Origin of the sequence: Spongiactinospora sp. 9N601 (genome assembly GCF_044326295.1) — a bacterium.
In the GTDB taxonomy this organism is placed as follows: domain Bacteria; phylum Actinomycetota; class Actinomycetes; order Streptosporangiales; family Streptosporangiaceae; genus Spongiactinospora; species Spongiactinospora gelatinilytica.
Map to the genome: position 1 here is coordinate 56,872 of NZ_JBIRBB010000003.1, position 57,671 is coordinate 114,542.

The 57,671-nt window shown below is 70.9% G+C and carries 43 protein-coding genes, 1 tRNA gene and 1 riboswitch (2 of these 45 only partly in view); of the genes, 22 read left to right on the forward strand and 22 right to left on the reverse strand.

Features of this window, described 5'->3' with window-relative positions; genetic code table 11:
- The 3 genes from ACH34R_RS07325 to ACH34R_RS07335 all read right to left on the reverse strand — a co-directional run.
- Positions 1-386 carry the 5' end (the start) of a serpin family protein gene (locus ACH34R_RS07325; RefSeq protein ID WP_397560520.1) on the reverse strand. The gene continues 817 nt to the left of window position 1, outside the view, so 386 of the gene's 1,203 nt are visible here — the first part of the coding sequence; its start codon is at positions 384-386; the stop codon falls past the left edge of the window.
- A gap of 210 nt (positions 387-596) precedes the next feature.
- Positions 597-1,199 (reverse strand): hypothetical protein, encoded by a 603-nt coding sequence (locus ACH34R_RS07330; RefSeq protein WP_397560521.1) that lies wholly within the window; start codon positions 1,197-1,199, stop codon positions 597-599.
- A gap of 17 nt (positions 1,200-1,216) precedes the next feature.
- Positions 1,217-2,614 carry a selenium-binding protein SBP56-related protein gene (locus tag ACH34R_RS07335; protein WP_397560522.1) on the reverse strand — a complete coding sequence of 466 codons (1,398 nt, stop codon included), beginning with the start codon at positions 2,612-2,614 and terminating at the stop codon, positions 1,217-1,219.
- A 207-nt stretch (positions 2,615-2,821) separates the two neighbouring features.
- Here ACH34R_RS07335 and ACH34R_RS07340 point away from each other — a divergent pair.
- A tRNA-Ala gene (locus ACH34R_RS07340) sits at positions 2,822-2,894 on the forward strand.
- Positions 2,895-2,963: 69 nt separating this feature from the next.
- Complete coding sequence (locus tag ACH34R_RS07345; RefSeq protein ID WP_397560523.1) at positions 2,964-3,953, forward strand: helix-turn-helix domain-containing protein; 990 nt, start codon at positions 2,964-2,966, stop codon at positions 3,951-3,953.
- Between the two features lie 24 nt (positions 3,954-3,977).
- Here ACH34R_RS07345 and ACH34R_RS07350 read toward each other — a convergent pair whose 3' ends face one another.
- A complete protein-coding gene (locus ACH34R_RS07350) occupies positions 3,978-7,655 on the reverse strand; it encodes a S8 family peptidase (RefSeq protein WP_397560524.1) in 3,678 nt (1,225 codons plus the stop codon).
- A gap of 85 nt (positions 7,656-7,740) precedes the next feature.
- Positions 7,741-11,295: a S8 family peptidase gene (locus ACH34R_RS07355; RefSeq protein ID WP_397560525.1), complete on the reverse strand. Its 3,555-nt coding sequence runs from the start codon at positions 11,293-11,295 to the stop codon at positions 7,741-7,743.
- A 357-nt stretch (positions 11,296-11,652) separates the two neighbouring features.
- On the opposite strand from ACH34R_RS07355, the gene ACH34R_RS07360 reads away from it, so the two are divergent.
- Entirely contained in the window at positions 11,653-12,870 is a 1,218-nt protein-coding gene (locus ACH34R_RS07360; protein WP_397560526.1) for an MFS transporter, read from the forward strand.
- On the opposite strand, the gene ACH34R_RS07365 is transcribed toward ACH34R_RS07360, so the two are convergent.
- Positions 12,801-13,835: a GlxA family transcriptional regulator gene (locus ACH34R_RS07365; RefSeq protein WP_397560527.1), complete on the reverse strand. Its 1,035-nt coding sequence runs from the start codon at positions 13,833-13,835 to the stop codon at positions 12,801-12,803. The genes ACH34R_RS07360 and ACH34R_RS07365 overlap by 70 nt on opposite strands.
- Positions 13,836-13,905: 70 nt before the next feature.
- Between ACH34R_RS07365 and ACH34R_RS07370 the strand changes: the two genes are divergently transcribed.
- Entirely contained in the window at positions 13,906-15,195 is a 1,290-nt protein-coding gene (locus tag ACH34R_RS07370) for an MFS transporter (RefSeq protein ID WP_397560528.1), read from the forward strand.
- Positions 15,176-15,901 (forward strand): peptidyl-tRNA hydrolase, encoded by a 726-nt coding sequence (locus ACH34R_RS07375; protein ID WP_397560529.1) that lies wholly within the window; start codon positions 15,176-15,178, stop codon positions 15,899-15,901. Before ACH34R_RS07370 ends, ACH34R_RS07375 begins: the two co-directional genes overlap by 20 nt.
- Before the next feature lie 5 nt (positions 15,902-15,906).
- Here ACH34R_RS07375 and ACH34R_RS07380 read toward each other — a convergent pair whose 3' ends face one another.
- Together ACH34R_RS07380 and ACH34R_RS07385 are read right to left on the reverse strand one after the other, a co-directional pair.
- Positions 15,907-16,101: a hypothetical protein gene (locus tag ACH34R_RS07380; RefSeq protein WP_397560530.1), complete on the reverse strand. Its 195-nt coding sequence runs from the start codon at positions 16,099-16,101 to the stop codon at positions 15,907-15,909.
- Positions 16,102-16,376: 275 nt separating this feature from the next.
- Entirely contained in the window at positions 16,377-17,426 is a 1,050-nt protein-coding gene (locus ACH34R_RS07385) for a DUF3616 domain-containing protein (protein WP_397560531.1), read from the reverse strand.
- A gap of 447 nt (positions 17,427-17,873) precedes the next feature.
- Here ACH34R_RS07385 and ACH34R_RS07390 point away from each other — a divergent pair, with 447 nt between their 5' ends.
- Together ACH34R_RS07390 and ftsH are read left to right on the forward strand one after the other, a co-directional pair.
- The gene (locus ACH34R_RS07390; RefSeq protein ID WP_397560532.1) at positions 17,874-18,371 is read left to right on the forward strand and encodes a DUF1269 domain-containing protein; all 498 of its coding nucleotides are present in this window, start codon (positions 17,874-17,876) and stop codon (positions 18,369-18,371) included.
- A gap of 91 nt (positions 18,372-18,462) precedes the next feature.
- Positions 18,463-20,475, forward strand: a complete 2,013-nt coding sequence (gene ftsH / locus ACH34R_RS07395; protein WP_397560533.1) for an ATP-dependent zinc metalloprotease FtsH — start codon at positions 18,463-18,465, stop codon at positions 20,473-20,475.
- Between the two features lie 7 nt (positions 20,476-20,482).
- Here ftsH and ACH34R_RS07400 read toward each other — a convergent pair whose 3' ends face one another.
- Positions 20,483-20,803 carry a DUF6300 family protein gene (locus ACH34R_RS07400; protein WP_397560534.1) on the reverse strand — a complete coding sequence of 107 codons (321 nt, stop codon included), beginning with the start codon at positions 20,801-20,803 and terminating at the stop codon, positions 20,483-20,485.
- Positions 20,800-24,345 carry a DNA polymerase III subunit alpha gene (gene dnaE, locus ACH34R_RS07405; RefSeq protein ID WP_397560535.1) on the reverse strand — a complete coding sequence of 1,182 codons (3,546 nt, stop codon included), beginning with the start codon at positions 24,343-24,345 and terminating at the stop codon, positions 20,800-20,802. Before dnaE ends, ACH34R_RS07400 begins: the two co-directional genes overlap by 4 nt.
- Before the next feature lie 103 nt (positions 24,346-24,448).
- Here dnaE and ACH34R_RS07410 point away from each other — a divergent pair, with 103 nt between their 5' ends.
- A complete protein-coding gene (locus ACH34R_RS07410) occupies positions 24,449-25,402 on the forward strand; it encodes a LysR family transcriptional regulator (RefSeq protein ID WP_397560536.1) in 954 nt (317 codons plus the stop codon).
- A gap of 915 nt (positions 25,403-26,317) precedes the next feature.
- On the opposite strand, the gene thiC is transcribed toward ACH34R_RS07410, so the two are convergent.
- Positions 26,318-28,057 (reverse strand): phosphomethylpyrimidine synthase ThiC, encoded by a 1,740-nt coding sequence (gene thiC, locus ACH34R_RS07415; RefSeq protein ID WP_397560537.1) that lies wholly within the window; start codon positions 28,055-28,057, stop codon positions 26,318-26,320.
- Positions 28,053-28,166, reverse strand: a riboswitch (TPP riboswitch). Its footprint overlaps the gene before it by 5 nt.
- Before the next feature lie 145 nt (positions 28,167-28,311).
- On the opposite strand from thiC, the gene ACH34R_RS07420 reads away from it, so the two are divergent.
- The 3 genes from ACH34R_RS07420 (at position 28,312) to ACH34R_RS07430 (ending at position 31,158) form a co-directional block, all read left to right on the forward strand.
- Positions 28,312-28,860, forward strand: a complete 549-nt coding sequence (locus ACH34R_RS07420) for a hypothetical protein (protein WP_397560538.1) — start codon at positions 28,312-28,314, stop codon at positions 28,858-28,860.
- Positions 28,861-29,230: 370 nt separating this feature from the next.
- Positions 29,231-29,824 carry a Maf family protein gene (locus ACH34R_RS07425; protein ID WP_397560539.1) on the forward strand — a complete coding sequence of 198 codons (594 nt, stop codon included), beginning with the start codon at positions 29,231-29,233 and terminating at the stop codon, positions 29,822-29,824.
- A 497-nt stretch (positions 29,825-30,321) separates the two neighbouring features.
- Positions 30,322-31,158 carry an EI24 domain-containing protein gene (locus ACH34R_RS07430; RefSeq protein ID WP_397560540.1) on the forward strand — a complete coding sequence of 279 codons (837 nt, stop codon included), beginning with the start codon at positions 30,322-30,324 and terminating at the stop codon, positions 31,156-31,158.
- On the opposite strand, the gene ACH34R_RS07435 is transcribed toward ACH34R_RS07430, so the two are convergent.
- The gene (locus tag ACH34R_RS07435; protein WP_397560541.1) at positions 31,040-32,257 is read right to left on the reverse strand and encodes a DUF4192 domain-containing protein; all 1,218 of its coding nucleotides are present in this window, start codon (positions 32,255-32,257) and stop codon (positions 31,040-31,042) included. The genes ACH34R_RS07430 and ACH34R_RS07435 overlap by 119 nt on opposite strands.
- 733 nt (positions 32,258-32,990) lie before the next feature.
- A complete protein-coding gene (locus ACH34R_RS07440; protein WP_111172243.1) occupies positions 32,991-33,329 on the reverse strand; it encodes a hypothetical protein in 339 nt (112 codons plus the stop codon).
- 543 nt (positions 33,330-33,872) lie between these two features.
- On the opposite strand from ACH34R_RS07440, the gene ACH34R_RS07445 reads away from it, so the two are divergent.
- A complete protein-coding gene (locus tag ACH34R_RS07445) occupies positions 33,873-34,415 on the forward strand; it encodes a DUF1707 and DUF4870 domain-containing protein (RefSeq protein ID WP_397560542.1) in 543 nt (180 codons plus the stop codon).
- Between the two features lie 13 nt (positions 34,416-34,428).
- Here ACH34R_RS07445 and ACH34R_RS07450 read toward each other — a convergent pair whose 3' ends face one another.
- The 3 genes from ACH34R_RS07450 to ACH34R_RS07460 form a co-directional block, all read right to left on the reverse strand.
- Positions 34,429-35,955 carry an ATP-dependent DNA ligase gene (locus ACH34R_RS07450; protein ID WP_397560543.1) on the reverse strand — a complete coding sequence of 509 codons (1,527 nt, stop codon included), beginning with the start codon at positions 35,953-35,955 and terminating at the stop codon, positions 34,429-34,431.
- A 22-nt stretch (positions 35,956-35,977) separates the two neighbouring features.
- On the reverse strand, positions 35,978-36,703 hold the full coding sequence (locus tag ACH34R_RS07455) for a general stress protein (protein ID WP_397560544.1): 726 nt from the start codon (positions 36,701-36,703) through the stop codon (positions 35,978-35,980).
- A gap of 69 nt (positions 36,704-36,772) precedes the next feature.
- Complete coding sequence (locus ACH34R_RS07460) at positions 36,773-38,212, reverse strand: GuaB1 family IMP dehydrogenase-related protein (RefSeq protein WP_397560545.1); 1,440 nt, start codon at positions 38,210-38,212, stop codon at positions 36,773-36,775.
- Positions 38,213-38,380: 168 nt separating this feature from the next.
- On the opposite strand from ACH34R_RS07460, the gene ACH34R_RS07465 reads away from it, so the two are divergent.
- A complete protein-coding gene (locus ACH34R_RS07465) occupies positions 38,381-38,851 on the forward strand; it encodes a GyrI-like domain-containing protein (protein WP_397560546.1) in 471 nt (156 codons plus the stop codon).
- Between the two features lie 16 nt (positions 38,852-38,867).
- Here ACH34R_RS07465 and ACH34R_RS07470 read toward each other — a convergent pair whose 3' ends face one another.
- The 3 genes from ACH34R_RS07470 to ACH34R_RS07480 form a co-directional block, all read right to left on the reverse strand.
- A complete protein-coding gene (locus tag ACH34R_RS07470; RefSeq protein ID WP_397560547.1) occupies positions 38,868-39,392 on the reverse strand; it encodes a hypothetical protein in 525 nt (174 codons plus the stop codon).
- 2 nt (positions 39,393-39,394) lie between these two features.
- Complete coding sequence (locus ACH34R_RS07475; RefSeq protein WP_113981087.1) at positions 39,395-39,646, reverse strand: helix-turn-helix transcriptional regulator; 252 nt, start codon at positions 39,644-39,646, stop codon at positions 39,395-39,397.
- 63 nt (positions 39,647-39,709) lie between these two features.
- Positions 39,710-40,843, reverse strand: coding sequence for a CaiB/BaiF CoA transferase family protein (locus tag ACH34R_RS07480; RefSeq protein ID WP_397560548.1), 1,134 nt, complete (start codon positions 40,841-40,843; stop codon positions 39,710-39,712).
- A gap of 131 nt (positions 40,844-40,974) precedes the next feature.
- Here ACH34R_RS07480 and ACH34R_RS07485 point away from each other — a divergent pair, with 131 nt between their 5' ends.
- The 3 genes from ACH34R_RS07485 (at position 40,975) to ACH34R_RS07495 (ending at position 45,461) form a co-directional block, all read left to right on the forward strand.
- Complete coding sequence (locus tag ACH34R_RS07485; protein WP_397560549.1) at positions 40,975-42,564, forward strand: protein kinase; 1,590 nt, start codon at positions 40,975-40,977, stop codon at positions 42,562-42,564.
- A 247-nt stretch (positions 42,565-42,811) separates the two neighbouring features.
- A complete protein-coding gene (locus ACH34R_RS07490) occupies positions 42,812-44,188 on the forward strand; it encodes an FAD-binding oxidoreductase (RefSeq protein ID WP_397560550.1) in 1,377 nt (458 codons plus the stop codon).
- A gap of 13 nt (positions 44,189-44,201) precedes the next feature.
- Positions 44,202-45,461, forward strand: a complete 1,260-nt coding sequence (locus ACH34R_RS07495; protein ID WP_397560551.1) for a class I SAM-dependent methyltransferase — start codon at positions 44,202-44,204, stop codon at positions 45,459-45,461.
- A gap of 75 nt (positions 45,462-45,536) precedes the next feature.
- On the opposite strand, the gene ACH34R_RS07500 is transcribed toward ACH34R_RS07495, so the two are convergent.
- A complete protein-coding gene (locus tag ACH34R_RS07500; RefSeq protein ID WP_397560552.1) occupies positions 45,537-47,069 on the reverse strand; it encodes a long-chain fatty acid--CoA ligase in 1,533 nt (510 codons plus the stop codon).
- 210 nt (positions 47,070-47,279) lie between these two features.
- On the opposite strand from ACH34R_RS07500, the gene ACH34R_RS07505 reads away from it, so the two are divergent.
- The 3 genes from ACH34R_RS07505 to ACH34R_RS07515 all read left to right on the forward strand — a co-directional run bounded on the left by ACH34R_RS07505 (position 47,280) and on the right by ACH34R_RS07515 (position 51,444).
- Positions 47,280-48,863 carry a GMC family oxidoreductase gene (locus ACH34R_RS07505; protein WP_397560553.1) on the forward strand — a complete coding sequence of 528 codons (1,584 nt, stop codon included), beginning with the start codon at positions 47,280-47,282 and terminating at the stop codon, positions 48,861-48,863.
- A gap of 80 nt (positions 48,864-48,943) precedes the next feature.
- Positions 48,944-50,119, forward strand: coding sequence for a cytochrome P450 (locus tag ACH34R_RS07510; protein WP_397561020.1), 1,176 nt, complete (start codon positions 48,944-48,946; stop codon positions 50,117-50,119).
- 50 nt (positions 50,120-50,169) lie between these two features.
- On the forward strand, positions 50,170-51,444 hold the full coding sequence (locus tag ACH34R_RS07515) for a cytochrome P450 (protein WP_397560554.1): 1,275 nt from the start codon (positions 50,170-50,172) through the stop codon (positions 51,442-51,444).
- Positions 51,445-51,468: 24 nt separating this feature from the next.
- Here the strand turns inward: ACH34R_RS07515 and ACH34R_RS07520 are convergent, their stop codons facing one another.
- A complete protein-coding gene (locus tag ACH34R_RS07520) occupies positions 51,469-52,725 on the reverse strand; it encodes a hypothetical protein (RefSeq protein ID WP_397560555.1) in 1,257 nt (418 codons plus the stop codon).
- Between the two features lie 500 nt (positions 52,726-53,225).
- On the opposite strand from ACH34R_RS07520, the gene leuS reads away from it, so the two are divergent.
- Positions 53,226-55,679 carry a leucine--tRNA ligase gene (gene leuS / locus ACH34R_RS07525; RefSeq protein ID WP_397560556.1) on the forward strand — a complete coding sequence of 818 codons (2,454 nt, stop codon included), beginning with the start codon at positions 53,226-53,228 and terminating at the stop codon, positions 55,677-55,679.
- A 27-nt stretch (positions 55,680-55,706) separates the two neighbouring features.
- Here the strand turns inward: leuS and ACH34R_RS07530 are convergent, their stop codons facing one another.
- A complete protein-coding gene (locus tag ACH34R_RS07530; protein WP_397560557.1) occupies positions 55,707-56,591 on the reverse strand; it encodes a DUF4429 domain-containing protein in 885 nt (294 codons plus the stop codon).
- A 123-nt stretch (positions 56,592-56,714) separates the two neighbouring features.
- Between ACH34R_RS07530 and ACH34R_RS07535 the strand changes: the two genes are divergently transcribed.
- Both ACH34R_RS07535 and ACH34R_RS07540 read left to right on the forward strand, forming a co-directional pair.
- Positions 56,715-57,464: a flavin reductase family protein gene (locus ACH34R_RS07535; protein ID WP_397560558.1), complete on the forward strand. Its 750-nt coding sequence runs from the start codon at positions 56,715-56,717 to the stop codon at positions 57,462-57,464.
- A gap of 158 nt (positions 57,465-57,622) precedes the next feature.
- Positions 57,623-57,671, forward strand: the 5' end (the start) of a protein-coding gene (locus ACH34R_RS07540; RefSeq protein WP_397560559.1) for a putative protein N(5)-glutamine methyltransferase. Its footprint extends 725 nt past the window's final position; only the first 49 of its 774 coding nucleotides appear in the window; it begins with the start codon at positions 57,623-57,625; its stop codon lies beyond the right edge, outside the window.

Genomic DNA, 57,671 nt, shown 5'->3' on the forward strand with positions numbered 1-57,671 from the left:
GCGATGCCCACGATCGGGTCGGCGGGCTCGCCGTCCTGGGCGGCATCGCGCTCGCCGCGGTCCGGCTTGGGCGGCACGCCGTCCACGGTGATGATGTCCGCGGTCAGCGAGTTGAACGCGGTGTGCGGGCCCTGGCCGGGGAAGCCGAACACCTGGTCGATCCGGGCGCCCGTCTCGCCGGCAGCACCCGCTCTGGCCAGCCCGTAGGCGTAGGCGATACTCAGCGGCGAGATCACGGTGTTCTCGCCGGGCTTGGCGACCTTGGCATGCAGGGAGTGGCCGAAGGCCGTCATGCCCTGCACCACCTGCGGGACCGGGGCGTCCGCGGGCGCCACCTCCCGGCTGACCCCTTCGGCTGTCAGCACGCCGGACTCACCCACCTTCACGACGGGGCCCTCCTCACCGGTCGGCGCGGCCGGGCCGACCGAGTCTGCGGGCCCGGACGGGCTGGACGTGGCCGGACCCGCGGAAGTCGGTTTCTGCGCTGCGCCGCAGCCGGCGACGGCGGCGGCGAGCGCGACGGCAGTGATCGTAGTCGTAATAAAGGGACGCACACGACCTATGACGTATCCCAGACGCGGGTGGTTCAAGCCACGTCACACGAGTACGGCCGAGATCCCCGCGCCGACCAGCGCCACCCCCCAGGCCAGATCCAGGTTGAACCACGCCTTGCGCAGCACCGCGACGCCCAGCCGGTCGTAGACCAGCAGCGCGAGCCCGGTGGTGACCGCCAGCATGGCCAGCGTGTGCGCCGCGGCCGAGGCGAGCGCCTGGCCGGTCAGCGCGAGCACGGCGGTGTCCTGACCGCGCAGGGTGACCGGCAGCAGCATGAGCCCGGCCCCGTGCGCGCCGGCCATCAGGAACGACCATCCGGCGAGCTGCCACCGGGTCACCCGCATGCCGACCCAGCGGGGATGGCGCCGCCGCAGCAGCCGCCACAGGCCGAAGCAGCAGACCAGGCCGGCCACGCCGTACGACACGAACTTCGGCGGCGCGGCCGTCCTGGCCGCGGCGACCAGGGTGAGCGTGAGCAGCACCAGGCCGGCGTGGCCGAGCACGATCGGCGGCAGCGCGCGCAGCACCGCCGCCCGGGAACGTTCCTGCAGGCCGAGCGCGACGGCGAAGAGCCAGCCCATGGCCGGGTTCAGGCCGTGGAAGGCGCCGAGCCCGGCCGTGATCAACCAGCTCGTGAGGTCCATCGGGTGCGACGGCCGGTTTACGGGAAGCAGTAGGAGTCGGAGGAGGCGTCGCCGCCCTGTAGCCGCACCTGGTGGGCGCGGCGGCCGTCGCCGGCGAAGTCGGCCAGGAAGCCGGCGTCCAGGGACAGCGAGCCGTCCCCGGCGAGGTCGGCCTTGGCCAGCCAGCTCGTGACGCCGTCGGGGTAGAAGACGTCGTCCCAGGTGCGGTAGAGCGAGTTGGTGAAGTAGACCCGGTGCCCGTCGCGGCTGGTCTCGACCATCTGCGGCCCGCCGTTGCGCGCGGTGCCGGGCGAGCCCGGGTGCGCGGTACGCCCGACGATGCCGCCGATCCGCACCGAGCCGGTCTGACGCGGGTTGAACGGGTCGGAGACGTCGTAGGCCAGCAGTTCGCCGGTGCCCCACGCGGAGACCAGCAGGATGCGGTCGTCGAGGGTCAGCGAGATGTCGGTGACCAGCGGCGGGACCGCACCGAACCCCTTCAGCGGCTCGGGCAGCAGCGCGGGGTCGGCGGGCTCGGCGGGGATCGTGATGACCTTCTTGGCCTTCCACTCGCCGTCGTCCAGATACCAGGTGAAGATGTTCGCGGAAAGGTCCTCGACGCTGATGACGGTGTTGACGAAGCCGTAGGTCTTGGTCGGGTCGTGCGCGGGGCGCAGCTCCAGCGCCATCTGGTACTGGTCGCCGAGGTCGATCTCTTGGAGGTGGACGCGCTTGCGCAGGTCCCAGGCGTGCAGCCGGTGGCCGTACTTGCGGTTCACCAGCAGGTCGAGGTCGGGGCCCGCCTCGATCATGTTCGGGGTGCCCCACTCGCTGGTGATCATCGTGTCGTGACCCAGGTGCCACCAGAAGTCGTAGTGCAGCCGCTGCGGCCCGCGCTCAACCTCCCAGCGGCCCAGCGGCTCGAAGGTGTCGTGGTCGAGCATGAAGACGCCGCCGGGCGCGTCGCCCGCGGCGTCGCCGAGCGCGCTCACGTAGATCGCGTCGGTGCCGCAGTGCACGGTGTGCGGGCGGCTGTAGCCGGTCCGCTCCACCAGGGTCGCCGGCTCGATCGTCTTGACCAGCGTCGGGCGCAGCGGATCGGGCTTGGTGTCGAAGACGTACACCCGGGAGGACCGGAGCCCGGGGACGATCAGGTACCGCCGCTCGACGTGCGGATGCGGCGCGTACGGGCACAGGGCCGCGCTGCAGACGTTCCACCCGAAGTGGTGCAGCTCGTCGCCCGCCACCGGCATGTCGGTCACGTTGGCGACCGAGCCGTAGCCGGGCGAGGACGGATCGAGGTCGACGGTGGCGAGCGCGTCCGGCCGCCCCTCGCCCTGCGCGTCGAGCAGGGCGACGTAGGCGTGCCGTTCCCGCGGCCCGCGCATCGCCTCGCGAGCCGATGGATAGAAGGTGGGATCGGGCTGGACGAGCATGTAACCCCCTTCGTGTGCGGCCTATATCCCACCAATCTTGTCGGGATAGCGGCACTTGTCCAGAGTCCTGGCCGATACGGTCACCAGGCGAACACGGTTCGCTTCCACCGGTACCCCCGCCGCGCGACGATTACGACCACACGCCCGATGTCCTATACACTTAACGACGTGCCGCCTCGCAGCGACGTCCGAGGGCGGGCACACCAAGGGGCTATGGCGCAGTTGGTAGCGCGCCTCCATGGCATGGAGGAGGTCTGGGGTTCGAATCCCCATAGCTCCACAGGGCACCGCCTCACAAGCCCCGGCCGTCACGACATGGCCGGGGTTTTCTGGTGTCACTATGGTTTCCATGCTGGAAATGGCCGGGCTTGGCGAAGTGGCGGAGCGGGCGTACCGGCTGCTGGTGCGGGCGGCCGAGGCCGGAGCGGGCGAGCTGGCCGGTGAGCTGGGGGTCGGCCGCGACGCGGTGGACCAGGCGCTCGCCGCGATGCTGGACATGGGGCTGGTGCGGGAGGTCGGCGGCACGGCGGGGCGCCGGTACACACCGGTGGCCCCCGACGTCTCACTCGGGCCGTGGCTCGCGCGCCAGCAGGAGGCGATCGACCGGGCGCGGCTGATGGTCGACCAGCTCGCCGAGGAATACCGGGGCAACATGCTGCGCAGGGACGCGGACCGGATGATCGACGTGGTGGTCGGCAGGGCCGCGATCCGCGAGCGCATGCGCCACCTCCAGGACAACGCGCGCGACGAGGTCGTGAGCTTCTGCCGGGCCGGTCACGTGGTCATGTCCTCGGAGGAGAACACCGAGGAGATGGACGCCCTGGGGCGCGGCGTCCGCTACCGGGTGATCTACGAGCGGGAGCTGCTCGAAGAGCCCGGCATGGTGCCCAACGTCGCCTACGGCATCGAACGCGGCGAGCAGGCCCGCTCGGCACCCTACCTGCCGGTCCGGATGGCGATCGTGGATCGAGGCGTGGCCGTGCTGCCGCTGGTGCAGCACGCGTCCGGGATGACCGAGCCGACCGCCGCCGTGGTGCGCGGCGGCACGCTGCTGGAGGCGCTGATCGCGCTGTTCGAGGGGCAGTGGGAACGGGCCACGCCGATCAGGATCGCCGGCGACGAGCTGGCGCCGGAGTCCGTGCCCTCGTGCCCGCTCGACGCCGACGAGCTGTACCTGCTCTCGCTGCTGGTCGCCGGCGTCGCCGACAAGTCGATCGCCAGCCAGCTCGGCCTGAGCCAGCGGACCGTGCAGCGGCGGATCAACCACCTGATGGGGCTCGCGGGCGCGCAGACCAGGATGCAGCTTGCCTGGCATGCGGCCCGCGAGCACTGGCTCTGACCTTTCCGGCTCAGGGGCTACGGGTCACTTGACCCCGTAGGCCCGCTTGATCGTCTGCTCGAACTTCGCGCCGTCCGGTCCGGTGGCGGTGACCCGCAGCGACACCCCCGTGCCGGTGGGCTGGTGCGCCACCAGCGCGACGTGCCTGCCGTGGCCGCCGGGGATCAGCGGCAGCCGCCGCCAGCTCTTGCCGTCGTCGTAGGACAGCTCGGCGGTCAGCCGGTTCGCGCCGCGCGCGGTGAACCCGATCCGGACCGGCCACCAGCGGGGGACCTCGCCGTTGAGATCGGCGGGCACCTCGTAGTCGACGCCGGGCAGCGGCAGCGGCCGGGTGCCCTCGGCCCTGGCGGACCTGAACGTCCAGGCGGTCTCGGTGGCGGTGGCCCAGCGCCACTCCTCCGAGTTCCGCGTGGTGGACAGCTCCATGCGGTACTCCGCCGCCTCCGGCGTCGCCGGGAACCGGCCCCAAAGGTCCGCCCGCTCCTCCACGAGCTCGCCGTTCCGGAGGAACCTGGCCGCGGTGGTGTCCTCGTCGCCGCTGCCCCCGGCGTAGCCGAAGTGACCGTCGGTGTCCACGAACTCCGGCACGTAGACCGACAGCTCGTCACCGGTGCGGGTCGGGGCCAGGTCCTTCACGTCCGCCGGTATCGCCGGCCGTACCACCGGCCCGAACCACGTCTCCGCGACCTTCTCCCCGTGCCGGTAGGACCGCGGGGCCGCGGTGAGCCCGCCGCGCAGCCGGCTCATCGACTCCCAGGTGTACATGTGCTGGACCACGTGCTGCCACTGCGTGTCGCCCGAGCTGACGTACTCGGCGCGGCGCAGCCCGGTCTTGACGTCCCGCTGGGTCTCCATCTGCCCGCCGAGGTCGTAGACCTGCCAGGGCCGCCAGCCGAACCGCTGCTCCTTGCCCCACCCGAAGCCGCCGGACTCCTGGTAGTTCGTCTCCACCCGCGCGGTGTTGCGGTCGTTCACCACATGGACGATCCGGTCGGGGATGCGGCCCGGCGACACCTGCATGATGTCGTACAGATACGGCGAGACGAAGTCGGCCTGGAGGTCGAGCACGCCTCCCCTGCGGGCCTGGGCGACCAGAGCCTGCCCGGGGGTGTGCTTGGCCAGCAGCACCGGCAGCGGGTCGCGGTACCCCTTGGGGTGCCAGCCCTGCCACATCGGCTCGTCCTTCGGCCCGGCCACGACCACGGCCGCGGCCCCTGCCTTGGCGAACTCCTCCAGCCTGGCCTCCCAGTCACCGAACTCGGTGCTGGTCAGCACGACCGCCTTGCCGCGTACGTCGATCGTGCCGACCCCGGTGCCGCCCGCTGGGCCGCCGTCCACCAGTTGCCACCGCCTGCGGCCGGAGAACTCCGGCGAACCGCCGCCGGGCCGGAAGACCAGCGTCTCCCGGGAGCCGCTGAGCCTGCCGGTCAGCTTGGGCGCGGCGAGCTGCCAGCGGGAGGAGAACTCGAAGGTGCCGTTGGCCACCGGCTTGGTGGGCATCACGGCCAGCCCCTCGGTCGAGGGAAAGTGCATCCCGCCCCACGAGATCGTGCGCTTGTCGAAGGTGCGGTGCGCGAAGTACGTGGTGATGCCGTCCCCGACCACGGGCCGCGGGGTCTTGATCTGGATCGGCACGGCCTTGCGCGCGTCGAAGACCAGCTCGGTGTCGCCGGTCACCTCGAACTCGGGGATCATCAGGAAGTCGTACACCGGCGACTCGGCGGGGTTGTCGCCCATGAAGGCCAGGGCGAAGTAGGTGCCCTGCGGCACCTGCCTGGTCTTGCCCTCGTCCTCGTTGAGGATGTAGTCCAGCACGTCGAAGTTGGGGTCCTTGCCGTGCAGGGCGATCACCGGGACGCGGGCCGGCCTGCCGTCCGGCCCGATGCCCTTGAAGTGCACCGAGGCCATCGGCGGCATCTTGACCAGGGACAGCGTGGTGTGCGCGGCCTCCGCGCCGTCCGCCGTGGTGGCGGTGAGGTGCCCGGTGTGCCTGCCGTCCTTCAGCTTCGCGTAGTCGATCGAGACCTTGACCTCGGCGCTCGCTCCGGCCGCGACCGTCACCTCGGAGCCGCTGATCGTCACCGCGTCCTGCGGCGGGGCGTCGCCGTCCAGGTTGTCCAGGGTGGCGGCGAGCTTCAGGGTGACGGGGGCCTGGCCGGTGTTGGTGTAGGCGACGGTCTCCTCCGCGGGAGTCGTCTCGTCACTCTGGCGCACCCCGAGGTGCACGACACCGGTCGCGGTCACGCTCTGGGCCGCGGCTCGCGCCACGTCCAGACGGCCGCTGCCCTGCTCGTAGGCGGTCTGGCCGTCGATGGTCTTGGTGGTGGACATCAGGCCGTTCTTGAGCTGCCCGCCGGTCCATTCGGGGTGGCGCTGGGCGAGGATCGCCGCCGCGCCCGCGACGTGCGGAGTGGCCATCGAGGTCCCCGACGCCCGCGTGTAAAGCTCGTCGATGGGCGTGCCCATCGTGGTGCCCTCCGCGCGGGCCGCCGCGATGTCCACGCCGGGGGCGCTCATGTCCGGCTTGGGGGCGTAGTCCAGTCGCGGGCCGCGGCTGGAGAACTCGGCGAGCGCGTCGTTGCGGTCCACCGCGCCGACGGTGAGCGCCGAGGTGGCCGCTCCCGGTGAGCCGACCGAGTAGTCAGTGCCCTCGTTGCCCGCCGCGATCACGAACAGCGTGCCGGTCTCGGCGGTGAGCGTGTCGACGGCGACGCTGAGCGGGTCGGTGCCGTCGGTGGCGCTGCCGCCCAGGCTCATGTTGATCACATCGGCTCTGGCCTCGCGGGCCGCCCACTCCATCCCGGCGAGCACTTCCGATTCGCTGCCCTGGCCGCTGTCGTTGAGCACCTTGCCGTTGACCAGCTCGGCCCCGGGGGCGACGCCCTTGCGCGCGGGGGTACCCGTACCCTGCCCGGCGATGGTCGACGCGACGTGGGTGCCGTGCCCCAGCCGGTCGGTGGCCGACTGCGCGGTGGTGAAGTTCCGCTCGTCGGTGACCTTGCCGCGCAGGTCGGGGTGGTCGCGGTCGATGCCGCTGTCCAGCACGGCGACCTTGACGCCCTTGCCGTCGAACCCGGACTTCCACGCCTCGGGCGCGCCGACCTGCGGCACGCTGTGCTCCAGGGAAGCGCGGACCTTGCCGTCCAGCCAGACCTTGGCCAGCCCGTCGCGCAGTTTCGGCTCGGCGGCGGACCGCACGCCGGGGGCGGTGTCCCACAGCACCGGCAGCGCGTTCTTCTTGGGTCGTACGGCACGGGCGTTGACGCTGCTCAGCGGTACGCCCTCACCGGTGTTCGCCGCCTTGACCCCCTCGCCGTAGGAGAGGATCAGCGGCAGCTCCTGCGTGCTCGCGTCGTCATACCCCTGCTCGATCAGGTCCCCGACCGCGAACAGCCGCTTGTCGATCAGGTTCTTGGCCAGGTACGGCACCATGTCGGACGGAGTGATGGCGAACTTTCCGTCCACCTCGCTGGTGTAGAACCTGACGCCCTCCCGGCCCTTGCCCGGCCGCACGGTCGCCGTCCGCTTGCCGGCGGCGGCCTCCTGGACCGTCACCACGTCACCGGTGATCAACGTCACCCGATGTTCGGCCCGTGGTGATGGCGGAGACTCCTCGGCGGCGGCCGGTGACGCGGGAACGACGAGGGCTCCTGATCCCAGCGCGAGGGCCGCTCCTACGGCCGACGAGCGCTTCAGTGGCATGCTGATCTCCAATCCAGGGTGTGCTGCCGCTCACGGGGAGCGTTGGGGGGTGGCGGCGCCGGCCCGCCGGACCGGCGCCGTTTCGTCACTTGACTCCGTAGGCCCGGATGATCGTCTGCTCGAACTTCGCGCCGTCCGGCCCGGTGGCGGTGACCCGCAGGGACACGCCCTTGTCCGTGGCGCGGTGCCCGGCCAGGGCGAGATGCCTGCCGTGGCCGGCCGGGAAGACCGGCAGCCGCTTCCAGGTCCTGCCGTCGTCGTAGGACAGGTCGGCGCTCACCCGGTGCGCGCCGGGGGCGGTGAAGCCGAGCGGCACCGGCAGCCCGCGGGGGACCTCGCCGTTGAGGTCGGTGCGCACGTCGTAGTCGACGCCGAGCAACGGGAGCCGCTTGGTGCCCTCGGCCCGGGCGGATCGGAACGTCCAGGCCGTCTGGGTGGACGTGGCGTGCCGCCATTCCTCCGAGGTCCGCGTGGTGGACAGTTCCAGGCGGTACTCGGCCTTCTCCGGCACGGCGGGGAACTGCCCCCAGATGCCCTCGCGTTCCTCGACGAGCCTGCCGTCGCGGAAGAACCTGGCCGCGGTGGTGTCCGGGTCCGGGCTGCCCCCGGCGTAGCCGAAGTTGCCCTGAGCATCCACGAACTCGGGAATGTCGACCGACAGCATGTCACCGGTCCTGGTCGGGGCGAGGTCCGGCACGTTCGCGGGTACGGCCGGCCGGACCACGGGCTCGAACCACTTCTCCGTCGCCCGCTCCCCGGCCCGGTAGGTGCGCGGGGCCGCGGTGATCCCGCCGCGCAGCGGGCCCATCGAATCGGGCGTGTGGACGTGCTGGACCACGTGCTGCCACTGAGTGTCGCCGGAGCTGACGTACTCCGTGCGCCGGTGCGGCGTCTTGCCGGTCCGCTGCTGCTCCGGTTGCGCGGCGAGCAGGTACTCCTGCCAGGGCCGCCACCCGAACCGCTGCTCGGTGGCCCACCCCACGCCGCCCGACTCGTGGTAGCTCGCATCCACCGTGGCGGTGTTGCGCCCGCTCACCGTGTGCACCATGCGGCCGGGAACATGCCCCGGGGAAATTTGCATGATGTCGTAGAGCCGATCGGGGGAGAAGTCGGCGGACACGTCGAGGACGGCGCGCTGGCGCGCCCGTTCGATCAGCCGCCGCCCCTGGTCGTGTGTGACCAGCAGCGTCGGCAACGGGTGCTGCTCAATGGTCGGCGTCCACCTCTCCCATACCGGGATGCCATCCGGCCCGATCGCGATCACGGCCGCCGCGCCGGCCTTCGCGATGCCGGCGAGCTTGGCGACATAGCCGCCGGCGCCATCGTCGGCGGTGATGACCACCGCCTTGCCCCGCGCGTTGATCTTGCTCAGCTCGCCGGCCGTGCCGGTGCCCGCATAGACCATCGGCCACCGCTCGCGGCCCGCGAACTCGGGTGAGCCGCCGCTGGGACTGACGATCAGCGGGTCGCGGGAGCCGGCGATCCTGGCGGTCACCCGCCGGGGGGTGAGCTGCCAGCGGGAGGCGAACTCGAAGGTGCCGTTGGTGACCTGCTCGGTGGGCGTGACGGCCAGCCGCTCATCGGACGGGAAGAGCGCGTAGCCGTAGGTGATCTTGCGCCGGCCGTACTCCCGGTGCGCGTGGATGGCGGTCATCCCGGCGATCTCGACGGGCTCCGGTGTCCTGATCTCGATGGGCACGGCCTTGCGCGCGTCGAAGACCATCTCCATGTCGCCGCGCACCTCGAACTCCGGGAACGCCATGAAGCCGACCATGGGAGATTCCTCCTCGGTGGCCGGCGCGTTGACGAACGCGGAATAGGTTCCTTCGGGCAGTTCGACGTCGATGCCCTGCTCGACCGCGATGAGGATCTGGTCGTCCTGGACGCTCGGGCCGAAGAGGAAGATGCCGGGGAGGAACGCCGGCGAGCCGTTGTGGTCCAGGCCCTGGAGGCGCACCCGGTGCTTGGGGGCCTTGCGGTCCAGGGCGAGCGAGGTGTGCACGGTCTCGGCCCCGCCGGTCGCGGTGGCGGTGAGGCGGCCGGTGTGCCTGCCGTACTTCAGCCCCGTCGCATCGACGCTGATCTTGACGTCGGCGCTCGTGCCGGCCGCGACGGTGACCTCGGGGGCGCTGATCCTCACCGCGCCGGGCGGCAGGGCGTCGCCGTCCAGGTTGTCCAGGTTGTCCAGGGTGGCGGTGAGTTTCAGGGTGACGGGGGCCTGGCCGGTGTTGGTGTAGGTGACGGTCGCCTCGGTGACGGCCGGGTCGCCGTCCCGGTAGGTGCCGAGGTCGGCCACGCCGGTCGCGGTCACGCTCTGGGCCGCGGCTCGCGCCACGTCCAGACGGCCGCTGCCCTGCTCGTAGGCGGTCTGGCCGTCGATGGTCTTGGTGGTGGACATCAGGCCGTTCTTGAGCTGCCCGCCGGTCCATTCGGGGTGGCGCTGGGCGAGGATCGCCGCCGCGCCCGCCACGTGCGGGGTGGCCATCGACGTGCCGGACAGCGTCGTGTAGCGGGTGTCGATGGGCGTGCCCAGGGCGGTCCCTTCGGCGCGGGCCGCGACGATGCCCACGCCGGGCGCGGTGATGTCCGGCTTGGGGGCGTTGTCCAGGCGGGGGCCGCGGCTGGAGAACTCGGCGAGCGCGTCGTTGCGGTCCACCGCGCCGACGGTGAGCGCCGAGGTGGCCGTTCCCGGCGAGCCGACCGAGTAGTCCGTGCCCTCGTTGCCCGCCGCGATCACGAACAGCGTGCCGGTCTCGGCGGTGAGCGTGTCGACGGCGACGCTGAGCGGGTCGGTGCCGTCGGTGACCCCGCCGCCCAGGCTCATGTTGATCACGTCGGCCTTGGCCTCGCGGGCCGCCCACTCCATCCCGGCGAGCACTTCGGAGTCAAAGCCGGAGCCGCAGTCGTCGAGGACCTTGCCGACGACGAGTTCGGCGCCCGGCGCGACGCCCTTGCGGGCGGGGGTGCCCGTGCCCTGCCCGGCGATGGTGGCGGCCACGTGCGTACCGTGGCCATGGCCGTCGGCGGCCGAGGGCTCCTTGGAGAAGTTCCGCTCGTCGGTGACCTTGCCGCGCAGGTCGGGGTGGTCGCGGTCGATGCCGGTGTCCAGCACGGCGACCTTGACGCCCTTGCCGTCGAACCCGGACTTCCATGCTTCCGGCGCGCCGACCTGCGGCACGCTGTGCTCGAGGGATGCGCGGACCTTGCCGTCCAGCCAGACCTTGGCCAGCCCGTCGCGCAGTTTCGGCTCGTTCGCGGCCTGTACGCCGGGGGCGGTGTCCCACAGCACCGGCAGGGCGTTCTTCTTGGGTCGTACGGCACGGGCGTTGACACTGCTCAGCGGTACGCCCTCACCGGTGTTCGCCGCTTTGACGCCCTCGCCGTAGGAGAGGATCAGCGGTAACTCCGCTGATCGCGCGTCGTCGTAGCCCTGCTCGATCAGGTCCCCGACCGCGAACAGCCGCTTGTCGATCAGGTTCTTGGCCAGGTACGGCACCATGTCGGAGGGGATGACGGAGAACTCCCCGTCCACCTCGGTGGTGTGGAACCTGATGTGTTCCCGGCCCTTGCCCGGCGCGGTGGTGGCCGCCGGCTTGCCGCCGGGGAAGCGCTGGACCGTCACCACGTCACCAGTGATCAATGTGACGCGATGGTCCGATCTGGCTGTCGCAGGGGGACCCTGAGCGGTCGCCGGTGACGTCGGCAGGAGGGGTAGGGTCAAGCCTATGGTCAGCGCCGCCCCGAGGGCGGCCGCTCGATATGTCCGGCCCATGAACGCACCGATCTTTCGAATGAATGCGAATGCCGCTCATGACAATGAAGGATCTTGCGAGGGCTGGTAAGGGATTTCGGCTGGCCAATTGCCGACATGTCGTAAAGATGACAGGTGTTGGTAAACGTCCGTCCGCCGCTCGGTCACCGGCGAACGACGTCACGCCCGCCCGCGGCCGGGCGTCCGGCCTCGCGCGGGGCACGTCCGCTACGTGATCATCGGATGGTGAACACCTATCGGGAAGTCTTCGCCGTCGGGGAGTTCCGCACCCTGTTCGGCGCCCAGACCGCGAGCATCGCCGGCAAGACCACTCAGATGCTGGCGCTGTCCACCCTGGTCTACCACCAGACCCGATCGCCGTTGCTGGCCGCCCTGGCCTACTTCGGGGGCTACCTGCCGCAGGCGATCGGCGCGCTGACGCTGCTCTCCCTGGCCGACCGGCTTCCCCCGCGCCGCCTGCTGGTCACCTGGGACCTCGTCCTGGCCGCGGTGATGGGCGTGCTCGCGTTGGGCGTGCTGCCGGTGTGGGCGATGCTGGCGATGGTGGCGGCCTGCGGCGTCTTCGACGCGGTCTCGGCCGCCGCGCGTACGGCGCTGCTGGCCGACCTGCTGCCCGGCGGCGGGTACGTGCTCGGCCGGTCGATCTTCAACATCGCCGTGGGCGGCATGCAGATCGCCGGCTTCGCGGGCGGCGGCCTGCTCATCGGCACGGTCGGGGCGACCGGCGCGCTGTGGGTGACGAGCGCGATGTTCGCGATCACCGCGACGGTCAACCGGTTAGGGCTGCGGGCCAGGCCGGCGCGCGCCACCGGGCGCGCCTCCATCGGCGAGACCTGGCGCGGCAACCGGGCGCTGTTCGCCGACCGCGGCACCCGCGGGCTGCTGCTGATCCAGTGGGTGCCCAACGGCCTGGTCGTGGGGGCCGAGGCGTTGTACGTGCCGTACGCCCCGCGGAGCGCGGGAGTGCTGTTCTGCGCGGCGGCGGGCGGGATGCTGCTCGGGGACGTACTGGTCGGCCGGTGGACCACCGCGCGCGGGCGGCGACGCCTGGCGGTGCCGCTGTTCGTGCTGCTCGCCCTGCCCTACCTCGGGTTCCTCGCCCGGCCGCCGGTGGCCGTGGCGGCCGTGCTGGTCGCGGTGGCGTCGTTCGGGTTCGCCGCGCACCTCGGCGCGCAGGAGCGCTACCTGGACGCCATCCCTGAGCGGCGGCGCGGTCAGGCACTCGGCCTGGCCGGGACCGGCCTGCTCACCGGGCAGGCGCTGGCCGCCTCGCTGTCCGGCTCGCTGGCCGAGGTGCTGCCCGTACACCAGGCCATGGCCGCGATGGCGGGGGCCTCACTGGTGGCCACCGCCTGCCTGCTGCCGCACCTGCGCTACCGCGCGGACGACGCTTCAGAGGACAGGTCGGACGACGGCTCCGGGGAGGCCGTGCGGAAGGTGTGACGGTAGGCCAGCGGCGCGACCCCGACCGCCGCGCGCAGGTGCTGGCGCAGCGAGACCGCGGTGGCGAACCCCGACCGCCTGGCCACCTCGTCCACCGGCAGGTCGGTGTGCTCCAGCAACTGCCTGGCGTGCTCGACCCGCTGCCCGGCCAGCCACCGCGCCGGGCTGACCCCGGTCTCCTCACGGAACCTGCGGGTGAAGGTCCGCACGCTCATCCGCGCGTGGGAGGCCAGCGTCGCGAGGTCGAGCGGTTCGTGCAGCCGCGTCAGCATCCAGGTGCGGGTCGGCCCGGTGCCGGACTCGCGCGCCGCGGGCAGCGGGCGCTCGACGAACTGCGCCTGCCCGCCCTCCCGCCAGGGGGCCACCACGCAGCGGCGGGCCAGCGCGTTGGCCGCCCGGCTCCCGTGGTCGCCGCGCACCACGTGCAGGCACAGGTCGATGCCCGAGCCCACGCCGGCCGAGGTCAGGATGTCGCCGTCGTCCACGAACAGCACGTCGGCGTCCAGTCGCACCTGGGGGAACAGCGCCCGGAAGCGGTCGGCCTCCCGCCAGTGGGTGGCCGCCGGCCGGCCGTCCAGCAGGCCCGCGGCGGCCAGCACGAACGAGCCCGTGCAGATCGACACCAGCCGGGCCCGGCCCGCCGCCGCGCGGAGCGCGCCGTACACCGGCTCGGGCAGCCTGCCTTCGACCAGCGGCGGGCCGTCGTGGATGCCGGGGATCACGACGGTGTCGGCCCGGCCCAGCGCGGACAGGTCGTGGTCGGGCAGGACCTGGAAACCGCCCGTCGACCGCACCGGCCCGCCGTCCGCCGAGCAGACCTCGACCTCGTAGAGTCGTCGCCGGGGCGGCTGGCCGGGCTGCTCGGCCGACCGGAACAGATGCGTGGAGATACCGAGGTCGAAGGCGACCACCTGATCGAGCAGGAGGACCGCGACCCGGTGCGTGCCGTCCTTTGCCGCGCTCATGGCTGGATCCTTTCACATATTGGCTAACCGGCCACTCGCCGGGGTGCGGCCCGTCGGAAAGCATGGCCGGGTGACTGTTACCGCTGATCGCAAGCGCGTCCGGCCGCGCCTGCACCGTGCCTGGTCCGTGGCGCTCATCGCGTTCGTGGCGATCATCGGCGCGGCCGGGTTCCGCGCCACCCCGGGTGTGCTGATCACCCCGTTGGAGGAGGAGTTCGGCTGGACCCGCGGCACGATCTCGCTGGCCGTCTCGGTCAACCTGCTTCTGTACGGCATGACCGCCCCGTTCGCCGCCGCGCTGATGGACCGGTTCGGCATGCGCAAGGTGGTGTCGGCCGCGCTCGTCCTCGTCGCGGCCGGCAGCGGGCTCACCGTCTTCATGAAGGCGAGCTGGCAGCTCGTGCTGTGCTGGGGGGTCCTCGTCGGGCTCGGCACCGGGTCGATGGCGCTCGCCTTCGCCGCCACGGTCGCCGACCGGTGGTTCGTCCGGCATCGCGGCCTGGTGACCGGCCTGCTCACCGCGGGCGGGGCCACCGGCCAGCTCATCTTCCTGCCGCTGCTCGCCTACCTGGCCGGTGACCACGGCTGGCGTACGGCCTCGCTGACGGTGGCCGCCGCGGCGCTCGCCGTCGTCCCGATGGTGTGGCTGCTGCTGCGCGATCACCCCGCGGACGTCGGCACCACGGCGCTGGGCGCGCCGCCCGGGGCGCGGCCCGCGCCTCCGCCTGCGGGCGGGGCCGGTGCGCGGGCCCTGCGGGTGCTCGGGTCGGCGGCGCGCACCCGGCCGTTCTGGCTGCTCGCCGGGGGGTTCGCGATCTGCGGCGCGAGCACCAGCGGGCTGATCCAGACCCACTTCATCCCGGCCGCGCACGACCACGGGATGGCCGAGCCGGTCGCGGCCGGGCTGCTCGCCCTGGTGGGCGTCTTCGACATCGTCGGGACCGTGCTCTCCGGCTGGCTCAGCGACCGCGTCGACCCGCGGGTCCTGTTGTGCGCCTACTACGCCCTGCGCGGGGTGTCGCTGCTCATCCTGCCGAGCCTGTTCTCGGCCACCGCCGAGCCGAGCATGCTGATCTTCATCATCTTCTACGGGCTGGACTGGGTGGCCACGGTACCGCCCACCGTCGCCCTGTGCCGCGCCGCCTACGGCCAGGACGGCGCGGTCGTCTTCGGCTGGGTCTTCGCCTCCCACCAGGTCGGCGCGGGCATCGCGGCCATCGCCGCGGGGCTCACCCGCGACGCGCTCGGGGAGTACACCCTGGCGTGGTACGGCGCGGGCCTGCTCTGCGCCATCGCCGCCGTCATGTCGATCCGGATCTCCCGGCAGGCATCCTTGAAGGGTGAACCAGTCGCAGGATGAGACACAAGGGGACAAGCGGGTCCTGCCGATCGTCGTCCGCATCGAGCGGGCCACGCCGCCGGGGCGAACCGACGCCCTGGAGGCCGCCGCCCGCGCGGTGCTGACGCTGCTCGACGACCTGCGCTCGGCCGAGCAGGGGGAATGGTCCGCGGCCGTGCGCGAATGGGAACGGCTCGGCATCAGGAAGGTCGTACGGCGGGCGCGGGGCGCGGAGTGGCGGCGGGTCCTGGACCTGCCCGGGATCACCGTCACGCACGGCACGGCCGAGGTGCGGGTGCATCCGCCGGTGCCGCTGGACGACTGGCCGAAGGACCTGAGCAGGCTCCAGGTCCGCGGCACCGAACTGGAGGACACCGCCCCGCCGCCCGTGCCCCCGGCGGAGGGCGTGGTGCTCTGGATCAACCCGGGGCTGACCATGTCGGCGGGCAAGGCCATGGCCCAGGCGGGGCACGCGGCGCAGCTCGCCTGGTGGGGGAGCGAGGAGGCGGCCCGCAAGGCGTGGCGGGAGGCGGGGCTGGCGCTCGCCGTCCGGGCCGCGGCCCCCGGCCAGTGGGAACGGCTCGCGGGCAGCGGCCTGCCGGTGGTCCGCGACGCGGGGTTCACCGAGATCGAGCCGGGCTCGTGCACGGTCGTCGCCGAGGCCCCGTGGCTGGAGGCACCCGGCTACCGCCCGCCCGGCGAAGGCCCCCTGCGCGACGCCGGTTGAACCGGCTAGACCGGTGGCCTGCGGGCGGCCGGTCGCTGTCCGCCGGGGAGGGCGCGCGGCGCGACGCCGGCTGACCCGGCCTGGGCGGTGGCCTGCGGGCGGCCGGTCCCCGTCCGCCCGGCGAACAACCGCTGCGCGAGCCGGTTGACCCGCGGCCTTGTGGAGGCCGGGACGATGGCCCTGGCCGGTGGCCTGCGCACGGCCGTGGCCGCCCGCTGGGCGGTGGTCCGCGCGCGGCCGGTGGCCGCCCGCCGGGGAGGGCGCGCTGCGCGACGCCGGTTGAACCGGCCAGACCGGTGGCCCTCGCGGAGCCGGTCGCTGTCCGCCCGGCGAACAACCGCTGCGCGAGCCGGTTGACCCGGCGGCCTCGTGGAGGCCGGGGCGATGGCCCTGGCCGGTGGCCTGCGCACGGCCGTGGCCGCCCGCCTGGGCGGCGGGCCGATTTCGGTGGCCCTACTCTGTCCGGGGCGGGGTCTCAGGTGAGCGGGAGTACGTCGGCGTAGACGCCGCCCTCGGGGGTGAGCCGCCCGGGGGCGGGGCTGTCGTAGACCACCATGAGGGAGCCGTCGCCGAGCACGGTCATGCCCTCCGGGTGGTCGTCGCCGACGCCGTACGCCAGCTCGACGACCGGCTCCAGGTCCGACGCCGCCACCACCTCGGCGGACGCCGGGCCGGCCGCCCCCATCGCGCCTCGCCACCGCAGCACCCGGACCGGGCCGTCCAGGTCCATGCTGGGCCCCGCGAGGATCAACAGGTCATCGCCGTGCGGGCACAGGTCGCGTACCCCCAGGCCGCGCAGGTTCAAGAAGTGCTTGCGATACCGCGCCCCCGGCCCTTCTCCGCCAGGGATCTCCGCCAGCCGCAGCCGGTCGCGCCGATGGGCTCGGGGCCGGATCTCCAGCAGCACCGCCCAGCCGCGCAGCACCGGCCCGCGCAGCCCGATGAGCACCCGCTCCCCCCGTATGGCGATGCCCTCGATGTCCAGGCCGTTGTCCTTGCCCGGTATGTCGAGGAACGGGGACAGGTGCGGGTCCTCGGCCAGCATGTCGGCCAGGTTGGCGTCTGGACCGGCCAGGATGCCCGCGGCGCGCTCGCCGTCCTCGCGGACCGGGCGGACGTACGGCGTGCCCTCGCCGACCAGCGGAAGGCGCAGCAGGACGAAACGGTTCTCCTCGCGCAGCACGGTGGCGAGCCGGCGGCGCGCCTTCTGTGGCTCGGCGGACTTGACCCGGCGGCGTTTGAGGCTGTGCGAGCCCACCGCCCACAGCCAGCCGTCGTCGCGGGCCAGCCCTTCGATGTCGGCCTCCTCGTCGCGCCCGGCGGGCAGGTCCACGTAGTCGGCCAGGGCGAAGCCGCGCTGTCCCTCGTAGCGGCCCGCACGCGGGACCAGGTGCTCGATGGTGGCGGTCTCGTCCCCGGCCAGCCACAGTCCGTGACCGTCGGTGCGGATGGCGGAGAGGTTGGTGTGGGTCTGGAGGTCACGTGAGTCGTCGTTGAAGCGGAGTTCCACCCGGTGCTGCGGCATGGGGACATCATGACAGCGCGTACGCGAGCCGCCGAGTGGTTCCCTTGATATACCGACCTGACCTGAACTTTCATGAAATCCAGTGAAAGATGGGCCCTTTGCCGTACGCTTCGGAGCGTGCCGGATGGGGTCGGTGGGGCTCCAGTGATGCAGGAGACCATCCGTCCCTGGCACGCGCATCAACCGATCCCACGCCGGTTACACACCGGTACGGGTTTGCCATAGACGCGCGGCCCCGGGGCGCCGCGACCGCCATGGTGGTCGCCACGCCCCGCCGCCACGCCGACCGGGCGAGGTGACGCCCGGGCCGATCGCCGCGCCATCGGCCCGTCCGCCCCTCGCCCGGCTTGCGCCCCCGCCCGGTCATGTCGCGATCGCAGGTTCAGCATCTCCCTGGATGGGGAGGTACGCGGTGTTCTGCCGGTACATGACGTTCGGGGGGTACTCGTGGCCGAACTGCTCGCCGTCGTCTACCGCGACCCTGGCGTCGCGGGCCTGGTACGCGACGGGCTGCTCAGGTCACGGGTCAAGGACCTGGCCCAGATCGCCGACATCGTGATGGCCGAATGCGAGGGCGACGGCCGCCTCGCGCTGCGTCAGTCGCACACCACCGCCGCCGCCGGCCCCGTGGGCCACACTCTGTGGGGCGGGCTGATCGGGCTGATCTTCTTCATGCCGCTCGTCAACGTGGCGCTCGCCACGGCGGGCGGCGAGTCCCCGGCCCCGGTGACCGGCCCCGGCGGCGACGACACCTTCCTGCCCCGCCTCGCCGAGGCCCTCACCCCGGGCAGCGCCGCCGTGTTCGTGCTCGCCGTTCCGGCCGCGCCGCGCCGGCTGCTCGACACGCTCGCGCCGTACGGCGGGCGGATCGTCAGCACGACCCTCGGCCACGCCGCCGAACGCCAGCTGCGCGACGCGCTGGCCGTCGTCCGCCCCCGGCACTGACGGGTGGCCTGGGCACTGGACGCGGACCCGGGACAGGGGCGGGAGAGACTGGAGGGGAGACCAGCCTTCTCACGAGGGACGGAGGACGATCGTGGCGCGATCCGGCACCCCCGAGAGTTCCAGGGAGAGCCCCGAGCACGCCCGGGGCGACGGCGACGACCGGCGCGACAGGGGCCTTCGGCCGTGGCGGGCCGAAGGGCTGCCCGGCGGCGGCCCGCAGCGCCCGCGGATCAACTGGTGGCGCTTCGCGGTCACCCTGCTCGCCGCCTACGCCGTGTTCTTCGTGATCTCGACGTTCTTCGACGCGGGGGCCATGGAGACCATCTCCTACACGCAGTTCACCAAGCAGGTGCAGGCGGGCAACGTCAAGGAGGTCTACGCCCAGGGCTACTCCATCGAGGGCGACCTGAAGAAGGCCGCCGCCGACCCCGACAACGAGGGCGTCACCTACACCAGGTTCCGCACCGAACGGCCGGCGTTCGCGGAGGACGACATCTATCGCGAACTGGTCCGGCACGACGTCGTGGTCAGCGCGGAGCCGATCGCCCAGCAGCGTGGGTTCCTGCTCAACCTGCTGCTCGCGCTGTTGCCGGTGCTGCTGCTCGCCGGGCTGTGGTTCTGGCTGCTGCGCCGTTCGGCGAGCATGATGGGCGGCGGCGGGCCGGGCGGCGGGCTCGGCGGCATCGGCGGGCTGGGCCGGTCGAAGGCCGCCAAACCGGTGGAGAGCGGCAAGATCCGCGTCAACTTCGACGACGTGGCGGGGATCGACGAGGTGGAGAACGAACTCGTCGAGATCGTCGACTACCTCAAGGACCCGGACAAATACCGCAGGCTCGGCGCCAAGCTGCCCAAGGGCGTGCTGCTCGCCGGGCCGCCCGGCACCGGCAAGACCCTCCTGGCCAGGGCGGTCGCCGGCGAGGCCGACGTGCCGTTCTTCAGCGCGAGCGCGTCGGAGTTCATCGAGATGATCGTCGGCGTCGGCGCGTCGCGGGTGCGCGAACTGTTCGAGGAGGCCCGCAAGGTCGCGCCCAGCATCATCTTCATCGACGAGATCGACGCCATCGGACGTACTCGCGGCGGGGCCACGATCGGCGGGCACGACGAACGCGAGCAGACGCTCAACCAGATCCTCACCGAGATGGACGGCTTCACCGGCTCCGAGGGCGTCATCGTCATCGCCGCCACCAACCGGCCGGAGGTGCTCGACCCGGCGCTGCTGCGGCCTGGACGGTTCGACCGCACGGTGATGGTCGCGCCGCCGGACGCGGCCGGGCGTACGGAGATCCTCAAGGTGCACACCCGCGGGGTGCCGCTCGCACCCGACGTGGACCTCGGCAGGCTCGCCAAGACCAGTCCCGGCATGACCGGCGCCGACCTCGCCAACCTGGTCAACGAGGCGGCCCTGCTGGCCGCCAAGCGGGGCGAGAACGCGGTGCGCAGCGCCGACTTCGCAGACGCCCTGGAAAAGCTCCAGCTCGGCACGGCACGCGCGATCGTCATGCCGGAGGAGGAGCGCCGTCGTACCGCCTTCCACGAGGCCGGGCACGCCCTGCTCGGCATGCTCCAGCCCGGCGCGGACCCGGTACGCAAGATCTCCATCATCCCGCGCGGGCGCGCGCTCGGCGTCACCCTCTCCACGCCGGAGAGCGACCGCTACGCCTACGACGAGCGCTACCTGCGCGGGCGGATCATCGGCGCGCTCGGCGGGATGGCGGCCGAGGGCCTCGTCTACAACGTGATCACCACCGGCTCGGAGAGCGACCTGGAACAGGTCACCGCGATCGCGCGCGGCATGGTCGGACGGTGGGGCATGTCCGAGAGGATCGGCCCCCTCACCATCCTGCCCGGTTCGTCCCAGGACGGCCCGCCGGCCGCCGCCCCCGCGACGCTCGCGGCGGTGGACGAGGAGGCCAGGCGGATCGTGGAGGAGTGCTACGCGGTGGCGCGCCGGGTGCTCGCCGAGAACCGCGACCGCCTCGAAGCCATCGTCATCGCCCTCCTCGAAGAGGAGACCCTGGACGAGACCCAGGCGTACACCGCGGCGGGCCTCGCCCCCGCCCCCAAGCACACCTCCGCCCCCCTCCTCCCCGAGCCGCCCGGCTGACCGCGGTTCACAGTTCGCCGCGGTGCCAGGCGTCTGACTCGGCGTCGAGCGCGGGCATGTCGGGGCGGGGCGGCCGGGCGTGGTCGATCCAGTGGCGCAGCAGCCGCGCCAGCGTGGTCACGTCCTGCCGGCGGACCGACCGGTTGACGGCGAAGTACGCGACGATCGGGCCGGTGAGCGGGTCGGCGGCGTCGCAGTGGGCGCACAACAGCACCTCACCGAGCCCGCGGACCCGGTTTCCCGAGGCGTTGGTCCAGGTGCGCGGGAGGCGGAGTACGGCGAGCACGTCGCCGGTGCGGCAGCGGGGGCACCTCACCTCCCGGCTCATGCGCCACCGATCGAGCCCGCGCCCAGCAGCGCCTTGATGTCACCGTAGAAGGCCGGCTGCGCGGCGACCTGGAAGGGCTCCAGGCGCAGCAGCAGGGGCCCGGCCCCCTGCCGGAGCAGCCGCACGTGCACCGGGGCCGGGCCGGGATGGGCGTTCAGGATGTGCTTGAACTCCCGGACCAGCCGGCCGGTGACATGGCTCTCCTGAAGGACGATCACCACGGGCGGCTCGGCGGCGGTGGCGGCGACGTCCAGCGTGGCGAGCTCCTCGCCGTAGACGCTCAGCGTCTCGTCCCGCACGTTGATCCGGCCCCGCACACTGATCACCCGGTCCTCGGCCAGGGTCTCGCCGTACAGCGCGTAGGTCTTGGGGAAGATCAGGCACTCCACGGAGGCGTCGTGGTCCTCCAGCGAGACGATCGCCCACGGGCTGCCCTGCTTGGTGACCTTGCGTTGCAGGCCGGAGACGATGCCGCTGACCCGTACCGCGCCCTCCTGCCGCCCGGAGGCCAGCAGGTCGGCGATCGTGGTGTCGCGGTTGGCGGCCAGGACGCGTTCCGCGCCGTCCAGGGGGTGGGCGGAGACGTACAGGCCGAGCATCTCGCGCTCGTAGGCGAGCAGGTCGGCACGGTCCCACTCACCGTCCGGGACGGCGACCGAGAAGACGGCGTCGCCCCGGCCGGGGTCGCCGAACAGCGAGTCCTGGCCGTGGGCCTCGTTGCGCTTGACGTCGATCACCGCGTCGATGGCCTGCTCGTGTACCGCGACCAGGCCCGCCCGGTCGTGTCCAAGGCTGTCGAACGCGCCCGCCTTGGCCAGCGACTCGATCACCCGCTTGTTGCAGACCACCGGCGGGACCTTGGCCAGGCAGTCGTTGAAGTCGGTGTAGGGGCCCTTGGCCTCCCGGGTGGTGACGATGGCCTCCACCACGTTGGCGCCGACGTTGCGCACCGCGCCCAGCCCGAACCGCACGTCGGAGCCGACCGCCGCGAAGTCCAGCCGGCTCGCGTTGACGTCGGGGGGCAGCACCCGGATGCCCAGCCGGCGGCAGTCCGACAGGTAGACGGCCATCTTGTCCTTGTCGTCGCCGACGGAGGTGAGCAGCGCGGCCAGGTACTCCGGCGGGTGGTTGGCCTTCAGATAGGCCGTCCAGTAGGAGACCAGGCCGTATCCGGCCGTGTGCGACTTGTTGAAGCCGTAGCCGCTGAACGGGACCAGGACGTCCCAGACCGCCTTGATCGCCTCGTCGGAGCAGCCGCGGTCGCGCATGCCCGCGGCGAACCTGTCCCACTCGGCGTCCAGGACCTCCTTCTTCTTCTTGCCCATCGCCCGGCGCAGCATGTCGGCGGCGCCGAGGGAGTACCCGGCCAGTTGCTGGGCGATGGCCATCACCTGCTCCTGGAACACCACCAGGTGGTAGGTGTCGCCGAGGATGGGCTCCAGAGCGTCGGCGAGTTCGGGGTGGATCGGCTCGATCGGCTGCTTGCCGGTCTTGCGTAGCGCGTAGTTGGTGTGGGCGTTCATCTCCATCGGCCCCGGCCGGTAGAGCGCGTTCACCGCGGCGATGTCGGTGAACGTGGTGGGCTGCATCAGCCGCAGCAGCACGCGCATGCCGCCGCTGTCCAACTGGAAGACCCCGAGGGTGTCGCCGCGTGCCAGCATCTCGTACGTCGTGGCGTCGTCCAGCGGGATGTCGAGGATGTCGATGTCGATCCCCTTGTTGGCGCGGACGTTCGCGATGGTGTCGCCGATCACGGTGAGGTTGCGCAGGCCGAGGAAGTCCATCTTGAGCAGGCCCATGTCCTCGGCCTGGGTGAACGGGAAGCCGGTGATGACCGGCCCGTCGGCCTTCGGCCTGGCCAGCGGGAGCACGTCGACCAGCGGCTCGCTGGACAGGATCACGCCCGCGGCGTGGATCCCGGTGCCCCTGGTCAGGCCCTCCACACCGGTCGCGGTCTCGATCACCCGCCTGACCTCGGGGTCCTGCTCGTACATCGCGCGAAGCTCGGCGGCCTCGCCGTGCCGGGGATGGCGCTCGTCGAGGATGGCCGCCAGCGGGATCTCCTTGCCGCCGACGGCCGCGGGGAACGCCTTGGTGATCCGGTCGCCCAGGGCGTACGGCAGGCCCAGCACCCGGCAGGAGTCCTTGATCGCGGCCTTGGCCTTGATCGTGCCGAAGGTGACGATCTGGCAGACCCGGTCCTCGCCGTACTTGCGGGTCACGTAGTCGATCACCTCGTCCCGCCGCCGGTCGTCGAAGTCGAGATCGACGTCGGGCATGGTGACCCGCTCGGGGTTGAGGAAGCGCTCGAAGATCAGTTTGTGCTCGATCGGGTCGAGCTGGGTGATGCCCGTGCAGTAAGCGACCATCGAGCCGGTGGCCGAACCGCGGCCGGGGCCGAGGCCGATGCCGTTCTCCCTGGCGTACCGGCAGATGTCGGCGACGACCAGGAAGTAGCCGGGAAAGCCCATGGCGTCGATCACGGACAGCTCGTAGTCGATGCGGTCGAGGACTTCGCGGGGCGGATCGCCCTGGTAGCGGCGGCGTGCGCCGTCGAGGGTCTCGGCGCGCAGCCAGCTCGACTCGGTCTCGCCCGCGGGCACCGGGAAGCGCGGCGTGAGGTCGCGGTGGGCGAACACCTCGCCGTAGTCGCCGATCCGCTCGGCGATCAGCAGCGTGTTGTCGCAGGCCCCGGGGACCTCGGCGTCCCACAGCGCGCGCATCTCGGCGGCCGTCTTGACGTGGTAGCCGCTGCCGCTGAACCGGAAGCGTTCGGTGTCGGCCAGGCGTTTGCCGGTGCCGATGCACAGCAGCGCGTCGTGCGCCTGTGCCTGGTCCTCGGTCACGTAGTGGGAGTCGTTGGTGGCCAGCGGCGGCAGGCCAAGGTCGCGGCCGAGTCTCAGCAGGTCGTCGCGGACCCGGCGCTCGATGGCGATGCCGTGGTCCATCAATTCCAGGAAGTAGTTGTCCGGGCCGAAGAGGTCGCGGTGGCGGGCGGCGGCCTCGCGGGCCTCGTCGTACTGGCCGAGGCGCAGCCGGGTCTGCACCTCGCCGGAGGGGCAGCCGGTGGTGGCGATGATGCCCTGGCCGTGTTCGGCGAGCAGTTCGTCATCCATGCGGGGATATTTCTGGACATGCCCTTCCAGCCAGGCGCGGGACTGGAGCCGGAACAGGTTGCGCAGCCCGTCCGCGTCGGCCGCCCACATCGTCATGTGCGTGTACAGGCCGCGCCCGGAGACGTCACCGCCCTCGCCGGTGTCGTCGTTGGAACGGCGCAGCGCGAGGTTGTCGCTGTAGAACACCGGCCCGCGGTGCCGGCGCGAGGCCGGCGCCACGTACGCCTCGATGCCGATGATCGGCTTGACGCCGGCCTTGCGGGCGGCATGGAAGAACTCGTACGCGCCGTGCAGGTTGCCGTGGTCGCTCATCGCCACGGCGGGCATCCGCTGCCGGGAGACCTCCTCCATCAGCAGGCCGACCTTGGCGGCGCCGTCGAGCATGCTGTACTCCGTGTGCACGTGCAGGTGCACGAAGGATCCCATCGGCGACCACTCCCGCTGGTTGTAGGCTCGTCCGCGACCCGTGCATTCGACCCGAGAGCAGGCGGCATTGTCCAACAACCGACACGCCGCGAAAGCACAACAGATGGTTGTGCCCGAGGGTGCCGATCTCGACCTGGCGGCGGTCCGCGCCTTCATCGCCGTCACCGAGGAGCAGTACTTCAGCGAGGCCGCGACCAGGCTGGGGATCACCCAGCAGGCGATCTCCAAGCGGGTCGCCAGACTGGAGGCGGACCTCGGCGTGCGGCTGTTCCTCCGCTCCCGCAACGGGGCCGGCCTCACCACGGACGGCCGGGCCTTCCTGCCGCACGCCCGCGCCCTGGTGAGCACCGCCGACCAGGCCCTGCAAGCGCTGCGCGACCGAAGCCGCCGCCTGCGGGTGGACGTGCTGGACACCCGGCTGGCCTCCCTCGACCTGGTCCGCGACTTCCACCAGACCATCGAAGGCGCCGACGTCGAGATCATCACCTCCAACGGCCTCAGGTCGGCACGCGGCACCCTCCCCCAGGGCACCATCGACGCCGCCTTCGCCCGCGCCACCGGCCCGCTGGCGGACGGCCTGCGCGCCACGCCCGCCTACCTGGAGGCCAACTGCCTGATCGTCGGCCTCGACCACCCGCTCGCCGCCGAGCGGGAGGTGTCCATGGAACGGCTGTCCGGCGTGACGGTCTGGATGCCCGGCAACGCGCGGGGCAGCGAGTGGGGCGAGTACTACCGCCTGCTGGGCGCCGAATTCGACGTCCGCATCGACACCTCGGGACCCGACTTCGGCTGGGAACACTACGTGGCCGAGATCGTCGCCGCCGACCGCATCGGCCTGGCCGGCGAACGCTGCCGCCTGCCCTGGCACCCCCGCACGGTCCAGATCCCCCTGGTGAACCCCTGCCCGGTCTACCCGACCTCCCTGCTATGGCACCACCAAAACCACCACCCGCTACTGCGATCACTGATCCGCTTCATCAAGACCCGATTTCGCCCTTACAATCCCGCTCACGAATGGCTCCCCATCCCCGACCGCCCCGCTTTCACCCCCACCTGACGGCTCGTCGCGGAATTCGGTCGACGGCATTCTGGCATCCGCCTGCTCGCCGACGCCGGACCTGGTAATCGATTTGGATAGCGTCGGGGCGGTCCTGGAAAGAAGGCGTTGACGGCCGCCTTCGGGGACCACTATGACACCGTGATCGAGCCCCGCACGATCGCGCACGAGCCTGGCGGCTACCTCAGGCTTGAGCCGGATAAATGGGAGAACATCTAATCGGAGAACGGGCGGGCTCCTGAGAAGGCGCGAAAGCGGGCCGGCTCTCGGACGTCGTGGTCGCGCGTGCCGGCCGTGCCGATGGGTAATCGCTCGTCCGTCACTTCTCGTGCAGGCGAGGGGCGGGCCGGGCATCGTCCTGATCGTGGGCGGAGCGTTTGTTCTGGGCCGCCGGGCGGATCACGATCTCGCTGGCCTCTACCTCGCGCGGCTGTCCGATCGCGCGATGGCGTGCCGGTTCATGTTGCGGGCGGACCTCCTCGCGGACCCGGGGTCATCGATGGAGTCGGAGAGTTCGGTACGCACATAACCCGGCTTCGGCACGCCGTCGGCTTCGGCACGCCGTCGGCTTCGGCACGCCGTCGGCCGGCTCCAGTCGCAGTCATTCCATCAGGGTGTGCACGGCGCTCTGGGGCACGGCGTAGACCGCCATCGTGGGCGTGATCCGAGGTGACCGTGCCCCTGCTCGCGGTACAAGACGGCCGCCAGGTCGGCCGAACGCGGCCGGTGGATCAGGATTACATTTTCCCGATTCGCAGTCCCGGCTATTGAGACCTGAAGCCGGGAGGTATGCGACTGCCATAGTCGATAAGGAGGATCGGCGAAGCGGTCGGCTGATGTTCCGGGGCAGAGCCGTCGCCGCTTCCGGAATCTGGCTCTGCCCGTGAGGTGACCCGGTTCAGCCGTGACGAAACATCAGGTGGGGTCGGCGGGCGAGACCGGGAGGTAGATACGGCCGCCGGAGGCGTTGAACTCGGCGGCCTTCTCGCGCAGGCCCTCGGCCAGGGCCTGCTCCTCGTCCAGGCCGCGCCCGGCGGCGTACGCCCGTACGTCCCGCGTGATCTTCATCGAGCAGAAGTGCGGGCCGCACATCGAGCAGAAGTGCGCGGTCTTGGCGGGCGCGGCGGGCAACGTCGCGTCGTGGAACGCCCGCGCGGTGTCCGGGTCGAGGGAGAGGTTGAACTGGTCCTCCCACCGGAAGTCGAACCGCGCGTCCGAAAGCGCGTCGTCCCACGCCTGCGCGCCCGGATGCCCCTTGGCCAGGTCCGCGGCGTGTGCGGCGATCTTGTAGGCGATCACCCCGGCCTTGACGTCATCGCGGTCCGGAAGCCCTAGGTGCTCCTTGGGCGTGACGTAGCAGAGCATCGCGGTGCCGTACCAGCCGATCATCGCCGCGCCGATCGCCGAGGTGATGTGGTCATACCCCGGCGCGATGTCGGTGGTCAGCGGCCCGAGCGTGTAGAACGGCGCGTCGTCGCACCACTCCCGTTGCAGGTCGACGTTCTCCTTGATCTTGTGCATCGGGATGTGCCCGGGGCCCTCGTTCATCACCTGGTTGTCATACTCGGCGGCGATCCGGGTGAGTTCACCCTGGGTGCGCAGTTCGGCGAACTGGGCCTCGTCATTGGCGTCGGAGATCGACCCGGGCCGCAATCCATCGCCCAACGACCAGGTCACGTCGTACGCGGCGAAGATCTCGCACAGCTCCCGGAAGTGGGTGTACAGGAAGTTCTGGCGGTGATGCGCCAGACACCACGCCGCCATGATCGAACCACCGCGCGACACGATGCCCGTACGGCGGCGGGCCGTCAGCGGCACGTACTCCAGCAGTACGCCCGCGTGCACCGTCATGTAGTCCACGCCCTGCTCGGCCTGCTCGACCACGGTGTCTCGGAAGACCTCCCAGGTCAGCTCGGCCGGATCGCCACCGACCTTCTCCACGGCCTGGTAGAGCGGAACCGTCCCGACCGGGACGGGCGAATTGCGCAGGATCCACTCGCGCGTGGTGTGAATGTCCCTGCCGGTGGACAGGTCCATGATGGTGTCGGCGCCCCAGCGGGTCGCCCAGGTCATCTTGGCCACCTCCTCCTCGATCGAGGACGCCACCGCCGAGTTGCCGATGTTGGCGTTCACCTTCACCAGGAAGTTCCGGCCGATGATCATCGGCTCCAGCTCCGGATGGTTGACGTTGGCGGGCAACACCGCCCGGCCCGCCGCCAGCTCGCCCCGGACCACCTCCGGCTCGACCCCTTCCCGGAGCGCGACGAACTCCATCTCAGAGGTGATCTCCCCACGCCGCGCATAAGCGCGCTGCGTCACCGCCCCCGCCCCACTCGCCCGGCGAGGCGACCGCTCAGCGAACGCCGCCGCGTTCCGCAGCGGATCCCCCGAACGCCGCCCATCATCCTCGGGCCGCACCGTACGCCCGGTGTACGACACCGTGTCACCGCGCCCGGCGATCCAGCCCGCACGTAGCGCGGGCAGCCCGCACCGCACGTCGGCGTCGTAGTCCGGGTCGGTGTACGGCCCAGAGGTGTCATAGAGCACCACGGCACCCCCATCAGTGAGCGCCACCTCCCGCATCGGCACCCGCAGATCCGCCCGCTCTCCGTGCAAATACACCTTGCGGGCACGTGTCATCGCAGTGTCGGTCATGACGACTCGATCTCTCCCTACGCCGGCATTACCCGGTCAGGTTCCAGCGGTCAGCAGCCGTCTCAGCCACAATCTCAGCCCGGTTCACCGGACCCCCGCGATCTGTCGTGTCCAACCCTAACCCACACCCTCCCTTCGCCACAGCCCCCACGTGAGTGATCACTTGAAAGGATGAAGCCGTCGAGCACGGCCATGCGGCTTGGTAGTGGATATCGGCTGGCCGGCCCCGTGAATAACGTGGACAATCGGCAATCGTGATGGGGATATCCGGCTTCGAGCCGACCTTTCTCGTCGGGCTTGAAGCCGTCCGCGAGGAACACGGGCCGAGCCTGGCCGCACTTGGTGGCCGGCGTCTTACGGGGTTCGCGATCGTGCGCTTTGTCGAGACCGGGGAATGGTTCGCGGACTGTCCCGTCGTCTTGGACTTCGATGGTGTCCAGGTAGAGATCTGCCACTGGAAGCTCGATGAGCTGTCGATCAGCCGGGACAGCATCGACACGACGACTGCGATCAGTGACTGGGAGTGGTTCGAGCTGACTCCGGCGTGGGTCGGCGCCGACGAACGGCTTGAGCCGTTCGTCGGCCAGGAACTGCGCGAAGTTGCGCTGCTCGAGTGGCGTCCTTCGAGTCATGACGTGGCGGACGGCACCATCGCGGTGGAGTTCGTCTTCGATGCAGGCCGTTTCCACATCGCCAACGCCCTTGATGAGAACAGCATCGATCTCGGCGACGCTCATCCAGAATTCGTGCGGCACCCACTGGGCTGTGGCATGCAGCCTTGCTCTGGGGCGGCCTCCGGTTGATCTCGATGACCGGCAGCAGGGTCGCCTGGGCCAGCGTGCTGATTTGCCGGGAAATGTGCCCAGTGGGGCGGGGACGTCGGCGAGTGGGCCGAGCGGCCGGTCCAAGCCGGCCTTGCCGTCGTTGGTGAGCGGGACGGCGGTCAACATGCCTGGTAACGCCCAGGAGTTTCGTGGCCGGTGGCGAGGGGGTGGGCGGGGCTGGGATGCGGCGCTCATTCCAGAGCTGGGTATGGACCGTGGAAGGTGGCATGATCTTCTCTCTTGCTGGCTATCGTGTCTTTGTTCGATGCGCGAATCGGTTGGCTCTGCCCTGCTCCGCAGGGCTTTGATTGCTTCTCCGCCGCAGGCGGGATCTGATCGGAGGTTTCTTATGACGATCGTGCTGGCTTCCGCTTCGCCTGCCAGGCTTGCGTTGTTGCGGACTGCGGGGCTTGATCCCAAAGTGGTCGTCAGTGGGGTGGATGAGGATGCGGTGACCGCTGACACCCCCGGGGACCTCGCGCTCACGCTTGCTCGGGCGAAGGCCGCCGCTGTGGCCGAGCGGGTGGGGGATGGGCTGGTGATCGGCTGTGACTCGGTCCTGGAGATCGACGGTGTGCCGTACGGCAAGCCCGCGACGCCTGAGGAGGCGACGGCCAGGTGGCAGGCGATGCGCGGGAGCGATGGCCGGCTGCTGACCGGGCATTGCGTGATCGACGCCGCCAGCGGGCGGGAGGCCGCCGAGCTCGGCTCCACTCTGGTGCGCTTCGGGACGCCCACCGATGCCGAGATCGCTGCGTATGTGGCGACGGGGGAGCCGCTGCGCGTCGCGGGGGCATTTGCGCTGGAGGGCTTCGGCGGTTGGTTCGTCGAGGGCATCGACGGGGACCACGGCAATGTCCTTGGCATCTCCCTTCCTCTTCTGCGTCGCCTCTTCGCCGAATTGGGCGTCGAACTGCCCGCCCTCTGGCGCGTCGATCGTTGATCAGACCTCTCTTGGTGTCATGCGGACCGCCCCGGCCGGGTACGGCCGGCACTGGTCGCACGTGAAACGGTCATCGCCGGGTGGTGGCGGGGTGTCCTCCTTCGGAGCCGATCGCGTGCCGCGATGTGGTGGGGCTTTCCTGCGGCCGGTGTGGCCGACCTGTGCGATGGCCCGGTTTGAACGTTCCCATTTACAGCGCTCGGTGGACACCGCCTCGGAGGCGGACGGCAGCGGGTGAAATAGCGAGATCCGGCGTTGTCCGGAAACGGTATGTCGGGTCTTCCGTGGTGGGTGGCGTCTCCTTTGCGCAGGTCGTGGTATGTATGTCCGGCTCTGCTCCGCGAGATGCGACGTTGCTCTGCCCCCTCGTCGCTGCGCTCGCCCTCCCGGTCCGGTGGGTCTCGTGTGACTCGGTGCCGACGCCTTAGGGCGGGTGAGGCGGTGGGCGGGGGATCATCGGGACGCCAGGGTGGGCGGGAGGCGTTAGCCTGCCGGGCATGGCTGCATTGCGGGCGTTCTTCGGTGGCATCGGGTTCTTCTTTCAGGGCATGCGCTGGTGCGCTCGGCACCCGCGGTGGTGGCTCTTCGGGCTGCTGCCCGCTCTGGTCACGTTGGTCATCTATGTTGTGGCGCTGGTCTTCCTTGGAGGACGTGCCGGGGACCTGGCGGACTTCGCGACGCCGTTCGCGGATGGCTGGAACCCCGGCCTGCGTGACACCATGCGCTTCCTCCTGGGGATCGTGATCTTCGGGATGGGTCTGGCCCTCGCCGTGCTCACCTTCACCGCGCTGACGCTGATCGTCGGCGAGCCGTTCTACGAGAAGCTGTCGGAGAAGGTCGAGGAGTCTCACGGGGAGGTGCCCGGGGGCAACGACGTGCCATTGTGGCGGTCGATCCCCCGATCGATCCGCGACAGCCTGGTCACCCTCTGGTTCGTGCTGCTCTTCACGATCCCGTTGTTCGCGCTCGGGTTCGTGCCGGTGATCGGGCAGACGGTGGTGCCGGTGCTCGGGGCGGCCGTCTCGGGCTTCTTCCTGACGGTGGAGCTGACCACGCTCGCCATGGAGCGCCGGGGCATGCGGCGTAAGGAGCGCTTCCGCGTGCTGCGCGCGAACAAGGCGGGGGCGCTGGGCTTCGGAGTCGTCGTGTTCCTCATCTTCCTCATTCCGGTCGGGGCGGTCGTGGCCATGCCGGTCGCGGTGGCGGGTGCGGCGATCATGGTGCGGCTCCATCTCGGGCCGGCGGCGCAGGCACTGCCCCTGGATCAGGGGGATCGCGGTCCGGGGACGCCGCCGCATTCGTCGCGTCCGCCGCAGCCTCCGGGCCGCTCGTGAACGCCTCCTCGGCCGCGTAGTCGCCCGCCTGATCGTCGATCAGGTCCAGCAGGGGAAGCAGCCAGGCCATGTGCGGCGGCCCCATGGCCTGGTCGAGGTCGGCGGGGCGGGGCATCCGCTCGCCGAGCCGGTCGGGTGGCAGCATGTGGCTCAGCGCCTGGCTGAGCAGCACGGCCATCGAATAGCCGGGATCGGCCGCCAGGGCACGATTGAGGGCCATGTCCGCGAGCGCGCAGTCGCCGTGGTGCCAGGCGGCCATGCCCAGGAGTGACGCCACGGGCGGCAGGAACCGCGGCTCGACCCGGCGGACGAGATCGTGCCAGAGCGCCAGATGCGCCCGCAGGCCGTCGGCCACCATGGAGGTCCACGCCTCGTCGCGCACTCTCACGATGCTCAGCGCCATGCAGAGCCGGGCCGCGTCGTCATCGTCGAGCCGCCCACCGGCACCGTAGGTCTCGACCGCGGTGTGGACCCTGGCGATCCCCTCGGCGACCAGGTCACGGGCGAACGCGTCGGCGTTGCGGCAGGCGCGGAACCTGCCGATCATGTCGCTGATCGCGCTCCGGGTCGCCTCTCGCATGCCGTCCCGTGCGGCCCCCTCGGCCGGCTCCAGCGAGCCTTCGAGCGCCGCGCGGTCGGGGAGGGCGACCATTCCGCGCAGGGTGGCCAGGGCGGGAATCTGACTGCTGGCCACGTCATAAGGGGTGCCCTCGGGCGGGCAGCAGGTGGCGGCCTCGCAGATATAGGACCAGTAGCGCCCGCCGTCGGAGCGCAGCGCCTCGGCCACCGCGATGTCCGCGCCCTGGACGAGGGAGCGGACCTGATCGACGGCGGGGGTGACGAGCGGCCCCGCGCCGTAGCCGAGCAGGATGACGTGGGTGATGTCCTCCTTGAACAGGATGGGGACGAAACGGTCGAGCGCGTCGGACGCGAGGGGGAGGTCCCAGCGAAGGGTCAGCCGTGCCTCGCTGTGCGGCCGGGAGCCGGTGAGGCCCAGAACGACGAGGCTGTCGGCCGGGTGGAAGCCGATCAGGTAGGGGACGGCGGCGAGCACGTCCACGGGGCTGGAAAGCAGCATTCGGGGCGGGGTGGTTGCCATGCCTGAAAGCCTGCCGCCCCGAGCGGTCGCTCATTTTCGCTAAGGCTTGAACTGTGGACAACCTGAGTGCCGGGTCGTCGGCGGCCTGTGAATACGAAAGCGGCTCATATAAATGGGTGACGTGGCAAGGAAAGGTCGGGCCTTGTGATGGCCCGTTGGTTCTCGGCGGTATCGGTGTCGCCTACGTCGTCCTCGCCGCCCGCTGGTACCGCTGGCGGGGGAGCGGCGGGGTGGTACCCGGAGTGGGCGGGTCCTGTCGTAGACGGTTGCGGAGGCCCAGAGGGGGCCGCGTGCTGTGCGGGGTGGAGCCTGGCGCGGAGAGGCGTTACGGCACGGGGGATCGTTCTGCACTTGGGTGAGTGGCCCCAGTGGTGGCGAGCGGGGGGCTTTGGGCCTGGTGCGGGGACCTCTGAAGGTCCAGGGCGCTGTTGATGGCGGCTGCGGAGGGATTCATAGGCCACCGGGGAAGGTGGTGCTTCGCTCCAGGCGGGCGGGGGCCTGGTGTGAGGGTGGGCGGGATCGTTCTGCGCCCCGGGGAGTGGCCCAGCGGCCGGCCGATATGGAGGGGGCTCGGTTTCGGGGGGCCGAGGCCGCTCGGGAAGGTGACCTTTCCCGACGGTGTGGGGCCCTGGCGTTGTGGCCGGGGGAGGGAGTCGCGTTCTTTGGGTGGGCAGGGGGCTTGGGGCATGCTGGACCCGGCCACGGGCGGCGTGGCCGGGATGGCGGCGGCGGGTCAGCCTTCGGCTTGTTTGCGGCGCTCGTTGTAGGCGCGCATGCGTGGGGGGTAGCCGGTGAGCTGGACGTCGTAGACCGGCAGAGCCAGGTTGCGCGCCACCTTGTGGATGACGGCGGGGGAGCCCACCCGTCGCCGTGTCCATTCGCCGTCGTCGGCGACGGCGACCGCGGTGGTGTCGGTCGCGAACGTCTCAGGCTCGACGTAGAACTCGACGCCACGCCTGCTCTTGGCGAACTCGATCAATGCCTCGATGTCGGCATCCGTAGCCTCCCGGTCGAACTTGGCCAGCCGTTGACCGCGGCGCTTGCGCAGCCCGTATCGGTCCCGCCATCTCATGTTCCCTGTATACCTCTCCGGACGCGTTCCCGCTGAGTCTCGGGAATCTTAGGGGATTTCTCCAGTGTGGTGTACTTGCTCCAGGCGGATAATTCGGCATCCACGCTTACCCCGAAATCACACCGCCGCAGGGGAACCGGTGGTCACGGTACGGCCGGACGCCCCGCTGTAGGAGTTCAGGACCGTGGCCAGAGCCGTTCATCGCGGTGACCCGAATACCCCTTGATAGGCGCCCGCCCGCGGAGATGCGGATATGCGCCCCGAGCGGATTCGTTCAATTAACGATTCCATGGCGTAACGGCTCGATCACCCATGCCCGAAATCGAGCCCGCGCCCCCCGCCCCGCGATCCCCTAGCCCGGCGCCCCCCAAGTCGGGGATCGCTAGGGGTTACCACTGATGTATCCGGACATGTGGTGACCCAAGATAGAGGTACCGGACAAGGCGGCGACGTTGAGAGAAGGGCATTTCGATCATGGCATCGGCAACACCACCCTCGGCGCCCTACTGGCAGGGCCCGCCGCCGCAGCACACGCACTTGCGGGTGAGCAACCAGGACCGTGAGCAGGTGGTGGAGCACCTCAAGGCCGCCTACACGGAGGGCAGGCTGGACAAGCAGGAGTTCGACGAGCGGGTGGACCGCGCGATGAACGCCCAGATCCACGCCGACCTCATGGGGATCATGAGCGACCTGTTCGGCACGCCCCCGCCCCCACCGCCGATGCCCTACCCGCCGCGCCACCCCCACCCCCACCCCGCGCCGCCGTACCCGCGCACCTCCGACGATCGCCCGGCCGCCGCCGCGGCGCACTTCCTGCCGTTCATCGGCCTGTCCGTGGTCGGTCCGCTGATCATGCTGCTGGCCATGGGAAGGACGTCCCCTTACGTCCGCGCGCAGGCCGTCGAGGCGCTGAACTTCCACCTCACGCTGCTGGGCGCGACCATCCTGCTGTCCATCACCGTCGTCGGCCTGGTCCTGGTGCCGCTGCTGTGGATCGGCGGGCTGGTGGCGGGCATCATGGGCGGGGTCTCGGCGCTCGGCGACGGCCGGTTCCGCTACCCGCTGTCCCTGCGCCTGGTCAAGTGACCCCGCCGGGACGCTAGAACATCAGCGAGCGCACGGTCTCCACCGTGTCGGCCTCCTCCGCCCGCTTGTCCTCCCGGTACCGCAGCACTCGCGCGAACCGCAGCGCCATCCCGCCCGGGTAGCGCGAGGAGGTCTGCACCGCGTCGAAGGCGATCTCGACGACCTGCTCGGGCCGGACCTTCACCGTCCAGCCGTCCGTCGGCCCGTCGGCCAGCGCCAGGAACCGCTCGGTCTGCCAGGCCAGCAACTGGTCGGTCAGCCCCTTGAAGGTCTTGCCGAGCATGACGAACCCGCCGGTCTCCGGGTCGCGCGCGCCGAGGTGCAGGTTGGACAACCTGCCCTCGCGCCGCCCGTGCCCCCACTCCACGGCCAGCACCACAAGGTCGAGCGTGTGCCGGGGCTTGACCTTGATCCATCCCGCGCCACGCCGGCCCGCCGCGTACGGCGTCTTCGGCGACTTGACCACCACGCCCTCGTGCCCGCGCCGCACCACCTCCGCGAAGAACGCCTCGGCCTCCGGGACGTCGCCGGTCGTCAGGCGGGGGATGAGCAGGTTGTCCGGTACGGCGGCGCGCAGCGCGTCGTGCCGTTCGGCGTCGGTGAGGTCGAGCAGATCGCGTCCCGCCACCCGCAGCGCGTCGAAGAAGAACACGCTGAGCGGCGTCTTGGCGCGCATCTTGGCCACGTCGACCCGGCTGGCCACCCGCGACGCCGTGACCTGGAACGGCTCCGGCCGCCCGTCCGCCCGCAGCGCGATCACCTCGCCGTCCAGGATCAGGTCGTCGTGCGGCAGCGCCCGTACCGCCTCCACCAGCTCGGGAACCTGCGCGGTGATGTCGTCGAGCGTGCGCGTGAACGCCGCCACCGTCTCGCCCGCGCGATGCGCCTGGACGCGAATCCCGTCGATCTTCCATTCCAGCGCGGCGGGCTCGCCCACCTTGGCGAGCGCCGCCGCCACGCTGGGGGCGCTCTGCGCCAGCATCGGCGCCACCGGGCGGCCCACCTCCACGTGGAAACCGCGCAGCGCCTCCACCCCGCCCGCGAGCGCAGCCGCGCCGACGGCGGGCAGCCAGCCACGCAGCGTGAGCGCCCTGCGCACCTCGGCGGACGGCGCGCCCGACGCCTTGGCGACCGCCTCGATCATGGCGCCCTCCAGGGCGCCCTGGCGCAGTTCGCCGCTCAGCAGCCGGATCAGGAACGCCTGCTCCTGCTGGGTCAGCCCGCCGAACAGTTCGCCGACCAGCGCCTTGCGGGCAGCCTGGGATCCGGCCCCGCCCTGCCGTTTGATCTCGTCGAACAGGTCGTTCACGCGGGTGAGGGTCATGGTGGCGATCTGACGCGGCGCGGGAAGGTCCTGGAGGCTGCGCCAGCCCACGCCGATCTGGCGCTGCGGCAGCTCGCCGTACAGGTAGGCGATGGCGAGCTCGGCCTCGTCGCTCCGCACCCGGCCGAGTAGTTCGGCCAGGTGGCCGATCTTGCCCAGCCGCGAGGAGGTCCGGCTCACCTCTTCGGACACCCGCGCCACATCGATCAGCAACACACCGTCAATGGTGCCCTACGAGTCACCACTGACGCCGCTGAGGCTGCTCTTCCTGTCCGATCTCCGTCGTGCCCTCGTCGTCCGGGTGGCGGAACCGCGGGTGGTCGCCGACCGGGCGGTCCGTGCCCTGCGGCCCTTCGGTGCGCGGCGGAGGTACCGGGCCGCCCTCCTGGACGCCGGTCTCGCCCGGGCCGAAGGTCCCCGCGGTGGGCGGGGTCTCCATGGCGACGGTGTCGCCCTGTCCGGTGTGATCGGGCGCGCCGGGGTACCCGGGGGAGGACGGCGGCGTCATGGCGCGGGCGCGTTCGAGGTGCTCGGCGTCCACCATCACGTCGTAGCGGCCCGCGACGATCGCGTTGCGCGAGGCGAAGTCGCGCTTGCCGCGCTGGAAGGCGTGGTTGACGAAGCCGAAGGCCGCCCCGAGGACCGCGCCCCACAGCGCCGCCCAGAGGACCAGCGCGATGAAGGAGCCGGTCGTGGTGGTGAACAGGCCGAGGAACAGCCCGACGATCGCGCCGAAGAGCACGCCGCTGCCCGCCCCGGCGAGCGCGGCCTTGGGGTTGGTGACCCGGCCGGTGACGATCTCCTCCAGCCGAAGGTCCGAACCGACGATGGACAGGTGCTCCACGGGGAAACCCGCGTCCGACAGGGCGTCCACGGTTCGTTGCGCGGACGCGTAGTGCTCATAACTGACCAGGAGCCTCCGGTCGACGGCGACGGTGTCCCGGCCGACGGATGGTGCGGTCATGGTAGGTCTGCCTTTCAGGAAGCCGACGTGCCCACCCGGCTCGCCCTACCCCGCACCGGCCGGATATTCCTACCAGCTCTGGTGCAGCGGCATGCCCTCCGTGTAGCCGGAGGACCCCTGGATGCCGATCACCGCGCGGCGGTGGAACTCCTCCAGGTCCACCGCGCCCGCGTAGGTGCACGCCGAGCGCAGCCCGGCCACGATGGCGTCGATCTGGTCCTCCACACTCGGGCGCGCCGGGTCCAGGTACATCCGCGAGGTGGAGATGCCCTCCTCGAACAGCGCCTTGCGGGCCCGCTCGAACGGCGTGTCGTCGGCGGTGCGCAGCCGTACCGCCCGCGCCGAGGCCATCCCGAAGTTCTCCTTGTACCTGCGCCCGTCGGCGTCCGTGCGGGCGTCTCCCGGCGACTCGTACGTCCCGGCGAACCACGAGCCGATCATCACGTTCGCCGCGCCCGCGGCCAATGCGAGCGCCACGTCGCGGGGGTGGCGCACGCCGCCGTCCGCCCACACGTGCCGGCCCAGCCTGCGCGCCTCGGCGGCGCATTCGAGCACCGCGGAGAACTGCGGCCGGCCCACGCCGGTCATCATCCGCGTGGTGCACATCGCACCCGGGCCCACGCCCACCTTGACGATGTCGGCCCCGGCGTCGACCAGGTCACGGACGCCCTCGGCGGTGACCACGTTGCCGGCCGCGACCGGCACGTCCGGCCCGAGCCCCCGTACGGCCCGCAGCGCCGACAGCATCTTCTCCTGGTGCCCGTGCGCGGTGTCCACAACCAGGCAGTCGACGCCCGCCTCCAGCAGTTCCTTGGCCTTGGCCGTCACGTCGCCGTTGACGCCCACCGCCGCGCCGATCCGCAGCCGCCCGGACGCGTCCAGGGCGGGCTGGTAGAGGGTCGCCCGCAGCGCCCCTGTGCGGGTCAGGATGCCCACCAGGCGGCCGTCGGCGTCCACGACGGGGGCGAGCCTGTGCCGTCCCTCGTGCAGCATCTCGAAGGCCCGCCGTGGTTCGAGCCCGGCGGGCAGGGTCAGCAGCGAGGCCGACATGACCTGCGAGAGCTGGGTGTACATGTCCACGCCCTGGCAGTCGGCCTCGGTGACCACGCCGACCGGGCGGTTGTCCCAGTCCACGATGATGACCGCGCCGTGCGCCCGCTTGGGCAGCAGGTTCAGCGCCTCGCCGACGGTGTCGTGCGGGGTGAGGGTGATGGGCGTGTCGTGGACGAGGTGCCGGGCCTTCACCCAATCGACGACCTCGGCCACGACGTCGATGGGGATGTCCTGGGGGATGACCGCGAGCCCGCCGCGTCTGGCCACGGTCTCGGCCATCCGCCGCCCGGCGACCGCGGTCATGTTGGCCACGATGACGGGGATGGTGGTGCCGGTGCCATCATGGGTGGAAAGGTCGACTTCGAGCCGGGAACCGACCGATGAGCGCGCCGGCGCCATGAAGACGTCGCTGTAGGTCAGGTCGAATGCCGGCCGCATGTCGTTCAGGAACTTCACGTAAATCCATTCTACGTGGCGAATCATCACGATTGGGTGTTCCCCGAATCCTGGGCCGGCAGCCGGGGATGGGGAGGGATCATCACCGCTTAGGATCCATTTGCGCCTGGAGGGGCTACATTGACGGCGCGATCTAATGTGGATGGCACAGCGTTAGAGGGAGGCGCAGTGAACATCGTTGACCGGCCAGAGGTCCTGGTCGTCGGCTTCGCCGTGCGAACGGCCAATGCCGACGAGATGGACCCTACCCGGGCGCGGCTTCCCGCCCTTTGGGCCCGGGCCGGGGCCCCTGGGGCGTTCGCGCACGTACCGGGGAAGGTCGACGAGAATCTCTACGCCGTCCTCACCGACTACCAAAGCGATCACAACGGCCCCTACACCCAGGTGGTCGGCGTGGCCGTGCGCAGCGCTGCCGCCCTGCCCGAGGGGATGGTCGCGGTGCGGGTGCCCAAGGCCGCCGCGATGAAGCTGGAGGCCCGTGGGCAGATGCCGGGGGCGCTGGTGGAGTGCTGGCAGCGGGTGTGGAAGCACACCGAATCGGGCGCGACCCCGCCCCGCGCGTTCACCACCGATCTGGAGGTCCACCACCCCGAGGGGGCCGACCTCTACATCGCGATCCTGCCGCCCCGGCAGGGGTGAGGCCGGCCCCGGGAGGTCAGGCGTCCTCGGCGGGCGGGTCGGGCAACTGCCACGCCGACACCAGCAGCGGCAGCATCATGTGCGTCAGGCCGGTGGCGATGGTGAGCTGAAGGACGCCTGTGACCGGCAGCGACAGCTCGCGCCCGGCGATGAGGCCGGTGACCAGGGCCCCCGCGCCGACGATCGCCAGCATGATCATGGTGCCGCGGTGGGCCGTCGCCATCGCCCGCATCCGGTCGGCGAGCTGGCGTTCGTCCAGGCTCTCCTCGGCCAGCGCGGTGGTGCCCCGGGTGGCCAGGTTGAGCAGGGAGATCGTGGGGATGGCGAGCGCCAGCCCGGCCACGATGAGCACCGTGCCCACCCGGCCGCCGCCCTCCATGGAGAACAGCCAGAGCACGGCGGCCGTCCACAGCAGGGCGAGCGCGACGCCGTGCGCGCCGACGAGTGCGTGCCGGCGCGTTCTGGTGGCGTACCACGACGGCGCGACGTCCTGTTGCATCACCTCGGCCTGACGGTGGCGCCACCACTCCTGAATCCTCATCGTCATCTCCCTTCCTCGCCCAGCCGGGGGAACGGCCGAAGCGAGAACGCCACCTCGACCGGAACCTCGAAGAACTCGGCTATCCGCAGCGCGAGGTGCAGGCTGGGGCTGTACTCCCCGCGCTCCAGGTAGCCGATGGTCTGGTAATGCACGCCGAGCGCGCCCGCCAGGTCCTTCCTGGAGACGCCGCGCTCCGCTCGCAGCACCGCGATCCGGTTGTGGATGTTCTCCTGCGACACCGCGCAGCCCTCCATCGATGCAGCACTGATACTAAGGAATGTAGTACACCTACTACATTCCTGACAAGGACTGCTATGTCAGGCCAGAACGCCCTTCTCCCGGAGTTCCGCCTCGGTCGCGGCGGGCAGCCCCCAGGAGGCCAGGTCCGTGAGCCTGGTGGCGGGGGAGAGGGCCGCCTGTGGGGCGTCCAGCAGGCGAGGGGCCGGCGCGGGCTGGAGTACGCCGTTCACCCGGCCGAACGTGCCGCGCGCCTTGTTGTGCGGGTGCTCTGCGGCCTCGGCGACGGACAGCACCGGAAAGACGCACGCGTCCGTGCCCGCGAACACCTCCGCCCACTCCGCCCGCGTCCTTCCCCGGAACGCGTCGGCCAGCCGCTCGCGCAGCGCCGGCCAGTTCGCCGGCTCGTCCCTGTCGGGCAGCCCGGTCAGGCCCAGCCCGGCCACCAGTTCCTCCCAGAACCGCGGCTCCAGGGCCCCCACCGCGACGTACTGCCCGTCTGCGGTCTCGTAGGTGTCGTACATCGGCGCGCCCGTGTCGAGCAGGTTCGTGCCGCGCGGCCCCCACGTCCCGGCGTGGATCTGGTGGAAGAACATCGCGGCCAGCAGGGCGGCGCCGTCCACCATGGCCGCGTCGATGACCTTGCCCCGGCCGGTGCGCTCCCGCTCGAACAGCGCGAGCAGCACGCCGTAGGCGAGCATCAGGCCGCCGCCCGCGAAGTCGCCGAGCAGGTTGATCGGCGGCGTCGGCCGCTCCCCGGCCCGCCCGAGCAGGGAGAGCACGCCGGAGGCGGCGACGTAGCCGATGTCGTGCCCCGCGGTGGGCGCGAGCGGCCCCTCCTGGCCCCAGCCGGTCATCCGGCCGTAGATCAGCCGCTCGTTGACCGGGCGCAGGTCGTCCGGGCCGATCCCGAGCCGTTCGGCCACGCCCGGCCGGAACACCTCGATGACGACGTCGGCCTCCCTGGCCAGCTCGCGGAAGGCGGTGACCCCTTCTGGGGACTTCAGGTCCAGGCCGATCGTCCGCTTGCCGCGGTCCATCACCTCGGGGCGGGGGCGGTCGCCGGCCCGACGTACGACGTCGGCCCGGTCGACGCGCAGGACCTCGGCGCCGTGGTCGGCCAGCATCATCCCGGCGAAGGGCCCGGGCGCGAGGCCCGCGAGTTCCAGCACTCTGACACCGGACAGCGGGGCCGACACATTGGATTGGGTCATCGTTCCTCCTTGGGGGTCAAGTGGAACAAGATTCGGTCGTGGCGCGCAACACACGCGCTTGCCCGCGCGAGTACGACTGAATATGGGAAACTTTTCGACGACCAAAATGGGATCAAAGGGCGGAATCTGACATGGCGTCACCGGACGACGGCGAACGGTTGATCGCCCGACGTTACCGGCTGTCCAGCGCATTGGGTCAGGGCGGCATGGGCGTGGTCTGGCATGGCTACGACACGCTCCTGAACCGGCCTATCGCGATCAAGGAGGTCGTGCTGCCCCCGGGGCTCCCCCCGGTCGAGCGCGAACGTCACCTGCTGCGTACGACCCGCGAGGCGCGCACCGCGGCCCGGCTCAACCATCCCGGCATCGTCCAGATCTACGACGTGGTCGAGGAGGACGGCCGGCCGTGGATCATCATGGAACTGGTCGACGCGCAGCCCCTGGACGAGATCGTGCGCCTGACCGGGCCGGTCCCGGTGCGCCTGCTGTCCGACATCGGCAGGCAGATCCTGTCCGCGCTCACCGCGGCCCACCAGGCCGGGGTGCTGCACCGCGACGTGAAGCCGAGCAACATCCTGGTGACCGAGGACGGCCGGGCGGTGCTCACCGACTTCGGAGTGGCCACCGCGGAGGGCGACAGCTCGCTCACCCAGACCGGCATGGTGGCCGGCTCGCCGAGCTTCCTGGCCCCCGAGCGGGCCAGTGGCGGGATCGGCGGGGCCGCCTCGGACCTGTGGTCGTTCGGCGCCACCCTGTACGCCGGGCTGATGGGCCACTCGCCCTTCGAGCGCGCCGACACCATGGAGACGCTGAACGCCATCCTCACCGAGGAGGCCGTCTACGGCCGCATCCCCAAGATCTTCCACGCGGTGCTGCGCGGCCTGCTGGAGCGCGATCCCGCGCGCAGGCTCACCGCCGAGCAGGCCGACCGCATGCTCGCCGACATCCAGGCGGCCCAGCGGGCCCGCGACCGCGTGACGGGCCCGCCGCCGCGAGAGCCCAGGCCGCGTAGCAAGGTCGCGCTGGCCGCCGGGGTCGCGGCCGTCGTGCTGGCGGCGGGCGCCGTGGTCGCCTGGAACGGGCTGCCGCGCGGGCGCGGGCCCGCGGCCGACGCGGCCACCTCCACGGGGCCGCGCCCGGTGGCCGCCACCACCGCGGCCCCCACGAGCTCGGCCGGGCCGGTCGGGCGGCAGAGCGCGACGCCCCACCCCCCGCACGCGCGGGCCCGCCGCCCGCTGCCGATCTGGACCTCCCCGGCGGGCTGGTCCATCGCCTTCCCGCGCGGCTGGCGTGGCTCGCGCGAGGGCGGCCACGCCGAGTGGCTGCGCAGGGACGGCAAGGCGCACCTCGGCGTGGAGATGCGGAAGAGCGCAGGCGGTGATCCCGCGCAGATCCTGCGCGCCGCGGAACGGCTGCTCACCCCCTACGCGCGGGAGGTGACGACGTTACGCAGGGGCGGTGTCGCCGTCCCCGAGGGCCGGGCGGCCGAGTGGGAGTTCACCTGGACGAGCGGGGACGCGAGCCGGGCGCCGTGGGTGGCGCCCGGGCGGATATACCACGAGCTGCGCCGCGCGGTCGTGGTGGACGGCACCGCCTACGTGCTGGAGTGGACGATGACCTCCCGCGAGTGGGGCAAGCGCCGCAGGCTGCGGGAAGAGGTGTTCCGGTCGTTCGCGGCGAGCGAAGCCGCGGGGGCGATGGGGACGCGTCGGCCCAGGTGACAGTGGTGGCCAGAGGGACGCGAGGGGATTCCTCCGGGGGGTCGTGCGTGGCGATCGGATCAGTCAGGGGTAGAGTTTCGCTCGTTTCGCACATGTGGGAGCAGTAAGGACCAGAGCCGACCGGCGATACCGAGTTTTCCGGCGCTTAGCACGTCGAGGCTGGTCTGCCGACTTTTCTGGATATAGCGTGCCAGGGGACGATCTCCGTCTCTGGAAATCTGGGGGTGGTGTCATGCCGGGACGTTCCATGCGCGATACAGGACAGATGCTGGCGCACCAGCGGGCCGTCGAGCAGATCAAGGAGTCCTACGCCGCCATCCCCGACGACTCCGCGCCACGGCTGTCCAAGGCCACGACCAACCTGTTCAGGTTTCGCGAGGCCGGGGGCGGCTCGCGGGCCGCCAAGCTGTCCGCCCGCGACCTCGACCAGGTGATCCAGGTGGATCCGGTCGCCCGCACCGCCGAGGTGCAGGGCATGACCACGTACGAGAACCTGGTGGACGCCACGCTGCCGCACGGGCTGATGCCGTACGTCGTGCCGCAACTCAAGACGATCACGCTCGGCGGGGCGGTGACCGGGCTCGGCATCGAGTCGACCAGCTTCCGCGACGGCCTGCCGCACGAGTCGGTGGAGGAACTGGAGATCCTCACCGGCGACGGGCGCATCATCGTGGCCCGCGAGGACAACGAGCACGCCGACCTGTTCCGCGCCTTCCCCAACTCCTACGGCACGCTCGGCTACGCCCTGCGCATCAGGATCAAGCTCAAGCCGGTCTCGCCGTACGTCAAGCTCACCCACATCCCGTTCAACGACGCCGACAAGTGCCTGCTGGCCATGCGGGAGATCTGCGAGAGCCGCGAGCACGAGGGGGAGCCGGTCGACTTCGTGGACGGCGTCTTCTTCGGGCCGGGCGAGCTGTACATCACGCTCGGCCGGTTCGCCGACCGCGCGCCGTACGTCTCGGACTACACCGGGATGCGGATCTACTACCGGTCGATCCAGACCCGCACGCGTGACTGGCTCACCGTGCGCGACTACCTGTGGCGCTGGGACACCGACTGGTTCTGGTGCTCGCGCGCCTTCGGCGTGCAGCGCCCGCTGGTGCGCTCGCTCATGCCGCGCCGCTGGATGCGCTCCGACGTCTACCGCAGGCTGGTCGGGCTGGACCGGAAGTACGGCCTGCTGGCCCGCTATGACCGCTGGCGTGGCAACCCCCCGCAGGAGTCGGTCATCCAGGACATCGAGGTGCCCATCGAGCGGGGCGCGGAGTTCCTGGACTTCTTCCACAAGAAGGTCGGCATGACGCCGGTGTGGATGTGCCCGCTCAAGGCGTCCGGCGACTGGCCGCTCTACCCGCTGGAGCAGGGGCGGCTGTATCTGAATTTCGGGTTCTGGGGCACCGTGCCGCTGCCCAGAGGGCAGTTCGACGGTTATCACAACCGGCTCATCGAGAACGCCGTGCACGATCTCGACGGCCACAAGTCCCTGTACTCGACGTCGTTCTACCCCCGGGACGAGTTCTGGCGCCTCTACAACGGAGATGCCTACTGGCCGGTCAAGCGGGCATACGACCCGGGTGGCCGGTTGCTCGACCTCTACGACAAATGTGTACGGGGGCGTTAAGGAGGTTGCTTCTGTGTCACTAGCACAGATCTTCGAGAAAGTTGTCGGGACCGATGCCGGCGTGGCCTTCAGCGCGTACGACGGCAGCAAGGCGGGCCCGGACGGCGCTGACCTCAAGATCGAGGTGAAGACGCCGATTGCGGTGGCGTATCTCGCCCAGGCGCCCGGCGAACTGGGGCTGGCCAGGGCGTACGTCTCCGGCCACATCGACCTGCGGGGTGACATGTACACCCTGCTGGACCGCATGTGGTCGCTCACCCTCAACGACATGCCCGCCCGCGAGAAGATCGCGGCGGTCCGGTCGCTCGGCATGAAGCCGCTGCTGATGCGGGTCCCGCCGCCGAAGCAGGAGATGCGCAAGAGCATGCTGGCCCGGCTGGGCAGCAGGCATGCCAAAAAGCGCGACGCGGAGGCCATTCACCACCACTACGACGTCTCCAACCGGTTCTACGAGTGGGTGCTCGGGCCATCCATGGCCTACACCTGCGCGGTGTTCCCAGAGGAGGACTCCTCGCTTGAGGAGGCCCAGTTCACCAAGTTCGACCTGGTGGCCAAGAAGCTCGACCTCCAGCCGGGCATGCGCCTGCTGGACGTGGGCTGCGGCTGGGGCGGCATGGTCATGCACGCGGCCAAGCACTACGGCGTCAAGGGCCTCGGCGTGACGCTGTCCCGCCAGCAGGCCGAATGGGCGCAGAAGGCGATCGCCGAGGCGGGGCTCGGCGAACTGGCCGAGGTCCGGCACATGGACTACCGCGACGTGGCCGAGACGGGCTTCGACCGGGTCAGCTCCATCGGCCTCACCGAGCACATCGGCAAGGACAACCTGCCCTTCTACTTCAAGTTCCTGTACGACCGGCTCAAGCCGGGCGGGCGGCTGCTGAACCACTGCATCACCCGGCCGACCGGCATCGAGAAGTCGATCAACAAGGGCGGGTTCATCAACCGCTACGTCTTCCCCGACGGCGAGCTGGAGTCGGTGGGCCACCTGATCCGCCAGATGGAGGACATCGGCTACGAGATCCGCCACGAGGAGAATCTGCGCGAGCACTACGCGAAGACCCTCCAGAAGTGGTGCGCCAACCTGGACGAGCACTGGGACGAGGCGGTCGCGGAGGTCGGCGCGGGCACGGCCCGCGTGTGGCGGCTCTACATGGCCGGCTCGGTCGTGGGCTTCGAGCGCAACAAGGTCCAGTTGCACCAGATCCTCGCGACCAAGCTGGACCGCGACGGGGTCGCCCACGTGCCGCTGCGGCCGGGCCGCAACTGGCCCTGACGGCTCCTTGGCGGCTTTCCCGGTGACGCCCGGCCCCTCTAGCGGGGCCGGGCGTTCCGTCGTTCTCCGCGGCGTTCAGCGCAGCTCGCGCTTGAGGATCTTGCCGGTGGCCGTCATCGGCAGCGCGTCGCGGAACTCCACCAGCCGCGGATACTTGTAGGCGGCCATCCGCTCCCGGGCCCAGGCGATCAGCTCCCGCTCGCCGATCTCCGCCCCCGGCTTCCTGATGACGTACGCCTTGACCTCCTCGCCGTGCGCCTCGTCCGGCACCCCCACCACGGCGGCCAGCGACACGGCGTCATGGCCCATCAGGACCTCCTCCACCTCGCGCGGGTAGACGTTGAACCCGCTACGGATGATCATGTCCTTGGCACGGTCCACGATGAAGTAGTAGCCCTCGGAGTCGCGGGTGGCGATGTCGCCGGTGCGCAGCCATCCGTCCCGCAGCACCTCCGCGGTCTCGGCCGCCCGGCCGTGGTAGCCCTTCATCACGTTGTGCCCGCGCACGGCGACCTCGCCGGGGCCCTCGCCCTCGACGGTGTTCCACTCGGGGTCCACCAGTTTCATCTCCACCCCCCACACGGGGGTGCCGACGGAGCCCGGCTTGTTCGGCTTGCCGCGTTGGTTGAAACAGGCCACCGGGGAGGTCTCGGACAGGCCGTATCCCTCCAGGATGCCGATCCCGAACGTCTCGCCGAAGTCCTTCAGCACCTCCAGCGGCGCGGCCGAGCCACCGGAGACGGCGGTGTGCAGCGTGGTGGGCACCGGGCCGCCGCGGGCGTGGACCTCGGCGAGCATCGCCCAGTACATCGTCGGCACGCCCGCGAACAGCGTGACGCCCTCCTCGCGCATCAGGCCCAGGGCGGCGGCCGGCTCGAAGCGGGGCTGGAGCACCAGGGTGGCCCTGCGCCGGAACCCCGCGTTCATCAGCACGGTCTGGCCGAAGGAGTGGAACAGCGGCAGCGAGGTCAGGTAGACGTCGCCCTGCTCGCTGCGCAGGTGCATCTCGTCGGAGACGATCGCGTTCATGAGCATGTTCTGGTGGCTCAGCTCGGCGCCCTTGGGGTGTCCGGTGGTGCCGCTGGTGTAGAGGATGACCGCGGTGTCGTCGGCGCTCGTCTGCGCGGTGGAGTACGTGGCCGGCACGCCGTCCAGCGCCGCCCACAGCGTCTCGCCGTAGGGGGAGCCGGTGGCCCGCGGGGTCGCCGGGAGCACGATGAACAGCTCAGCCGAGGACGCCTCGAAGCCGGCCCGGCCGCGTTCGCCGAGCGGCAGCTCGGGAGTGCCCTCGAAGCAGAACAGCGCCCTGGCCCCGGAGTCGTTGAGGTGATAGGCGATCTCGCCCGGCTGGAGCAGGATGTTCAGCGGCACCACCGTGGCGCCGGCCTTGAGGATGCCGAAGTAGACGAACGGGAAATAGGGCACGTTGGGACAGGCGAGGGCCACCCTGTCGCCGCGGCCGATGCCCCTGGCGGTGAGCAGGCCGGCGACCTGGCACGCGACGGAGTCGATCATCGAGTACGGCAGGCGCAGGTCGCCGTAGACCACGGCGGTCCGGCCGGGCACGTCGCGCGTGCTGTCCTCCAGTACGGTGGCGAGGTTGAGCATGGGCGGTCATCCTCCTGAGCCGGAGCGGCGGGCATGCGTTCATAGTGACAAAACGGCATACCACGCGGTAGGTGCGCCCGATTACAAAGCAAACCGCGGTTTATTGGCAGGTCCGCCGATTTCGTGGACGCGGCGGCCGACGGGGAGTAAGCAGGTGTCAGGTCGCTCACCCGGCGGTGCTGTTTCGGCTGATCACAGAAGAGGCGTGGCATGTCCACCGAGTACGATTATGTAATCGTCGGTGCTGGTTCGGCGGGGTGTGTCCTGGCGAACCGCCTGTCCGCGGAGCAGGGCGTCACGGTGGCGCTCATTGAGGCGGGCGGCCCCGACGACAAGGCGGAGATCCGCATTCCGGCCGGTTTCAAGAAGCTGTTCAAGACGCCCTACGACTGGAATTTCAGCACCGTTCCGCAGGCCGAGATGGATGGGCGCAGGCTCTATTGGCCGCGCGGGCGCGTGCTGGGCGGTTCGTCCAGCATGAACGCGCAGATGTGGGTGCGGGGCCACCGGGCCGACTACGACGGGTGGGGAGTGCCCGGGTGGTCCTATGACGACGTGCTGCCCTACTTTCAGCGCGCGGAGAACCGGATCGGCTCCAACGAGGGCGGTGTCTATGGTGTCGGCGGCCCGGTCCACGTCTCCGAGCTGCGCAGCCCCAACCCGGTCACCGGCGCGTTTCTGCGGGCCTGCGAGGAGATCGGGCTGCCGCGGCTGGCCGAGCTGAACGGTCCCGACGACGCCGAGGGCTGCCGCCAGGCCCCGGTGACCCAGTACCGCGGCAGGCGGTGGAGTTCCGCCGACGCCTACCTGCGCCCGGCCAGACGCCGCGCCAACCTCACCGTGCTCACCGGCCTGCACGCCAACCGGGTGCTGCTGGAGGGCGGGCGGGCGACCGGCGTGGAGTGCGCCGACGGCACGGTGGTCGCCGCCCGCCGCGAGGTCGTGCTGTCGGCCGGCGCGATCGGCTCGCCGCACCTGCTGCTGCTGTCCGGCGTAGGCGACCCCGCCGAGCTGCGGGCCAACGGGGTGCCCCCGCTCGTGGACCGGCCGGAGGTCGGCCGCAACCTACAGGACCACCTGACCTCCGGGATCATGATGCGCTGTCCTGCGGAGGTCACCCTGGCGAGCGCGGAGTCCCTGGCCAACCTGGTCCGCTATCTGGTCCGCCGCAGGGGGATGCTGACCTCCAACATCGGCGAGGCCCTTGCGTTCGCGCGCACCTCGCCGCGGGAGCCCGCGCCCGACATCGAGCTGATCTCCGTGCCGGTGGCCTTCGCCGACCACGGGCTGACCCGGCCGGATGGGCACGGCATCACGGTGGCCGCGGTGCTGTTGCGGCCGGAGAGCCGCGGGCGGATCTCGCTGAGCGGCCGGGACGTGGTGATCGACCCGCGCTACCTCAGCGCCGAGGCCGACCGGCGGCGGCTGGCGGCGGGCCTGCGCCTGGCGCTGAAGCTGGTGGGGACCGGCGCCCTGCGCCCGTACGCGGCCGGTCCCATGGCGCCCTACTGGGGCGCCCGTACCGACGAGGAGCTGGACCGCTGGATCCGCGAGCGCAGCGAGACGCTGTACCACCCGGCGGGCACCTGCCGGATGGGGACCGACGCGGAGTCGGTCGTCGATCCGGAGCTGCGCGTACGGGGGGTGGACGGCCTGCGCGTGGCCGACGTCTCGGTGATGCCGGTGATCAACCGCGGGCACACCCACGCCCCGGCCGTGATGATCGGAGAGCGGGCCGCCGACCTGATCATCGCGGCATGGTCGGAAGGTGGCAGGATTGAAGCCGGACGCTGACCTGAGGAGGGCATGTGCCGGTTCCGATCAGCTCGGCCGGGGAGATCGACCTCGCCGACCCGGCCTTTTGGGCACGGCCGATGGCCGAGCGCGAGGAGGCGTTCGCCGCGCTGCGGGCGCTGCCGGGGCCGAGGTGGTTCGCCGCTCCCACGGTGAGCTTCGCCCCGCCGGGGCGGGGCTACCACGCGCTGGTACGGCACGCCGACGTCGTCGAGGCCAGCCGCAGGCCGGAGATCTTCAGCTCGGCCCAGGGCACCACCAGCATCCATGAGATGCCGGAGAAGTTCCGCGAGTACTTCGGGTCGATGATCAACATGGACGACCCCCGGCACGCCCGGTTGCGGCGGATCGTGTCGCGGTCGTTCACGCCGAAGATGATCAGGCAGTTCGAGGACGACGTGCGCCGCGCGGCGGGGGTGATCGTCGATGACCTGCTGGCGGCGGGTCCGGGCGGTGACTTCGTGTCCCAGGTGGCGGCCCGGCTGCCGTTGAAGATCATCTGCGACCTGATGGGCATTCCCGAAGAGCATCACCAGACCGTCTTCGAGGCGTCCAACATCCTGCTGTCCGGCGGCGATCCGGAGTACATCACCGACCCCAAGGAGGCCGGGCCGCTGCTGCTCGGCACCGCCCAGCGCCTCCAGGACGTGGTCGCCACGCTCGCCGGGTCCGCGCCCGCCGGCCTCATCGGCGCGCTGACCAGCGCCAACATCGACGGCGAGGCACTGACCCTCCAGGAGCTGGGCTCGTTCTTCATCCTGCTGGTGGTGGCGGGCAGCGAGACCACCCGCAACGCGATCTCCCACGCCCTGCACCTGTTCACGACCAACCCCGGCCAGCGCGAGCTGCTGCTGGCCGACCTCGACGCACGTCTGCCGGGCGCGGTGGAGGAGGTCGTCCGGGTGGCCTCGCCGGTCGCGTGGATGCGCCGTACGCTGACGCGCGACCACGAGATGAACGGCACGACGTTCCGCGAGGGCGACAAGGTCCTGCTCTACTACTGGTCGGCCAACCGCGACGAGGCGGTGTTCACCGACCCGCACCGCTTCGACATCACCCGCGACCCCAACCCGCACGTCGGCTTCGGCGGCCCCGGGCCGCACTTCTGCCTGGGCGCCCACCTGGCCAGGCGGGAGATCGAGCTGATGCTGCGCGAGCTGTTCACCCGGGCGCCCGCCATCAGGTCCGTGGGCGAGCCCGACCGCCTGCGTTCCAGCTTCATCAATGGGATCAAAAGGATGACCTGCGACTTCTAGCCACGAGTAATGGCTTGACTGCGCTCGGTCGCAAGCAGATCATTGGGGTCATGAGCGTGGACCCCACCACCGGGCGCACTTCGATCATCACCGCGGCGGACTTCGATCTGTCCGACTACGACTTCTGGGCCAGGCCCATGGCCGAGCGGGAGCACGCCTTCCGGCTGCTCCGCGAGCTCCCGCGACCGGTCTTCTACGAGGAGCCGGAGTTCTTCCTGGGGCCGGCGGGGCCCGGCTACCACGCCCTGGTCCGGCACGCGGACATCGTGGCGGCCAGCCGCCTTCCCGAGGTGTTCTGCTCGGGCGACGGCGGCGCGACCAACATCGCCGACATGCCCGCCGAGCTGGCCGAGTACTTCGGATCGATGATCAACATGGACGATCCCCGGCACGCGCGACTGCGGCGGATCGTGTCCCGGTCGTTCACCCCGAGGATGATCAAGCAGTTCGAGGACGACGTGCGCCGCGCGGCGACGGAGATCGTCGATGACCTGCTGGCGGCGGGTCCGGGCGGTGACTTCGTGTCCCAGGTGGCGGCCCGGCTGCCATTGAAGATCATCTGCGACATGATGGGCATCCCCGAGCGCGACCACCAGTTCGTCCTCGACCGCTCCAACATCATCCTGGGCGGCTTCGACCCCGATTTCGGCGACATCGACGGCCTGGCCGACCGCCTGCTCGCCGCCGGGATGGAGTTGCAGCAACTGGTCCAGGCCCTCGCCGCCCACCGCACCGAGCGCCCCACGTCCGATCTGATCTCGTCGCTGGTCAACGCCAACATCGACGGCGAGGCACTGACCCCGGCCGAGCTGGGCTCGTTCTTCATCCTGCTGGTGGTGGCCGGCAACGAGACCACCCGCAACGCGATCTCCCGCGGCATGCGCCTGCTCACCGAGCATCCGGCCGAGCGCGCCCGCTGGCTCACCGACATCGCCGGGCATACCCCCAAGGCCATCGAGGAGATCGTCCGGCTGGCCGCGCCGGTCAACTTCATGCGCAGGAAGCTGACCCGCGACCACGAGATGAACGGCACCTTCTACCGCGCGGGCGACAAGGTGGTGCTGTTCTACTGGTCGGCCAACCGCGACGAGGCGGTGTTCACCGACCCGCACCGCTTCGACATCACCCGCGACCCCAACCCGCACGTCGGCTTCGGCGGCCCCGGGCCGCACTTCTGCCTGGGCGCCCACCTGGCCAGGCGGGAGATCGGCGTGATGTTCGACGAGCTGCTGCGCCGGGTGCCGCACCTGGAGGTGGGCGAGCCCGAGCCGCTGCTGTCCAGCTTCATCAACGGCGTCAAGCACATGGAGGTGACCCGCCTCTAGCCGGTCCGCCGCGCGCCCGTGGGCTCAGGAGCCGTTCACCGGCCGGATGCCGGCGAAGACGGTGTTGATGTCGGGCAGCAGCTTCTTCTTGGTCTCCGGCACCATCATGAAGACCACGGTGGGCACGTCACGGCCGGTGGCCACCACCGCCACCACCATCGTGGTCTTGGTCTGGGCCGAGGTGATCTCATAGCCGATCAGTTCGGCGGGCATCCCGCCGATGGGCTTGGTCTGGTGCACGGTCTTGGCGATCGTGTTGCCCTTGGCGAAGTACTTCGTGCGGGCCTGGAAGGCGACCGCGCTGACCACCGGGGTGAGATCCTCCGGCGAGCCGTACTTCCCGGCCAGTTGCTTCGGCAGCGGACCGGACAGCACCTGCCCGAACTGCGTCTTGCCCGCGGCGTCCCGGCCCGCCGGCACGTACTGCCGGGTCGGGTATCCGAACTTCTCCCGCACGGTGGGCCGGAGGTCCTGCCGCCACGGCGGGCCCAGCTTGGGCAGCGTGATCCCGCCGAGCTGGTCGGTCAGCGTGCCCGCGCTCTGCGAGGCCGCCCCCTTGTATCGCGGCAGCCGGGGGAGGGTCTTCTTGGGCGCGGCGGGCTTTTGCGGCGCGGCCGTCTTCTGGGCGGTCTGCGTGGACGCGGGCCCTTCCGCGGAGGCCAGCGGCCCCGAGGTGAACGCCCACCACAGCAGCACGGCGACCAGCGCGACGGCGATCGTCCCGGCCAGCGCGTAGATCCACACCGGCTTGCCGGTGCGCTCGGGCCGCTCCTCGTCCTCCATTGCCTGGTAATTGTCGCCGAAGACGGTGTTCCACAGCTCCTGCTGCCGCTCCGGCGGCGGGGTCTTCGGACCACTGATCTGCCCGGCCGTGACGAAGGGGCGGTTGGGGTCGGCCGGGTCGCGGCCCAGCGTGCCGCCGGGCGTGTCGCCCTGCCGCCGGGGCGCGGACCGCTCGCGCGGCGGCGCGGCGGCCTCCTCGCGCGGGCGCATCGGGACGGCCACCGTCCGTTCGTAGTTCACGTCGGAGGTGGCCGACGGCGGTACGGCGGGCGGTGTGTGCGGCGGGCCGAGTGGATCACCGTCCCAGGAGCGGGGCGGCGCGGAGGGGCGCCCGCGCCCCTTGCGGTCCTGGTCAGGGGCATGCTCGGGAGGCGGCGGGGCGGAACCGCCCTGCGGCACATCCGGCCACGCCGGCGGCATCTGGGGATGGCTCGACTGATCCGGGGCCATGCGTCCCGTACCTCCCGCGATCGTGCCCGGACTTGCGATGCTGGGCATGATCTCATGCGAATCAGGGGGTACCGCAGGAAAACGGGAGAATCCCTTCGGATCTGTTGGCGGGTCCTGCAATGGCATGCCAGGTCCGCCCGGCTTACCGGGGTCCTGGTCGCCTGAGATCGCCACGCGGACAACAGTAAACTAAAGGGACAGAAGAGGTCACAACGGATCTATCACCATCAGGTCTCGCTCACCGTGTCGTGGTGTGCCGCCGTGCGCGACCGTACCGGGAGCGTCCGCCCCCCGCGCCCGCCTCTACCGACCCGACAACGAAGGGCTGTTCTCTGCGCTACCCTTGGTGTATGCGTTACGCGCCCCTGCTTCTTCGCGGGCCGCGTCGGCCTGGCTGAGCACAGCCCCGCCGCGCGGCATGCCCCTTGCGTTCGCGAGGGGCTTTCTTGTGGGCCTTACGCGATCGATGGACCGCGACCCGGGTCCGCGAGGTGCACCGTGAGTCCAGGGGCCGATGGCTCAGCAGCTCAAACCGAGGGACCACAACCGTGACCGAGCAATATGATCCGAAGGCGCTGCAGGCCAAGTGGCAGCGGCGGTGGGAGGAGCTTGACCCCTACCGGGCGAGCGAGGACCCCGCCGACCCCCGCGAGCGGCGCTATCTGCTCGACATGTTCCCCTATCCCTCCGGTGACCTGCACATGGGCCACGGTGAGGTCTTCGCCCTGGCCGACGTCATCGCCCGCTACTGGTTCCAGCGCGGCTACAACGTGCTGCACCCCATCGGCTGGGACTCCTTCGGCCTGCCCGCGGAGAACGCGGCGATCCGGCGCAACGCCCATCCCGCGGAGTGGACCTACGCCAACATCGAGACCCAGGCCACGTCCTTCAAGCGGTACGGCATCAGCTTCGACTGGACGCGCCGGCTGCACACCAGCGACCCGGGCTACTACCGGTGGAACCAATGGCTGTTCAACCGCTTCTTCGAGCGCGGCCTGGCCTACCGCAAGGGCGGCCTGGTCAACTGGTGCCCGCAAGACCAGACGGTGCTGGCCAACGAGCAGGTGGTCGACGGCCGTTGTGAGCGGTGCGGCGCGGAGGTCGTGCGCCGCGAGCTGACCCAGTGGTACTTCAAGATCACCGACTACGCCGACCGGCTGCTGGACGATATGGCCCAGTTGGAGGGCCTGTGGTCCGACCGGCTGCTGACCATGCAGCGCAACTGGATCGGCCGCTCCGAGGGCGCCGACGTGCTCTTCACGATCGAGGGGCGCGAGGAGCCGGTCACCGTCTACACCACCCGGCCCGACACCCTGTTCGGCGCCACCTTCTTCGTGGTCGCCCCGGACGCCCCGCTGGCCGGCGAGATCGTCGCGCCCGCGCAGCGGGCGGCGTTCGAGGCGTACCGCGCCGAGGTCGCCAAGCTGAGCGACATCGACCGGCTGTCCACCGAGAAGGAGAAGACCGGCGTCTTCCTGGGCGTCCACGCGATCAACCCGGTCAACGGCGAGCGCATCCCGGTCTGGGCCGCCGACTACGTGCTGTCCGACTACGGCCATGGCGCGATCATGGCGGTGCCCGCCCACGACCAGCGCGACCTCGACTTCGCCAGGAAGTTCGCGCTGCCGGTCCGGGTCGTGGTGCACACCGGCCTGGCCGACCCCGGCGAGACCGGCGAGGCCACCCCCGGCGAGGGCTCGCTGGTCAACTCCGGCCCGCTCGACGGCCTGAGCAAGGCCGACGCGATCAAGAAGATCATCGGGATCCTGAGCGAGAAGGGCCGGGGCAAGGCCGCGGTCAACTTCCGGCTGCGCGACTGGCTGCTGTCCCGCCAGCGGTTCTGGGGCACCCCGATCCCGATCATCCACTGCCCCGACTGCGGCGAGGTGCCCGTCCCCGACGACCAGCTCCCCGTCACGCTGCCCGACCTGCGCGGCGAGGCCCTGGCCCCGCGGGGGGTCTCCCCGCTGGCGAGCGCCACCGACTGGGTCAACGTCGAGTGCCCCAAGTGCGGCGGCGCGGCCAAGCGCGACACCGACACGATGGACACCTTCGTCGACTCGTCATGGTACTTCCTGCGGTACTGCTCGCCCGGATACGAGGACGGCCCGTTCGACGTCGAGAAGGTCCGCAGGTGGGGGCCGATCGACCAGTACGTCGGCGGCATCGAGCACGCGGTGCTGCACCTGCTCTATTCGCGCTTCTTCGTCAAGGTCCTGCACGACATGGGCATGCTCGACTTCACCGAGCCGTTCATCCGGATGCTGAACCAGGGCCAGGTCATCAACCGCGGCAAGGCGATGTCGAAGTCGCTGGGCAACGGCGTCGACCTGGGCGCGCAGATCGACGATTTCGGGGTCGACGCGGTCCGCCTCACCATGATCTTCGCCGGTCCGCCGGAAGAGGACATCGACTGGGCCGACGTCTCGCCCGCCGCCTCCCAGAAGTTCCTGGCCCGCGCACTGCGGGTGATGAGCGAGGTGACGAGCGAGCCGGGCGTCTCCTACGCCGGCGGCGACCTGGAGCTGCGCAAGGTCACCCACCGCACCGTGGACGAGGTCACCAAGCTGGTCGAGTCCTATCGGTTCAACGTCGCGGTGGCCCGGATGATGGAGCTGACCACCGCCGCCCGGCGGGCCATCGACGCCGGTCCCGGCCGCGCCGACCCCGCCGTGCGCGAGGCCGCCGAGGCGCTGGCCGTCATGCTGTCGCTGGTCGCGCCCTACGTGGCCGAGGAGGGCTGGGAGCGGCTGGGCGGTTCGCCGTCCGTGGCCAAGGCCGGCTGGCCCGAGGTCGATCCCGCGCTGCTGGTGCAGGAGTCGGTGACGTGCGTGGTACAGGTGGCCGGGAAGGTCCGTGACCGCCTGGAGGTCTCCCCGGACATCACCGACGCCGAGCTGGAGGCGCTGGCGCTGGGCTCGGAGAAGGTACAGGCACAGCTCTCCGGCACGCCCAGGAGGGTCATCGTGCGCGCGCCGAAGCTGGTCAACATCGTCCCGTAGCGGCGGCTTTCGGTGGCGCGGGCCGGTTCAGAGCCGGGAGAGGAGTTCCACCTTCTTGGCCTGGAACTCCTCCTCGGTGAGCAGGCCCGCGTCGCGCAGTTCGCCTAGTTTGCGGATGAGAGTCGGGATGTCCTCGCTCCGGTCGATCGCGGCCACGACCGGTTCTTCGGCCGGGGGATCGGCCGGAGGCTCGGCCGGGGGGAGTTCCGCGGCGGAGTGCTGGTCGCGGACTGCACCCACCACGGCCGCCGCGAACGGCAGCGACTCGGCGGTCAGGCCGTACCCCATCCCGAACACCACCGCCGCCGGGTCCTTCTCCGGCTCCTTCGGCGCCTCCAGCCCGCGGACCCGCAGCCGCAGGTAGCCGTTGAAGACATCGGGTGAGCGCCACTCCACGCCCTCGATGTCGGAGATCGCGAAGCGCTGGTCGCCCGCCCGGTACTTCACGCTCTCGGCGCTCGACCAGAACCACTGGAACCGCACGGTCTCGTCGTCGAAGTGCGCCTGGCCGTCCCAGCCCTTGAACGAACGCGGCGTCGGCGGCGCCTGGACCAGGCAGCGCTTGGCCGGGCCCGAGTCGGTGATCGATCGCCGGATCTCCTCGGCGTAGTAGTCGGCCAGGCTCTCGCGGTCGGCGGGCAGCACCAGGCGGTAGGGGTCGAGCGTCTCCTTGAGCTGCCCGGCCGCGGCGATCAGCACCGGATCGGCGCCCTGCCGGGGTACCGCCCGCAGCACGACCGTGCCCCGCTTGCCCGGCGTGAGCGACACATCGGCCAGGGCCTTGTATGGGATCAGCCGCTCGCCCAGCTCCTGGAGGAACTTGGGGACCTTCATCGCGCGATGGAACCGCATCCGCACCGCGCCCGACTCAAAGGTCCATGAGCAGCCCTGTCCGGTGAGTACGTCCGCCATGTGCCAAGCCTAGAACGCGGGCGATGTCGCGGATATCCGGGCGGGCGGCTTCCGGTGGCCGGGCTCGACGCGGCGTCCGCTTACCGCCAGCTAAGGCGACCCGGTGTCCCGAACCTGGAAGGTGTGCATGAAGTATCGATCGACCACACGCGGATAGAGCCCGGCATCCTGTACTTCGGGACACCGGTCGTCCTCATCTCGACCCTCAACGAGGACGGGACGCCGAACCTGGCCCCCATGTCGTCCGCATTCTGGCTCGGCTGGCGGGCCATGCTCGGCCTCGGAGCGACGTCACAGACCAGCCGTAACCTGCTGCGGACCGGTGAGTGCGTGCTGAACCTGCCCTCGGAGGCGCTGGCCGGCACGGTGGACCGGCTGGCGCTGACCACGGGGGCCGACCCTGTTCCGGCCGGGAAGCGGGCCCGCGGCTACCGTTACGAACCGGACAAGTTCCACCTGGCCGGGGTCACGCCGATCGCGGCCGAGACGGTGTCGCCGCCACGGGTCGCCGAGTGCCAGGTACACCTGGAGGCGGTCGTGGCGGGCGTGCACCGGATGGCCGCCGACGATCCGGCACAGCACGGCCGCGTGCTCGTGTTCGAAGTACGCGTGCAGCGGGTGTACGTGGACGAGGGCATCCGGATGAAGGGCTCGGACGACCACATCGACCCCGACGCGTGGCGTCCGCTGATCATGAGCTTCCAGAAGTTCTACGGCCTGGGGCCACAGGTACACCCGTCCAGGCTCGCCGGCATCCCCGAACGCCTCTACCGCGGCCCGGACATCGACCGCGCCCGGGCCGTCATGGGGGGCCGGTCCGAGGGGCAGCGGGAGTGGGAATCGGCTTTGCCGGGCGAGGAGCCGCTCGGATAGTGTGGCGGTCTCAGCGCGTCGAGGAGGTGAGACCCATTACCGCCAGATCAGGCCGGGTGCTCTCGCCTCGCCGCCGTTCGGCTCGCCCCTCGTAGGGGGCCGGGAGAGCGCCCGTCGGCAATCCGAAAGGCGCCCTTGTGTGGATTTCTCCCTCTCCGTTGCTGTCTCTGCGGTCCGTCGTCATTGCCAGGCTGCGCGCCGCCGGGT

Coding starts and splice junctions, on each gene's coding strand:
- ACH34R_RS07330 (WP_397560521.1), bottom strand. CDS start 1,199: ATGGACCTCACGAGCTGGTTGATCACGGCCGGGCTCGGCGCCTTCCAC.
- ACH34R_RS07335 (WP_397560522.1), bottom strand. CDS start 2,614: ATGCTCGTCCAGCCCGATCCCACCTTCTATCCATCGGCTCGCGAGGCG.
- ACH34R_RS07345 (WP_397560523.1), top strand. CDS start 2,964: ATGCTGGAAATGGCCGGGCTTGGCGAAGTGGCGGAGCGGGCGTACCGG.
- ACH34R_RS07350 (WP_397560524.1), bottom strand. CDS start 7,655: ATGCCACTGAAGCGCTCGTCGGCCGTAGGAGCGGCCCTCGCGCTGGGA.
- ACH34R_RS07365 (WP_397560527.1), bottom strand. CDS start 13,835: ATGAGCGCGGCAAAGGACGGCACGCACCGGGTCGCGGTCCTCCTGCTC.
- ACH34R_RS07385 (WP_397560531.1), bottom strand. CDS start 17,426: ATGCCGCAGCACCGGGTGGAACTCCGCTTCAACGACGACTCACGTGAC.
- ACH34R_RS07400 (WP_397560534.1), bottom strand. CDS start 20,803: ATGAGCCGGGAGGTGAGGTGCCCCCGCTGCCGCACCGGCGACGTGCTC.
- dnaE (WP_397560535.1), bottom strand. CDS start 24,345: ATGGGATCCTTCGTGCACCTGCACGTGCACACGGAGTACAGCATGCTC.
- ACH34R_RS07410 (WP_397560536.1), top strand. CDS start 24,449: ATGGTTGTGCCCGAGGGTGCCGATCTCGACCTGGCGGCGGTCCGCGCC.
- thiC (WP_397560537.1), bottom strand. CDS start 28,057: ATGACCGACACTGCGATGACACGTGCCCGCAAGGTGTATTTGCACGGA.
- ACH34R_RS07425 (WP_397560539.1), top strand. CDS start 29,231: ATGACGATCGTGCTGGCTTCCGCTTCGCCTGCCAGGCTTGCGTTGTTG.
- ACH34R_RS07430 (WP_397560540.1), top strand. CDS start 30,322: ATGGCTGCATTGCGGGCGTTCTTCGGTGGCATCGGGTTCTTCTTTCAG.
- ACH34R_RS07435 (WP_397560541.1), bottom strand. CDS start 32,257: ATGGCAACCACCCCGCCCCGAATGCTGCTTTCCAGCCCCGTGGACGTG.
- ACH34R_RS07440 (WP_111172243.1), bottom strand. CDS start 33,329: ATGAGATGGCGGGACCGATACGGGCTGCGCAAGCGCCGCGGTCAACGG.
- ACH34R_RS07455 (WP_397560544.1), bottom strand. CDS start 36,703: ATGACCGCACCATCCGTCGGCCGGGACACCGTCGCCGTCGACCGGAGG.
- ACH34R_RS07470 (WP_397560547.1), bottom strand. CDS start 39,392: ATGAGGATTCAGGAGTGGTGGCGCCACCGTCAGGCCGAGGTGATGCAA.
- ACH34R_RS07475 (WP_113981087.1), bottom strand. CDS start 39,646: ATGGAGGGCTGCGCGGTGTCGCAGGAGAACATCCACAACCGGATCGCG.
- ACH34R_RS07480 (WP_397560548.1), bottom strand. CDS start 40,843: ATGACCCAATCCAATGTGTCGGCCCCGCTGTCCGGTGTCAGAGTGCTG.
- ACH34R_RS07485 (WP_397560549.1), top strand. CDS start 40,975: ATGGCGTCACCGGACGACGGCGAACGGTTGATCGCCCGACGTTACCGG.
- ACH34R_RS07490 (WP_397560550.1), top strand. CDS start 42,812: ATGCGCGATACAGGACAGATGCTGGCGCACCAGCGGGCCGTCGAGCAG.
- ACH34R_RS07500 (WP_397560552.1), bottom strand. CDS start 47,069: ATGCTCAACCTCGCCACCGTACTGGAGGACAGCACGCGCGACGTGCCC.
- ACH34R_RS07505 (WP_397560553.1), top strand. CDS start 47,280: ATGTCCACCGAGTACGATTATGTAATCGTCGGTGCTGGTTCGGCGGGG.
- ACH34R_RS07510 (WP_397561020.1), top strand. CDS start 48,944: ATGGCCGAGCGCGAGGAGGCGTTCGCCGCGCTGCGGGCGCTGCCGGGG.
- ACH34R_RS07515 (WP_397560554.1), top strand. CDS start 50,170: ATGAGCGTGGACCCCACCACCGGGCGCACTTCGATCATCACCGCGGCG.
- ACH34R_RS07520 (WP_397560555.1), bottom strand. CDS start 52,725: ATGCCCAGCATCGCAAGTCCGGGCACGATCGCGGGAGGTACGGGACGC.
- ACH34R_RS07530 (WP_397560557.1), bottom strand. CDS start 56,591: ATGGCGGACGTACTCACCGGACAGGGCTGCTCATGGACCTTTGAGTCG.